General features: G+C 61.3%; 22 protein-coding genes and 1 pseudogene (1 of these 23 running past the window's edge). 14 read left to right on the top strand and 9 right to left on the bottom strand.

Going from position 1 to position 57,671, the window contains the following annotated elements:
* The 5 genes and pseudogenes from IC37_RS21190 to IC37_RS21175 all read left to right on the top strand — a co-directional run.
* A pseudogene (locus IC37_RS21190) lies at positions 1-8,561 on the top strand (non-ribosomal peptide synthase/polyketide synthase) (its annotated part extends 2,728 nt beyond the left edge of the window); the annotation flags it as partial.
* A gap of 1 nt (position 8,562) precedes the next feature.
* Positions 8,563-9,890, top strand: a 1,328-nt coding sequence (locus tag IC37_RS30665; RefSeq protein ID WP_256580778.1) for an AMP-binding protein, incomplete at its 5' end; no start/stop codon positions are given.
* Complete coding sequence (locus IC37_RS21185; protein WP_030131471.1) at positions 9,890-23,401, top strand: non-ribosomal peptide synthase/polyketide synthase; 13,512 nt, start codon at positions 9,890-9,892, stop codon at positions 23,399-23,401. The genes IC37_RS30665 and IC37_RS21185, both read left to right, overlap by 1 nt.
* Positions 23,398-26,643 (top strand): amino acid adenylation domain-containing protein, encoded by a 3,246-nt coding sequence (locus tag IC37_RS21180; RefSeq protein WP_030131472.1) that lies wholly within the window; start codon positions 23,398-23,400, stop codon positions 26,641-26,643. The genes IC37_RS21185 and IC37_RS21180 overlap by 4 nt, the downstream gene beginning before the upstream one ends.
* 344 nt (positions 26,644-26,987) lie before the next feature.
* Positions 26,988-29,462: a TonB-dependent receptor gene (locus tag IC37_RS21175; RefSeq protein ID WP_030131473.1), complete on the top strand. Its 2,475-nt coding sequence runs from the start codon at positions 26,988-26,990 to the stop codon at positions 29,460-29,462.
* A gap of 340 nt (positions 29,463-29,802) precedes the next feature.
* On the opposite strand, the gene IC37_RS21170 is transcribed toward IC37_RS21175, so the two are convergent.
* The 5 genes from IC37_RS21170 to pvdM form a co-directional block, all read right to left on the bottom strand.
* Positions 29,803-33,948, bottom strand: coding sequence for a non-ribosomal peptide synthetase (locus tag IC37_RS21170; RefSeq protein WP_030131474.1), 4,146 nt, complete (start codon positions 33,946-33,948; stop codon positions 29,803-29,805).
* Positions 33,949-33,986: 38 nt separating this feature from the next.
* Positions 33,987-35,645 carry a cyclic peptide export ABC transporter gene (locus IC37_RS21165; RefSeq protein WP_030131475.1) on the bottom strand — a complete coding sequence of 553 codons (1,659 nt, stop codon included), beginning with the start codon at positions 35,643-35,645 and terminating at the stop codon, positions 33,987-33,989.
* Positions 35,646-35,711: 66 nt separating this feature from the next.
* Entirely contained in the window at positions 35,712-36,599 is an 888-nt protein-coding gene (locus tag IC37_RS21160) for a formylglycine-generating enzyme family protein (protein ID WP_030131476.1), read from the bottom strand.
* Between the two features lie 174 nt (positions 36,600-36,773).
* Positions 36,774-38,054, bottom strand: coding sequence for an aminotransferase class V-fold PLP-dependent enzyme (locus IC37_RS21155; RefSeq protein ID WP_030131477.1), 1,281 nt, complete (start codon positions 38,052-38,054; stop codon positions 36,774-36,776).
* The gene (gene pvdM / locus IC37_RS21150) at positions 38,051-39,421 is read right to left on the bottom strand and encodes a pyoverdine-tailoring dipeptidase-like protein PvdM (protein WP_030131478.1); all 1,371 of its coding nucleotides are present in this window, start codon (positions 39,419-39,421) and stop codon (positions 38,051-38,053) included. Before pvdM ends, IC37_RS21155 begins: the two co-directional genes overlap by 4 nt.
* A 326-nt stretch (positions 39,422-39,747) precedes the next feature.
* Between pvdM and IC37_RS21145 the strand changes: the two genes are divergently transcribed.
* Positions 39,748-41,376, top strand: coding sequence for a hypothetical protein (locus tag IC37_RS21145; protein ID WP_030131479.1), 1,629 nt, complete (start codon positions 39,748-39,750; stop codon positions 41,374-41,376).
* Positions 41,377-41,670: 294 nt separating this feature from the next.
* Here the strand turns inward: IC37_RS21145 and IC37_RS21140 are convergent, their stop codons facing one another.
* From IC37_RS21140 to IC37_RS21130, 3 genes are read right to left on the bottom strand one after another with little or no spacing between them, the layout of a single operon-like run.
* Positions 41,671-43,065, bottom strand: a complete 1,395-nt coding sequence (locus tag IC37_RS21140; protein ID WP_095920375.1) for an efflux transporter outer membrane subunit — start codon at positions 43,063-43,065, stop codon at positions 41,671-41,673.
* A gap of 7 nt (positions 43,066-43,072) precedes the next feature.
* A complete protein-coding gene (locus IC37_RS21135; protein WP_030131481.1) occupies positions 43,073-45,046 on the bottom strand; it encodes a MacB family efflux pump subunit in 1,974 nt (657 codons plus the stop codon).
* Positions 45,047-46,219 (bottom strand): efflux RND transporter periplasmic adaptor subunit, encoded by a 1,173-nt coding sequence (locus IC37_RS21130; protein WP_030131482.1) that lies wholly within the window; start codon positions 46,217-46,219, stop codon positions 45,047-45,049. It abuts the gene before it with no gap.
* Between the two features lie 332 nt (positions 46,220-46,551).
* On the opposite strand from IC37_RS21130, the gene IC37_RS21125 reads away from it, so the two are divergent.
* The 5 genes from IC37_RS21125 to IC37_RS21105 all read left to right on the top strand — a co-directional run bounded on the left by IC37_RS21125 (position 46,552) and on the right by IC37_RS21105 (position 53,209).
* Entirely contained in the window at positions 46,552-47,034 is a 483-nt protein-coding gene (locus IC37_RS21125; protein ID WP_030131483.1) for a sigma-70 family RNA polymerase sigma factor, read from the top strand.
* Between the two features lie 290 nt (positions 47,035-47,324).
* Entirely contained in the window at positions 47,325-48,662 is a 1,338-nt protein-coding gene (locus tag IC37_RS21120; protein WP_030131484.1) for a lysine N(6)-hydroxylase/L-ornithine N(5)-oxygenase family protein, read from the top strand.
* A 158-nt stretch (positions 48,663-48,820) separates the two neighbouring features.
* Positions 48,821-49,255, top strand: a complete 435-nt coding sequence (locus IC37_RS21115) for a response regulator (RefSeq protein WP_051414867.1) — start codon at positions 48,821-48,823, stop codon at positions 49,253-49,255.
* 87 nt (positions 49,256-49,342) lie between these two features.
* Positions 49,343-49,969, top strand: a complete 627-nt coding sequence (locus IC37_RS21110; RefSeq protein WP_030131486.1) for a response regulator transcription factor — start codon at positions 49,343-49,345, stop codon at positions 49,967-49,969.
* Positions 49,970-53,209: a transporter substrate-binding domain-containing protein gene (locus IC37_RS21105; protein ID WP_030131487.1), complete on the top strand. Its 3,240-nt coding sequence runs from the start codon at positions 49,970-49,972 to the stop codon at positions 53,207-53,209.
* Positions 53,210-53,236: 27 nt separating this feature from the next.
* Here the strand turns inward: IC37_RS21105 and IC37_RS21100 are convergent, their stop codons facing one another.
* The gene (locus IC37_RS21100) at positions 53,237-54,145 is read right to left on the bottom strand and encodes a LysR substrate-binding domain-containing protein (protein ID WP_030131488.1); all 909 of its coding nucleotides are present in this window, start codon (positions 54,143-54,145) and stop codon (positions 53,237-53,239) included.
* Between the two features lie 105 nt (positions 54,146-54,250).
* Here IC37_RS21100 and IC37_RS21095 point away from each other — a divergent pair, with 105 nt between their 5' ends.
* From IC37_RS21095 to IC37_RS21085, 3 genes are all read left to right on the top strand, one after another.
* Complete coding sequence (locus IC37_RS21095) at positions 54,251-55,117, top strand: pirin family protein (RefSeq protein ID WP_030131489.1); 867 nt, start codon at positions 54,251-54,253, stop codon at positions 55,115-55,117.
* 127 nt (positions 55,118-55,244) lie between these two features.
* Positions 55,245-55,871, top strand: a complete 627-nt coding sequence (gene ycaC, locus IC37_RS21090; RefSeq protein ID WP_030131490.1) for an isochorismate family cysteine hydrolase YcaC — start codon at positions 55,245-55,247, stop codon at positions 55,869-55,871.
* Between the two features lie 199 nt (positions 55,872-56,070).
* A complete protein-coding gene (locus IC37_RS21085) occupies positions 56,071-57,516 on the top strand; it encodes a mechanosensitive ion channel family protein (RefSeq protein ID WP_030131491.1) in 1,446 nt (481 codons plus the stop codon).
* Positions 57,517-57,671 lie beyond the last annotated feature (155 nt).

Genomic DNA, 57,671 nt, shown 5'->3' with positions numbered 1-57,671 from the left:
GCATCGAACTCGGTGAGATCGAAGCGCGGCTGTTGCAGCAGGACGCGGTACGCGAACTGGCGGTGCTGGCTCAAGATGGCGCCGGCAGTCAGCAACTGGTCGCCTATATCGTGCCGACCGATGCCGCGGTGTTGGCGGACGATGCCGATGCTCAAGCGAGCCTGCGTGAAACCCTGAAAGCCGCCCTGCGCCAACATTTGCCGGACTACATGGTTCCGGCTTATCTGTTGTTCCTCGAACAATTGCCGTTGACGCCCAACGGCAAACTCGACCGAAAAGCCTTGCCCGCTGTCGACGGCACCCAGCAGCAACGCGAACACGTGGCGCCACGCACGGCGTTGGAAAAGTCGCTGGCAGCGATCTGGCAGGACGTCCTGGCCATCGACAACATCGGCCTGGAAGACAACTTCTTCGAGCTGGGCGGTGACTCCATTGTGTCGATGCAAGTGGTCAGCCGCGCGCGTCAGGCGGGCATCGTGTTGAGCCCCAAAGACCTGTTCCAGCACCAGACCATCCGCAGCCTGGCGCAAGTGGCCCGCAGCGGTGAGCAGAACCTGATCGATCAAGGTCCGGCCGTTGGTACGGTGGCCCTGGCGCCGGTGCAGCACTGGTTCTTCGAGCAAGCCATTGCGCAGCGTCAACACTGGAACCAGTCGCTGCTGCTGGTCCCACGCGAAACGCTGGACGCCGAGGCGCTGGAGCAAGCGTTGGCGCAGTTGCTCACGCATCACGACGGTTTGCGTCTGCGTTATGAAAGGACCGACATTGGTTGGCAGCAAGCCTATGGCGCAGCGTCCGTTGAGTCGGTGTTGTGGCAACGCTCGGCGCAATCCGTCGAAGAGTTGAATGTCTTGTGCGACGAAGCCCAGCGCAGTCTTGATCTGAGCAACGGCCCATTGCTGCGGGCGTTGTCGGTGGGCATGGCCGACGGCACTCAGCGGCTGCTGCTGGTCATTCACCACTTGGCGGTGGACGGTGTGTCGTGGCGGGTGTTGCTGGAGGATCTGCAACGGTTCTATCGCCAGGCTCGCGACGGCTCGACGCTGGCGGCGGTGGCAAAAACCAGTTCCTACCAACGCTGGGTGGCGCGTCTGCAAAGCCACCTGCCAACGTTCCAGAACAGTGTCGATTATTGGCAGGCACAACTGGGCGATGCGCCGCAAAACGACTTGCCGTGCGACCGCCCTGACGGTGCACTGCAAAACCGTTTCGAGCAGAAAGTAGAACTCATCTTCGACGCCGAACAAACCCGCAAACTGCTGCAACAGGCACCGGCGGCGTATCGCACGCAGGTTAACGATCTGCTGCTGACCGCGCTGGCGCGGGCCGTGTGTCGGTGGACCGGACAGGGCAGCACGCTGATCCAGCTCGAAGGGCACGGCCGCGAAGACCTGTTCGACGACATCGATTTGACCCGCACCGTCGGCTGGTTCACCAGCCTGTTCCCGATCAACCTGATCCCGGCCGGTGATCTCGGCGCATCGATCAAAACCGTCAAGGAGCAACTGCGCGCCGTGCCGGACAAAGGCCTGGGCTACGGTGTGCTGCGCTACCTGGCCGATCCGCAAACGAGCACGGTACTGGCGGCCCTGCCGCAGCCGCGCATCACCTTCAATTACCTGGGGCAGTTCGACCGTCAGTTCGACGAAGCGGCGCTGTTTGTGCCGTCCAGCGAAGGCAGCGGCGCCGCCCAGGATCCGTCGGCACCGTTGGCCAACTGGCTAACGGTCGAAGGTCAGGTGTACGGCGGTGAGTTGTCCTTGAGCTGGGGCTTCAGCCGCGAGATGTTCGACACGGCGACTATCCAATCGCTGGTTGATCAATACGCTGTCGAACTCAACGCGTTGATCGAGCATTGCTGCACCCTTGAGGCTCCACAAGCCACGCCGTCGGACTTCCCGCTGGCGCGCATCACCCAGGCACAACTCGATGCACTACCGGTGGCCGCCGGGCAACTCGACGACCTCTACCCGCTATCGCCGATGCAGCAGGGGCTGTTGTTCCACACCCTTTACGAGCAGGCGGCGGGCGAGTACATCAATCAGCTGCGGGTGGATGTGCAAGGCATCGACCCCGAGCGTTTCCGCGCGGCCTGGCAGGCCACTGTCGATGCTCAAGACATCCTGCGCACAGGTTTTGTCTGGCAGGGCGAACTGGAGCAACCGGTGCAGATCGTCCACAAACAGGTTCAATTACCGTTCACCGTGCTCGACTGGCGTGAACATGGCGATCGGGCTCACGCCCTGAGTGAGCGGGCCGATGCCGAACGCCAACAAGGCTTCGACCTGAGCCAGGCGCCGTTGCTGCGGCTGGTGCTGGTGCAAACCGCCGCCGAGAGTTGGCACCTGATTTACACCCATCACCACATCCTGATGGACGGCTGGAGCAATTCGCAGTTGCTCGGCGAAGTCTTGCAGCGTTACTGCGGCCGGGCGCCGGTGTCCTCTGTCGGGCGCTATCGCGATTACATCGGTTGGCTGCAACGTCAGGATGGGCAATTGAGCCAGGACTTCTGGCGCGAGCCGTTGGCCTCTTTGCAAGAGCCGACCCGACTGGCCCTGGTGGTGTCCGGCAACGAAACCCAGTGCGGACACGGCGATCACTTCCAGACTCTGGAGGTCGCTCGTACTCAAGGCCTTGAAGCTTTTGCCCGGCAACAGAAAGTCACCCTCAACACCTTGGTGCAAGCCGCGTGGCTGCTGTTGCTGCAACGCTACACCGGCCACGAAGCCGTGGCCTTCGGCGCAACCGTGGCCGGGCGCCCGGCAGACTTGCCCGGTATCGAGCAAGCTGTCGGCTTGTTCATCAATACCTTGCCGGTGATCGGCGCACCGCATCCGGATCAGAGCGTCGGCAACTGGTTGCAAGCGGTACAGGCGCAAAACCTCTGCCTGCGGGAATTCGAACACACGCCGCTGGCGGATATTCAACGCTGGGCAGGGCAGGGTGGCGAAGCGCTGTTCGACAATATTCTGGTGTTCGAGAACTACCCGATTGCCCAGGCGCTGCAACAGGGGGCGGAGCAAGGTGTGGTGTTCGGCGAAGTCGCCAACCTTGAACAAACCCATTATTCGTTGAGCGTGGCCGTGACGCTGGGCCAGACACTGGCGCTGCATTACAGCTTCGACCGGGCGCATTTTTCCACGTCGGCGATCGAGCGCATCAGTGCGCACCTGCTGCAACTGCTGGAGCAGTTCGCCGAGTCGGCCGAGCGCAACCTCGGTGAAATCGCCTTGGCCAGCGCCGCCGAACTCGCTCAGCAACAGGCCAATAACCAGCCGCAACCGTACCCGGTGAATATCGCCGTGCACCAACGCATCGCCGAACTCGCCGCCCAGCGCCCGGAGCGCACGGCGGTGATCTTCGCCGGTCAGCGTTTTAGTTATGGCGATATCGACCGACGCGCCAATCAGTTGGCCCACGCCCTGATCGCGCGGGGTGTCGGCCCGGAAAGCCGAGTTGGCGTGGCCTTGCCGCGCAGCGAAGGGGTGATCGTCGCATTGCTGGCGGTACTCAAGGCCGGCGGTGCCTACGTGCCGCTGGACACCAGCTACCCCCGAGAGCGCCTGGCTTATCTGATTAAGGATTCGGGGCTGGCGTTGTTGCTGACCGATTCTTCTGTCTCTGCGCAGTTGCCGGTGGATGATTCGGTCCCGGTGCTGGAGCTCGACCGTCTCGATCTGCGCAGCCAATCCCTCAGTGCGCCCAAGGTGCAGCTCGATCCGCAGAACCTCGCTTACGTCATCTACACCTCGGGCTCCACCGGTAACCCCAAAGGCGTGAGCGTCGCCCATGGCCCGCTGGCGATGCACTGCCAGGCCATCGGCGAACGCTATGAAATGCGGGACAGCGATTGCGAATTCCACTTCATGTCCTTCGCGTTCGATGGTGCCCACGAACGTTGGCTGACCAGCCTGACCCACGGTGCCTCGCTGCTGATTCGCGACGACAGCCTCTGGACCCCGGAACAGACCTACAACGCCATGCGCGAACACGGCGTGACGGTGGTGGCGTTCCCGCCGGTCTACCTGCAACAACTGGCCGAGCATGCCGAGCGTGAAGGCAACCCGCCGAAGGTGCGGATCTACTGCTTCGGCGGCGATGCCGTGCCCAACGCCAGTTTCGAGCGGGTCAAGCGCGCGCTCGATCCGGACTACATCATCAACGGCTATGGCCCGACCGAAACCGTGGTCACGCCGTTGATCTGGAAGGCCGGACGCGAGGTGCAGTGCGGCGCGGCCTATGCGCCGATCGGCAGTCGCATCGGTGATCGCAGCGCTTACGTGCTGGACGCCGACCTGAACCTGCTGCCCCAAGGCATGGCCGGTGAGTTGTACCTGGGCGGCACCGGCCTGGCCCGGGGTTACCTGAACCGTCCGGGGCTGACGGCGGAACGGTTTGTCGCCGATCCGTTCAGCGCTGTCGGTGGCCTGCTGTACCGCACCGGCGACCTGGTGCGTCAGCGTGTAGACGGCACTTTCGATTATCTGGATCGCATCGACAATCAGGTGAAAATTCGCGGTTTCCGTATCGAGTTGGGCGAAATCGAAGCGCGCCTGCAAGCCCAGGGCGGCGTGCGCGAAGCCGTGGTGGTCGCTCGCGAAGGCACCGCCGGCAGTGGCAAGCATTTGGTGGCCTATGTGGTGGCCGATGCGCTCAATGCCAAGCGTTCCGATTTCGCGCAAAGCCTGCGCGAGCAACTTAAAGTCGAGCTGCCGGCGCACATGGTCCCGGCTTATTTGCTGCAGCTTGAGCGCCTGCCGCTGACCCCCAATGGCAAACTCGACCGCAAGAACCTGCCTAAGCCCGAGGTCAGTCAGTTGCAGCAAGCCTATGTCGCCCCGCAAAGCTTGCTGGAGCAGCAACTGGCGACGATCTGGCAGGACGTGCTGAAACTCGATCAAGTCGGTTTGAGCGACAACTTCTTCGAACTGGGCGGCGATTCGATCATCTCGATTCAAGTGGTCAGCCGCGCCCGTCAGGCCGGTATCCGCTTCACCCCCAAAGACCTGTTCCAGCACCAGACCATTCAGGCGCTGACCACGGTGGCGCGTCTTGGTGAGCAGGCTCAGGTCATCGATCAAGGGCCGGTGACGGGCGAACTGGCGTTGTTGCCGGTGCAGCAGGTGTTCTTCGAACAGGGCATTCCCGAGCGTCAACACTGGAACCAGGCGGTGATGCTCAAGCCGACGCAAACCCTGAGTACCAACGTGTTGGAGCAGGCGTTGAGTGCGCTGGTTGTGCACCACGATGGCTTGCGCTTGAGCTTCGTCGAACAGGCGGAGGGTTGGCAGGCGCAGTACCGCGCGCTGGACAGCCAGACCGAGGCGATGGTCTGGGCGGTCGATGTCGCCGACGCCACGGCACTGGAAGCGGCGGCCAACGAAGCGCAACGCAGCCTGAACCTGCAACACGGACCGCTGCTGCGCGCGGTGCTGGCTAACCTCGATGACGGCACTCAGCGCCTGTTGCTGGTGATCCACCATTTGGTGGTAGACGGCGTGTCGTGGCGCATTCTGTTCGACGATCTGCAAACCGCCTACCGTCAACTGTTGACCGGCGAAACCCTGCAATTGCCAGCCAAAACCAGCGCCGCCAAGGTCTGGGCCGAGCACCTGCAAACCTACGCCCGCAGTGCTGATCTACGCGCCGAACTGGCCTGGTGGCAACAGCAGTTGCAAGGTGCCGAGGTGGCATTGCCGTCGGACAACCCCGAGGGCGGACAACAGAACAAGCACGCACTGACGGTGCGCACGCAACTGAACAAGGAACTGACCCGGCAACTGCTGCAAGACGCTCCGGCGGCCTATCGCACCCAGGTCAACGATTTGCTGTTGACCGCACTGGCCCGCGTCATGGTGCGCTGGACCGGCGCCGACAGCACATTGATCCAGCTTGAAGGTCATGGCCGTGAAGAGCTGTTCGACGGTGTTGACCTGACCCGCACGGTCGGCTGGTTCACCAGTCTGTACCCGGCGAAACTGACGCCGGTCGCTGACCTGGGCGGCTCGCTGAAACAGATCAAGGAACAGTTGCGAGCGATCCCGAACAAGGGCATCGGTTTTGGTGCGCTGGCCCATTTGGGCGACGACGCTGCACGTAAAACCCTCAGCCAATTGCCGGTTCCGTGCCTGACCTTCAACTACCTGGGCCAGTTCGACGGCAGCTTCACCGAAGCCGACGGCGCATTGTTCGTACCGTCCAGTGAAGCGGCCGGTGATGAACTGGACGCCCGTGCGCCATTGGCCAACCAATTGGCCCTCAACGGTCAGGTGTATGGCGGCGAACTGAGTCTGGGGTGGACCTTCAGCCGCGAACGGTTCAATGAGGCGACCATTCAAGGCCTGGCCGACGATTACGCACTGGAACTGCAAGCGCTGATCGCCCATTGCTGCCAGACCGGAAATCACGGCGTGACCCCGTCGGACTTCTCGCTGGCGGGCTTGAGCCAGGCACAACTGGACGGCTTGCCGCTGGCGCCGCAGTCGATCGAAGACCTGTATCCATTGTCGCCGATGCAGCAGGGCATGTTGTTCCATGCCGTGTACGAAGAAACCACCGGCGATTACATCAACCAGATACGCCTGGACGTCGAAGGGCTCGACCCCGAGCGTTTCCACCAGGCCTGGCAAGCGGCCGTGGATGCCCACGACATTCTGCGTACGCGATTCGTCTGGCAGGGCGAACTGGAAAACCCGATACAAGTGGTCAGCAAACACGCGCAGATGCCTTACAGCCTGCATGATTTGCGCGTGCATCCGCAGCGCGATCGGGCCTTGCAGGCGCTCGCCGACACGGAACGCCAAAACCTGGACCTGAGCGCGCCGACCTTGTTGCGGCTGGTGACTGCACGCATCGATGACAATCGTCATCACCTGATCTACACCAACCATCACATCCTGATGGATGGCTGGAGCAACTCGCAGTTGCTCGGTGAAGTGCTGCAGCGTTACAGCGGTCAGTTCAACACCAGTCACAGCGGGCGTTATCGCGATTACATCGCCTGGCTGCAACGCCAGGACATGGCAGCCAGTGAAGCGTTCTGGACCCCCGCGCTGCACGCACTGGACGAGCCGACGCGCCTCGCTCACACCGTCGCGCGGCCATCGGTGGCTGATAACGTCCTGGGCTACGGCGATCATTACCAAGTGCTGGATGTCGAACAGACCCGGCGTCTGGGCGAGTTTGCCCGGGCTTCGAAAGTCACCGTCAACACGCTGGTGCAGGCCGCCTGGTTGCTGCTGCTGCAACGCTACACCGGTAAAAATACCGTGGCCTTCGGCGCGACGGTCGCCGGTCGTCCGGCCGACTTGCCCGGTGTCGAGCAACAGATCGGCCTGTTCATCAACACCTTGCCGGTGATCGCAAGCCCTCGGGCCGAGCAATCGCTCAACAGCTGGTTGCAAGCGGTGCAGGCGCAAAACCTGGCATTGCGCGAGTTCGAACACACCGCGCTGTTCGATATTCAGCGCTGGGCCGGGCAGGGCGGTGAAGCGCTGTTCGACAACATTCTGGTGTTCGAGAACTACCCGATTGCCCAGGCTCTGGAGCAGGGCGCTCCGCCAGGACTGCGCTTTGGTCCGGTGGCAAGTCTCGAGCAGACCAACTACCCGCTGACCCTGCTGGTGAGCCTCGACACGCAATTGTCGGTGCACTTCAGTTTTCAACGCGCCAGTTTTGCGTCGGGGACTGTGGCGCAACTGGCGGCTCATTTGCAGCACCTGTTGAGCCAGATGGTCGACGCCGGTGAATGCTGTCTCGGTGAGTTGGCTCTTCTCGACGAAACCGAACAACAGCAAGTGCTGGTGGACTGGAACCGTAGCGCTGCCGAGTACCCGACCGACCGCTGCATCCATCAATTGATCGAAGCCCAGGCCCGGCGAACACCAGAGGCCACGGCACTGGTGTTCGCCGGGCAATCTCTGAGTTATGCCCAACTCAATCACCAGGCCAACCAACTGTCGCATCGACTGATCGAACTGGGTGTCGGCCCGGATCAATTGGTCGGTATCGCCATCGATCGCAGCCTGGAAATGCTGATCGGTCTGTTGGCGATTCTCAAGGCCGGCGGCGCCTACGTGCCGCTGGACCCGCAATACCCTGAAGACCGTCTGGTGCACATGATCGAAGACAGCGGTCTGCAACTGCTGCTGACCCAAGCGCATTTGCTCGGGCAACTGCCGATTCCGGCCGGTGTGCAGACCCTGTTGCTCGACCCGCAAGGTGAGCATGCTCGTGGTTACAGCGAAGCCGATCCGCAGGTATCGATCAGCGCTGAACACCTGGCGTATGCGATTTACACCTCCGGTTCCACCGGCAAGCCCAAAGGGGTGATGGTGCGCCATCAGGCGCTGGTGAATTTCGTGGTGAGCATGGTCAAGGAACCGGGCATCGATGCCCAGGACCGCATGCTGTCGCTGACCACGTTCTCGTTCGATATTTTCGGCCTGGAAATTTACGGGCCGCTGCTCAGCGGTGCCCGTGTGGTGCTGGTGGACAAGCAAGCCGCCCAGGATCCGCAAGCGCTGCTGGAGATGATCCGGCAGCAGGAAGTCACGGTGNTGCGCCATCAGGCGCTGGTGAATTTCGTGGTGAGCATGGTCAAGGAACCGGGCATCGATGCCCAGGACCGCATGCTGTCGCTGACCACGTTCTCGTTCGATATTTTCGGCCTGGAAATTTACGGGCCGCTGCTCAGCGGTGCCCGTGTGGTGCTGGTGGACAAGCAAGCCGCCCAGGATCCGCAAGCGCTGCTGGAGATGATCCGGCAGCAGGAAGTCACGGTGGTGCAGGCCACGCCGTCGACCTGGCGCATGTTGCTCGACCACGAACAGGCTCCCATCCTTCAGGGCTGTAAATTCCTCTGCGGCGGCGAAGCACTGGCCGATGACCTGGCCCAGCGCATGCTTGGCCTGGCGGGGCAGGTCTGGAACCTTTATGGCCCGACTGAAACCACCATCTGGTCGGCGGCCTGGCAGCTGACCCGCGAGCAGCGTCAGCCGTACCTCGGCAAACCGATTGCCAATACCACGCTGTACATTTTGGGCGACGATCTGGCGCCGAACCCGGTGGGTTCCATTGGCGAGCTGCTGATCGGTGGCGACGGCCTGGCCCGGGGTTATCACGACCGGGCGGTGATGACGGCCGAGCGTTTCCTGCCCGACCCGTTCGGCAACGGTGCGCGGCTGTATCGCACGGGCGACCTGGCGCGCCATCGTCACGACGGCGTGCTCGAATACATGGGACGCATCGACCATCAAGTGAAGATCCGCGGTTTCCGCATCGAACTGGGTGAGATCGAAGCGCGCCTGCTGGAGCAGCCAGCGGTCCGCGAAGTGGCGGTGCTGGCGCAAGAAGCCCTGGGCAGTCAGCAACTGGTGGCCTACGTGGTCGCGCCGCAACTGGACCTTACTGCCGCCGACGATCAGCAGTCTCTGCGCGATGAACTCAAGGCACGGCTCAGGGAATCCCTGCCGGAATTCATGGTCCCGGCGCACCTGTTGTTCCTCGCCAGCCTGCCGCTGACGCCCAACGGCAAACTCGACCGCAAGGCGTTGCCGACGGTGGAGACCAATCATTTGCAGGTGCGTTATGTCGCCCCGCAGAGCGAGCGGGAGCAGCAGGTCGCGGCGATCTGGCAGCACGTACTGCAAATCGAGCGCGTCGGCTTGCTGGATAACTTTTTCGAACTGGGCGGCCACTCGTTGTTGGCCGTCAATGTGGTTTCACGCCTGCAACTGGAACTGGGCCTGAAACTGACCCCACAACTGATTTTTCAACACCCCGTACTCACGAATTTCGTCAGCAGTCTGGCAACCGCAGGTGAGCAGGTCGATACGTTGAAACTGAGCAAGCTGGACGCCCTGCTTGACGAAATGGAGGAAGCTTGATGGATACCAATGTCGCTTTGAAGATCGCCCGGCGCTTCATTACTTTGCCGCTCGACAAGCGCAGGGTCTATCTGCAGAAGATGCTCGAGGAGGGTGTTTCGCCGGCGAACCTGCCGATTCCCGAAACACAGTCGCAGTTCGATCCGGTGCCGCTGTCCTTTGCTCAGGAACGCCAGTGGTTTCTCTGGCAGATGGACCCCGACAGCGCCGCCTATAACATTCCCAGCGCGATGCAGTTGCAGGGCGAGCTTGACGTGTCGGCGCTCGAGCGCGGTTTCAATACACTGATTGCGCGGCATCAAAGCCTGCGCACCACGTTCCAGCAGCAGGATGAGCGGGCGGTGCAGGTGATTCATCCGCACATGAGCCTGACCGTCGCCGTGCACGAACTGGATAAAACTCCCGGTGCCCTGTCGCCAGAGGCACAGATTCAGGCGTTCGTCGCCGAACAGACCGGGCAGCCTTTCGATCTGGTCAACGGTCCGCTATTGCGCGTCAGCCTCCTGTGCCTTGGCGCGCAGGAGCACGTGCTGACCCTGACCCAGCACCACATTGCCTCGGATGGCGCATCGATGCGGGTCATGGTCGATGAGCTGCTGCAACTGTATGGCGCTTACCGTCAGGGGCACGAACTCGCCTTGCCGCCATTGTCGATCCAGTACGCCGACTATGGCATCTGGCAACGGCACTGGATGGAAGCCGGCGAGCGTGAACGGCAACTGGACTACTGGCAGGCGCACTTGGGCAGCGAGCATCCGGTGCTGGAATTGCCCACCGATTATCCGCGTCCGGCGGTGCAGAGCCTGCGTGGTGCCCGTCATGAACTGGCGTTGCCGCAGGCACTGGGTGAGCGCCTGAAAGCCTTGGCCAAAAGCGAGAACGTCACGCTGTTCATGCTGCTGCTGGCGTCGTTCCAGACCTTGTTGCATCGCTACAGTGGCCAGGCCGACATTCGCGTCGGTGTGCCGACCGCTAACCGCAACCGGGTCGAGACCGAGCGGCTGATCGGCTTCTTCGTCAATACCCAGGTGCTCAAAACCGAGTTCGATTCTCAGGCCACGTTCAGCGCGTCGCTGGCGCAGGTCAAACAGGCCGCGATGGCTGCTCAGGCTCATCAGGATCTGCCCTTCGAGCAATTAGTCGAGGCCTTGCAGCCAGAGCGCAGCCTGAGTTACAGCCCGCTGTTCCAGGTGATGTACAACCACCAGAGCACCGGCGCCAGCCAAAGCCGGCAGGGCGCGGGCGAGTCAGCGTTGACGATCCGTCACTTGCATCAGGAGTCGCGCACCGCGCAATTCGACCTGACCCTGGAAACGTTCGACGGCCCCGAAGGCCTCGGCGCACAGCTGACCTACGCCATCGATCTGTTTGACGGCGCGACCATCGAGCGTCTGGCACGGCATTGGCAAAACCTGCTGGGCAGCATCGTTGCCGATCCGCAGCAGCGGGTGGGCGAACTGGCCCTGCTCGACGAGGCCGAACAACAGCAGGTATTGGTCGACTGGAACCGCAGCGCCGCCGAGTACCCGACCGACCGTTGCATCCATCAATTGATCGAAGCCCAGGCCTTGCGTACTCCGCAGGCCATCGCGCTGGTATTCGCCGGGCAATCTCTGACTTATGCACAACTCAATCGCCAGGCCAACCAACTGGCGCATCGACTGATCGAACTGGGCGTCGGCCCGGATCAATTGGTCGGTATCGCCATCGACCGCAGCCTGGAAATGCTGATCGGTCTGTTGGCGATTCTCAAGGCCGGCGGTGCCTACGTGCCGCTGGACCCGCAATACCCTGAAGACCGTCTGGCGCACATGATCGAAGACAGCGGTCTGCAACTGCTGCTGACCCAGGCGCATTTGCTCGGGCAACTGCCGATTCCGGCCGGTGTGCAGACCCTGTTGCTCGACCAGGGCGAGCACGCTCGCGGTTACAGCGAAGCCGATCCGCAGGTATCGATCAGCGCTGAAAACCTGGCGTATGCGATTTACACCTCCGGTTCCACCGGCAAGCCCAAAGGGGTGATGGTGCGTCATCAGGCGCTGGTGAATTTCGTGGTGAGCATGGTCAAGGAACCGGGCATCGATGCCCAGGACCGCATGCTGTCATTGACCACGTTCTCGTTCGATATTTTCGGCCTGGAAATTTACGGGCCGCTGCTCAGCGGTGCCCGTGTGGTGCTGGTGGATAAGCAAACCGCCCAGGATCCGCAAGCGCTGCTGGAGATGATCCGGCAACAGGAGGTCACGCTTGTGCAGGCCACGCCGTCGACCTGGCGCATGTTGCTCGACCACGAACAGGCTCCCATCCTTCAGGGCTGTAAATTCCTCTGCGGCGGCGAAGCACTGGCCGATGACCTGGCCCAGCGCATGCTTGGCCTGGCGGGGCAGGTCTGGAACCTTTATGGCCCGACCGAAACCACCATCTGGTCGGCGGCCTGGCAGCTGACCCGCGAGCAGCGCCAGCCGTACCTCGGCAAACCGATTGCCAATACCACGCTGTACATTTTGGGCGACGATCTGGCGCCGAACCCGGTGGGTTCCATTGGCGAGCTGCTGATCGGTGGCGACGGCCTGGCCCGGGGTTATCACGACCGGGCGGTGATGACGGCCGAGCGTTTCCTGCCCGACCCGTTCGGCAACGGTGCGCGGCTGTATCGCACGGGCGACCTGGCGCGCCATCGTCACGACGGCGTGCTCGAATACATGGGGCGCATCGACCATCAAGTGAAGATCCGCGGTTTCCGCATCGAACTGGGTGAAATCGAAGCGCGTCTGCTGGAACAACCGGCGGTCCGCGAAGTCGCGGTGCTGGCGCAGGAAGCCCTGGGCAGCCAGCAACTGGTGGCTTATGTCGTTGCGCCGCAACTGAACCTCGATGCCGCCGACGATCAAATGCGTCTGCGCGATGAACTCAAGGCGCGGCTCAAGGAATGCCTGCCGGAATTCATGGTCCCGGCGCATGTGCTGTTCCTCGCCAGCCTGCCGCTGACCCCCAATGGCAAGCTCAATCGCAAGGCGTTGCCGGCGGTGGATGCCAGCCAGTTGCAGGCGCGTTATGTCGCCCCGCAGAGCGAACGGCAGCAGCAAGTCGCCGCGATCTGGCAGGACGTGCTGAAGCTGGACCGCGTGGGCCTGACCGACAACTTCTTCGAGCTGGGCGGGCATTCCCTGTTGGTGACCCAAGTGGTGTCGCGGGTGCGTCGGGTGCTGGACATCCAGGTGCCGTTGCGCAGCCTGTTCGAGCACAGCACCTTGCAGGATTTCGTCCAGGCACTGGGCGCCGAACAAGGCGAGCAGCCACTGGCGATGACCAGAGTCGACCGGGATCAACCGCTGGCATTGTCCTTTGCCCAGGAGCGTCAATGGTTCCTGTGGAAAATGGACCCCGACAGCGCCGCCTACAACATTCCGACCGCGCTGCGGATGCGCGGCGAGTTGGACAAAAGCGCACTGCAACAAAGTTTCCAGGCGTTGGTGGAGCGCCACGAGAGCCTGCGCACGGCGTTCATCGAGGAAGACGGCCGGACCTGGCAGGTGATCCGCCCGCAAGGTCGTGTGAGCTTTGTCGAACAGCGTCTGGCAGCCAGCGATGAGGCGAGCATCAAGGCCTTCGTCGAACAAGAGACGCAACGCCCGTTCGATGTACTCGACGGCTCGCTGGTGCGTTTCGTCTTGCTGCAGGTCGGCGAGCAGGATCACGTGCTGGTGCTGACCCTGCACCACATCGTCTCCGACGCCTGGTCGTTGCAGGTGATGATCGATGATCTGATGGGCCTGTACTCGGCGATCAGCCAGGGCCGGCCAGCTGAACTGCCGGCGCTGCCAGTGCAGTACGCCGACTACGCGGTCTGGCAGCGTCAATGGATGGCCGCCGGCGAACGGGATCGGCAATTGGCCTACTGGACCGAAAAGCTGGGCAGCGAACAACCGCTGCTGGAGCTGCCACTGGATCATCCGCGTCCGGCGCAGCAAAGTTTCCGTGGGGCGCGTTTGCCGATCGCCCTCGACGAATCCCTGAGCAATGCCCTGAAGGCATTGGCCCGGCGCGAAAACGTCACGCTGTTCATGCTGTTGCTTGGTTCGTTCCAGACCTTGCTGCATCGCTACAGTGGTCAGGCCGATATCCGCGTCGGTGTACCGATTGCCAACCGCAACCGCTTGGAAACCGAGCGTCTGATCGGTTTCTTCGTCAATACCCAGGTGCTGCGCGCCGAGTTCGATGGCCCGCTGACGGGCGCTCAATTGCTGCAACAGGTGAAGCAGACGGCCATGGCGGCGCAGATGCATCAGGACTTGCCGTTCGAGCAACTGGTCGATGCCTTGCAACCGCAACGTAACCTGAGCCACAGCCCGCTGTTCCAGGCGATGTTCAACCACCGCAGTGAAGCGGCGTCAACGCTGGCCGAATCGTTGCCGGGCATCGATCTGCAAAACCTCAGTTGGGAGCACCGCACCGCGCAGTTCGACCTGACCCTGGACACCAGTGATAACCCACAAGGTCTGCACGCCTCGCTGACCTACGCCACCGATGTGTTCGAGCCATCGACCATCGAGCGCATGGGCCGGCACTGGCTGAATCTGTTGCGGGGCCTGGTCGAGGATATCAACCGACCGATCGGGCAATTGGCAGTGCTCGATGACCGGGAGCGGCAACTGACGGTCGTCGACTGGAACGCCACCGCTGTCGACTACCCGTTGAATCGCAGCGTGCATGCCCTGATCGAAGAGCAGGTCGGTCAAACCCCGGAGGCGTGTGCGCTGGTGTTTGCCGAACAACGCTTGAGCTACGCCGAACTCAATGGCCGAGCCAATCAACTGGCTCACGTGCTGATCGAGCAGGGCGTCGGCCCGGATGTGCTGGTGGGCATCGCGGTCGAGCGGTCCGTGGAAATGGTCGTGGGCCTGTTGGCGATTCTCAAGGCGGGCGGTGCCTATTTGCCGCTGGACCCGGAATACCCGCAGGAACGCCTGGCCTACATGTTTGAAGACAGCGGCATTCAGCTGTTGTTGACCCAGAGCCACTTGCTTGAGCAATTGTCGATCCCGGCCGGTATTCGCAGCCTGGTGCTGGATCAGGACGGCGATTGGCTGGAAGGGCACAGCGATTCCAACCCAGGCGTCGACCTTGAGGGTGAAAACCTCGCTTACGTGATCTACACCTCGGGCTCCACCGGCAAACCGAAAGGGGCGGGCAACCGTCATTCGGCGCTGGTCAATCGCCTGTGCTGGATGCAACAGGCCTATCGACTCGATGCCATGGACCGCGTGCTGCAAAAGACCCCGTTCAGTTTCGACGTCTCTGTCTGGGAGTTCTTCTGGCCGCTGTTGACCGGCTCGACACTGGTAGTGGCCGCGCCGGGTATTCATCGTGATCCGGCGCAGTTGATCGAACTGATCACCGCGCAACGCATCACCACGCTGCACTTCGTGCCGTCGATGTTGCAGGCCTTCCTGCAAGACCCTTCGGTGGGCGAGTGCACCAGCCTGACCCGGATCGTGTGCAGCGGTGAAGCCCTGCAAGTGGATGCGCAGCAGCAAGTGTTTGCCAAGATGCCCAACGCCGGGCTGTACAACCTCTACGGCCCGACCGAGGCGGCCATCGACGTCACGCACTGGACGTGCATCGAGGAAGGTCGCGATAGCGTGCCGATCGGCCAGCCGATTGCCAATCTGGGCACTTACATTCTCGATCACGAGTTGTCGCCGGTACCGGTGGGCGTGATCGGCGAGTTGTACCTGGGCGGCGAAGGCCTGGCCCGTGGTTATCACCGCCGTGCCGCGCTGACGGCCGAGCGCTTTGTCACCAGCGCCTTCGGTGACGGCCAGCGTCTGTACCGCACCGGCGACCTGGCACGTTACCGCGCCGACGGCGTGATCGAATACGCCGGACGCATGGACCATCAGGTGAAAATCCGTGGCTTGCGCATCGAATTGGGCGAGATCGAAGCGCGCCTGGCTGAACACGACGAAGTCCGTGAAACCGTGGTCATCGCCCAGGACGGCACGCTGTTGGTGGCGTATGTGGTGCCGGCCCGCGACGCACTGCTGCATGCCGATGATGACGTTTGCAACGCCGTGCAGCGCCGTCTCAAGGAACACTTGAGCCAGACCTTGCCGGACTACATGGTCCCGCAGCATTGGCTGTGGCTGGAAAAAATGCCGGTCAGCCCCAACGGCAAACTGGAACGCAAGGCGTTGCCAAAAGCCGACACGACCACCAGCAGCAAGGCTTACACCGCCCCGACCAGCGCCATCGAACAGGCGTTGGTGGAGATCTGGCAAAGCGTGCTCGGTCGGCCACAGGTGGGTATCAGCGACAACTTCTTCGAACTGGGCGGCGATTCGATCATCTCGATTCAGGTGGTCAGCCGAGCGCGTCAGGCGGGGATTCATTTCAGCCCCAAAGACCTGTTCCTGCACCAGAACGTACAAAGCCTCGCAGCGGTGGCGACCATCGGCGACAGCGGGTTGAGCATCGACCAGGGCCCGGTTACCGGCGACACGCCATTGCTGCCATTCCAGCAGTTGTTCTTTGAGCGTGAGATGGCCGAGCCGCACCACTGGAACCAGTCGGTGCTGCTCAAATCCGCCAAACCGTTGCACGCCCAACACCTGGAGCGTGCGTTGCAGGCACTGGTCGCGCATCACGACGCGTTGCGTCTGGCCTTCATCCGTCAGGGCGACCGCTGGACTGCGCAGCATCGTTCGCTGGCTGAGCAACAGGTGCTCTGGCAACAGTCGCCTTTGCTGTGGACCGCCGAGATCGCCGATCCGGCGGCGCTCGAGCAGTTGGGCGAGCAGGCCCAGCGCAGCCTCGAACTGGCGAGCGGCAATCTGCTGCGCGCCGTGCTGGCGAACATGGCCGATGGCAGCCAGCGTCTGTTGCTGGTGATCCACCACCTGGTCGTCGACGGCGTGTCCTGGCGCATTCTGCTCGAAGACCTGCAACAGGCCTACGAGCAGTTGCAGGCCGGCGAAGCGCTCAAATTGCAGGCCAAGACCAGCGCCACCCAGGCCTGGGCGCGGCGCTTGCAACAACATGCCGACAGTGCGGTGATGCAGGCTCAGCTGACGTTCTGGCAAGGGCAATTGCAGGATTCGCGCAATGACTTGCCTTGCGATCGACCACAGGGCGAGTTGCACAATCGTCACGCCTTGCACGTGCAGACCCGTCTGGACAAAGAGCAGACCCGCCAGCTGTTGCAGGAGGCGCCGGCGGCCTATCGCACACAGGTCAACGATCTGTTGCTGACGGCTCTGGCGCGAGTGATCGCTGACTGGACGGGCAACGCATCGACCCTGATCCAACTAGAGGGCCACGGCCGCGAGGTGCTGTTCGACGCGCTCGACTTGAGCCGCAGCGTGGGCTGGTTCACCAGTCTGTTTCCGGTCAAGGTGACACCGGCGTCCACGCCGCAGGATTCGATCAAGGCGATCAAAGAGCAACTACGGGCGATCCCCGATAAAGGCCTGGGCTTTGGCGCGCTGCGCTATCTGGGTAATGACAGCACCCGGCAGGCGCTGCAAGCCTTGCCTGTGCCGCGCATTACCTTCAACTACCTGGGCCAGTTCGATGCCGGGTTCGGCGACGAGGCGGCTGCACTGTTCACTCCGGCCAGTGAATCGGCGGGTGCCGAGCAAAGTCCGTTGGCGCCTCTGGACAATTGGCTGACCCTCAATGGTCGGGTGTATGGCGGCGAACTGAGTATCGGCTGGACGTTCAGCGGGCAGATGTTCGATCAGTCGACCATCGCGCAGTTGGCGGAGGCTTATGCCCGGGAGTTGGGTACGTTGATCGAGCACTGCTGTGAGACTCGGCATCAGGGGCTGACACCGTCGGACTTCCCGCTGGCCGGGTTGACGCAACTCCAGCTCGATTCGTTGCCCGTGACGGCACGCCAGGTCGAAGACATTTACCCGCTGTCACCGATGCAGCAAGGCATGTTGTTCCACACCCTCTACGAGCAGCAGGCCGGCGATTACATCAATCAGCTGTGCGTGGACGTCGAAGGTTTGCAGGTCGAGCGTTTCCGCGAGGCCTGGCAGGCGGCACTGGATGCCCACGATGTGCTGCGCAGCAGTTTTGTCTGGGACGGCGAATTGCAGCGACCACAGCAAGTGATCCACAAGCGCTTGCCGGTACCGTTCACCTTCCATGATTGGCGTGGGCAAAACGATCTGCCACAGGCGCTCGAAGCGCTGGCAAATGCACAACGGCAACAGGGTTTCGACCTGCACGAGGCGCCCTTGCTGCGGCTGGTGGTGGTACAAGTCGCCGCCGAGCGTTTTCAGCTGATTTACACCTGCCACCACATTCTGATGGATGGCTGGAGCAACTCGCAGCTGCTAGGCGAAGTGCTGCAACGCTACAGCGGTCAGGCACCGGTGATCGCGGCGGGTCGTTATCGGGATTACATCCAGTGGTTGGCGCAACAGGACACGCAGGTCGCCGAGCATTTCTGGAAGGGCCAACTGGCGAATTTCGACGCGCCGACCCGTCTGGCCGACGCGCTCGTTTACCGGGGCAACGACGCCATCGATACCCAGGGCGAGCATTTCCTGACCCTGGACGCCGCTGTCACCGATCACCTCAACACCTTTGCCCGGGGGCAGAAAGTCACCGTCAACACGCTGGTTCAGGCCGCCTGGCTGCTGTTGTTGCAGCGCTACACCGGGCAGGACACTGTCAGTTTCGGCGCCACGGTCTCTGGCCGTCCGGCGCAGCTGAGTGGGGTCGAGCAGCAGATCGGGCTGTTCATCAACACCTTGCCGGTCATCGCCAGCCCCCGTGCCGAACAACCGTTGGCGCAGTGGTTGCAGCAGGTGCAGGCACAGAATCTGTTGCTGCGTGAGCAGGAACATACGCCGCTGTTCGATATTCAGCGCTGGGCCGGGCAGGGCGGTGAAGCACTGTTCGACAACATCCTGGTGTTCGAGAACTACCCGATTTCCCAGGCGCTGGAGAAAGGCGCGCCGCAAGACCTGCGTTTCGGCGAGGTGGCCAGGCATGAACAAACCAACTACCCGTTGACGCTGGCGGTGAGCCTGGACAGCCGGTTGACGGTGCATTTCAGCTATCAGCACAGCCGTTTTGCCGCGGCTACCGTGGCGACACTGGCCGCGCAGTTGCAGCATCTGTTGATCCACATGAGCGCCAGCGCCGAGCGGTGTCTCGGTGAGTTGGAGTTGCTGGACCAAGCCGAACAGCAATTGGTACTGCGCGACTGGAACCGCACCGAAGCCAGTGGCATCGAGGGTCTGTGTATTCATCAAATGATCGACCGTCAAGCCGCCATCCAGCCGCAAGCGCTGGCCGTGACCTTCGGCAACCGGCAGCTGACTTACGCTGACATCGACGCGCGAGCCAATCGTCTGGCGCATAAGCTGATCGAATGCGGTGTCGGCCCGGAAGTCCGCGTTGGCGTGGCGATGCAGCGTTCCGACCACTTGCTGGTGGCGCTGCTCGCAGTGCTCAAGGCCGGTGGCGCCTACGTGCCGCTGGACCCGGATTATCCGGCCGATCGCGTGGCCTACATGCTTGAGGACAGCCGTGCTCTGGTGCTGCTGACCGAACAGGCGGTGGTGACGACGCTGTCCACAGGCGCCGATACTCAGGTACTGCTGCTCGATCAGCTCGACGCGCCACTGGCGGCTTATCCGCACCACGCGCCGGTGACGGCGGTGACCCCGGACAACCTGGCCTACGTGATCTACACCTCCGGCTCCACCGGCAAGCCCAAAGGCGTGGCCATTACCCACCGCAATGTGCTGGCGCTGATGGACTGGTCGCGGTCGGTGTACAGCCGCGACGACATTCAAGGGGTATTGGCCTCGACGTCGGTGTGCTTCGACCTGTCGGTGTGGGAGCTGTTTGTCACCCTGGCCAACGGCGGCTCGCTGATCATCGCCCGCAACGCTCTGGAACTGCCGCACTTGCCGGCACGCGACCAGGTGCGCCTGATCAACACCGTGCCGTCGGCCATTGCCGCCTTGCAGGATGCCGGGCAGATTCCATCGGGCGTGCGGATCATCAACCTGGCCGGTGAGCCATTGAAGCAGAGTCTGGTGGAGACGTTGTACCAACAGGCGAACATCGAACAGGTCTACGACCTGTATGGCCCGTCGGAAGACACCACTTACTCCACCTGGAGTCGCCGCGAATCCGGCGGCACGGCGAACATCGGCCGGCCGCTCAATGGCACCGCCAGCTACCTGCTGGGTGCGGATCTGCAACCGGCGCCGCTGGGTGCATCCGCCGAGTTGTACCTGGCCGGTGCGGGCATCACGCGTGGTTATCTGGGGCGGCCGGCGATGACCGCCGAGAAGTTCGTGCCGAACCCGTTTGCCAACAACGGCGAACGTTTGTACCGCACGGGCGACCTGACCCGTTATCAGGCCGACGGCACCTTGCAATACGTCGGTCGTATCGACCATCAAGTGAAAGTGCGTGGCTTCCGTATCGAGCTGGGTGAAATCGAAGCGCGTCTGCTTCTGGCGCCGACCGTGCGCCAGGCGTTGGTCGTGGCGCATCCGGGCGCGTCGGGCAAGCAATTGGTCGCCTACGTGGTGTTCGATGACCCGGCGCTGGCGCGTGGTGATGCCTCTGCGTTGGCCGTACTGCGCGAAGAACTCAAAGTACGACTTAAGGAAAGCCTGCCGGATTACATGGTGCCGACGCATGTGCTGTTCCTCGAAAACCTGCTACTGACGCCCAATGGCAAGATCGATCGCAAGGCGTTGCCGAGCATTGATGCCAGCGCATCGTCTCGGGACTTTATCGCCCCGGTCGGTGAACTCGAAGAACAGATTGCGACGGTCTGGCAGAACGTGCTGGAACTCGACCGGGTCGGTCGCGAGGCTCATTTCTTCGAGTTGGGCGGGCACTCCCTGCTAGCAACTCAGGCGGTTTCGCGCCTGCGCAAACTCACGGCACAGCCCCTGAGCCTGCGTGACCTGTTCAACCATCCGCGGCTCAAGGATCTGGCAGCCTGGATGGGCCAGCAACTGGACGCACCAACGACGGGTGCAGGCGCTGGTTCCGTGGTGCTCAAGGCCCATGGCGTCAAGCACAGCGCGCCGTTGTCGCTGGTGCAACGCCGCTTGTGGATCGCCGAACAACTGTCCGGCGGCGGCTCCGCCTATGGCATGCCGATGGCCCTGCGCCTGCGCGGCGAACTGTCGGTCGAGCGACTGTTGAGCAGCTTCGCCGAAGTGGTGCGCCGCCACGAAGTATTGCGCACCGCCTATACCCAGGATGACGAGGGCGATCCGATTGCGCTGATCGCCGATCATGTCGAGCTGGATTTTCCGCTGATCGATCTGTCCGGTCTGTCGCGCAGTGCTCAGGAAGAACAGGTAGCGCAAGCGGTGCTGGACAACGCACGCATACCGATCGACCTGGAACAGGCGCCGCTGTTGCGTGGGCGCATCCTGCATCTGGGACCGACCGAGCATGTGATGCTGTACGCCATGCACCACATCATTTCCGACGGTTGGTCGATGGGGGTTTTGATCAACGAATGGGTGCAGATTTATGACCGTGCCGAAGACGGCGACCTGACACCACTGCCGGCACTGGAGGTGCAATATTCCGACTTCGCGCTCTGGCAGCAGGCGCTCGAGCAGCAAGGGGTTCTTGGGCAACAGGCCGAGTACTGGAAAGACCGCCTCGCCGGTTACAGCGGGCAGTTGATTCTGCCACTGGATAACCCGCGCGGCCTGACGTCGTCCTTTGCGGGCGACGCGGTGCAGTTCCGGCTCACCAGTGGTTTGACGGGCGCACTGCGCAAGCTGTCCATGGACGCGGGCGTCACGTTGTACAGCACGCTGCTGGCATCGTTCCAGGTGCTGCTGCATCAGGTCAGTGGCGCCGCCGATGTGCTGGTCGGCGCTGATGTCGCCGGACGCGAGCAGCCGGAGCTTGAGCGGCTGATCGGTTTCTTCGTCAACGTTCTGCCGCTACGTTCGCGGTTCGAGGCCGGCGCGGCGTTCTCCAACTTCCTTGCACAGACCCAGGAAACCCTGCTCAGCGCCCTGGAGCATCAGGACCTGCCGTTTGACATGATCGTCGACGCCTCGGGCGTGCCGCGACACAAGGGCATGAACCCGTTGGTGCAGGTGTTGTTCGTGATGAACAACCTGCCGGGACGCGTGCAGGCCATGGGCGGTTTGAGCGTGGAAGCGCTGCCGGCGCTCGAGACCCATTCTAAATTCGACATGGCGTTGTTCGTTGACGATGAAGAAGGGCAATTGCTGGGTACTTGGCAATTCGCCACAACCTTGTTCGGACATGAGCACATTCAGTACCTGGTCAAGGCCTGGATAGCCCTGTTGGAACAGATCGTCGCTGATCAGGACATTCAATTGGGAGCTATCAGCATGCCAGTCGACAACCGCGCGGTGGCCGCCATGCCCGCCGCTGTTCCGGGACCCAAGGCCGACAAGCTCGGCAAGTTCCTCAAGCGTTCCCAGGCCCCGGTCGCCAAGGTCCGGCCTCTACCGGTGCGTGAATCCCTGCTGGCCGCGCCGCAGCGGTTTCCATTGCTGCTGGAGCCGAACGAGCCGCAGCTGGACGTGATCGAGTGGATCAACCACAACCGGCCACTGATCGAACAGAAACTGGCCGAGCACGCCGGCATTCTGTTCCGCGGCTTCGAACTGGACGGTATTCAGGGCTTTGAAGCCTTTGCCGAAGCGATCCAGCCGGGGCTCTATGGCCAGTATGGCGACCTGCCGAAGAAGGAGGGCGGCAAGAACACCTACCGCTCCACGCCGTACCCGGAACGCAAGATGATCCTGTTCCACAACGAGAGTTCTCATCAGGACCGCTGGCCGCGCAAGCAGATGTTCTATTGCGAGCAGGCAGCGCCCGTGGGCGGTGCGACACCGGTGGTCGATTGCCGGTTGATGTACGAAAAACTGCCGGCGGACCTGCGTGAAAAGTTCGAAGACAAGGGCTTGCTCTACGTGCGCACGTTCACCGACAAACTCGACGTGTCCTGGCAGCATTTCTTCAAGACCGAAGATCGCGCCGAGGTAGAGGCCCGCTGCCGGGCCGGTGGTATCGAATGGCGCTGGCTCGACAACGATGAGTTGCAAACCCGTACGCCGGGACCGGCGATCATCCGTCACCCGATTACCGGCGCAAAGTCGTTCTTCAATCAGGTGCAGCTGCACCACATCTATTGGCTGGAGCCGGATGTGCGTGAAGACCTGCTGTCGATGTTCGGCCTGGAACGCATGCCGCGTCATGTCTATTACGGTGATGGTTCGCCGATCGAAGACGAGGTGATGCAGCGCATCGGTGAGTTGTACGAGGAATGTGCGGTGCGTTTCGACTGGCAAAAAGGCGATGCGATCCTGCTGGACAACATGCTCGTGGCTCACGCCCGTGACCCGTTCGAAGGCCCGCGCAAAATCGTCGTGGCCATGGGCGACATGTTCGATCGCAGTGCCCTGGAAAACGCACAGACCGCCCAAGGCGCAATGAACACCGAGGAAACCGGAGCATGAACGAGGTATCGATGGACGCGCAGGACCTGGGTTACGCCTTGACCCCCGAGCAGCAAGGGTTGCTGGAGAAGCTGCCCAAGGCCCCGGTCTGCGGTGATGCGCTGCATTGGCTGGAAGTGGGCATTGCCGGTGCGCTTGACCCGCAGCGTCTGCAAACGGCGCTGGATGCGTTGTTGGCGCAGCAACCCATGCTGATCCCGCGTTTGGCCAAGGCGCCGGGCTTCCATGGTCTGCGCCAGTTCGCCGGAGGCGCCGGGCGCTTCCCGCTGACGGTGCAGACACGCCTGGAAACGGCGGCCGAAATCCACGCTCAACTCGCCGAATGGGCGGCACGCTCGTTTGTCGTCGGTGAGTCGGAGAACGTCCAGGCGATGCTCTATCGCCAGGCGGACAATCACTGGACCCTGGTGCTGGGCGTTGCCCGGCACTGCATCGATGAAAGCGGCTTGTGGCTGATTTATCAGCAACTGTTGCGGGCGTATGAGCAGGGTCTGACCCAGACCGATGATGAGACCGGGGAATTCACCCAGTACCTGGAATGGCGCAGTGAAGTGGTGCTCGACGAGGATGCGGCCAGTGCCCGGACTTACTGGCAGCAGCACCTGCAAGGCGCGGATGTCGACCTGTCCACCCCATGGCTGGGCTATCGGGCTGCAACCGCCCAGACTTCTTCCGCGGCAGCGCTGTTGACGAACACGCTTGAGCCCTCGCTGCACAACGCGCTGCAACAGTTGGCAGGCTCGCTGACGCAACCGCTGAGTGTGGTGATGCAAGCGGCCTGGTGGCTGCTGCTGGGGCGCCTGGGCGGGAACGAGCAGATGTTGGTCGGGGTGCGGCACGACAGTCGCGACGACTACGAGTATTTCGCCGACGCCGTGGGCGTTTTTGAGAAAACCCTGCCGCTGCATGTGTCGCTGACGGCGAGTACCTCGTTCAGCGCCTGGGTCAGTGAACTGGCGGCGGGCCTGGATGAGCACCGCACCTGGCAGGAATACTGGTCGCCGGAATTCGCACCCGCAGCGGCCAGACCGGCCTATGGTTTCGCGGTCTGGCGTGCACCGCAGCCCCAGACTTCAAGCACACTGCAGTGGACACCCGTCCAGCGTCCCGTTGCTCGGGAAACTCAATTTGAACTGATGCTACAAATCGAACCGGGCGAATCGGGCCGCCTGCATCTTCATTACGCCACGCAGCGTTATTCGCTGATGGCTGTCGAAGGGCTGATGACGCAGTTCAGCGTATTACTGGCGAGCATCGTGGCCAATCCTCAGGCCGAGCCGGGTCAGCTGGCATTGCCGGGAGCCGCCGAGCAACAACGCTTGCTGGCAATCAACCCGCCACCCCGGCCGCTGGTGGATGGCCGATACCTGCCGCAGCGCATTGCTGATCGGGCTCATGCCACACCGGACACCGTCGCGCTGACCGACGCGCAACAACACTTGAGCTACGGGCAATTGCAGGCGAACGTCGACGTGTTGGCCAAGGCCTTGAAAACCCGGGGCCTGGCCCGCGGTTCGATTGTCGCGTTGGCGTTGCCGCGCTCGGCCGATCTGGTGGTGACAATGCTGGCGGCCTGGCGGGTCGGGGCGGCTTATCTGCCGCTGGACCCGCAATGGCCGGTGGCGCGTCAGGTGTTGATGCTGGAACAGGCCGGGGCCGATTTGCTGCTGGTGGATGCCGCGCAAATCGATCAGTGGCACGGTCATTCGCTGAGCGTCTGCACCCTGAATCAATTGCGCCAATCGGCGGACCTGTCGGCACCGGCCATCGAACTCGATACACAGGGCAGCGATGCGGCCTATGTGCTGTTCACTTCAGGCTCCACCGGCGTGCCCAAAGGCGTGGTGATCGAGCATCGACAATTGCTCAATTACACCGCCAACGTCAGCCAGGCCTTGGGGCTTGATCAATGCAAACACGTTGGCTTCACCTCCACCGTCGCGGCGGACCTGGGTAACACCGCGCTGTTTGGCGCCTTGTTCAACGGTGCGACGCTGCATGTGGCCAGTGACGAACAGATGCAGGACAGCACCTTGTTCGCTGATTTCCTGAAACAACAGACGATCGATTGTCTGAAGATCGTTCCGTCGCACCTCGCCGCACTGCTCGACAGCGACCGCCCGCAACTGCCCTCTACGCTGATTCTCGGCGGCGAGCCGATCGCCCCTGCGCTGCTCGAGCGCATCGCTCGGTTACGCAGCGATTGCCGGGTGTTCAATCACTACGGCCCGACGGAGGCGACGGTCGGGGTGTTGGTCCATCCGCTGCTGCTGGGCACTGCTGCTGAAAACACGGGCGCTGAAAACGCTGCCGCCCTCAGCCAGGTACTGGGTAACAATCAGGTGTATGTCCTTGATGACCATCTGCAACTGGCCCCGGTCGGGATGTTGGGCGAACTGTACCTGGGCGGCGCGCAATTATGCCGTGGTTACATCAATGCCGAAGCCGATGCGCAGGCGTTCATTCAGAGCCCGTTCAATCCTCAGGAGCGTCTGTATCGCACCGGAGATCTGGCGCGCTATCGCCCGGATCTGGCGATTCAGTTGCACGGTCGGCGCGATCAGCAAATCAAGGTGCGTGGGTTCCGTATCGAACTGGCAGAGATCGAGGCCCAATTGCTGAGCCTGCCTCAGGTCGCTGAAGCGCTGGTGTTGCCAGGGTCTATGGCTGAGCAGGGGATGCAGGCATTCGTCGTGCCTCATCAGCCACCTTCGCCGGATTTGCTTGAGGTCGTTCGCAGCGAGCTGGCCCAGCGCCTGCCCGCCGTGATGCTGCCGCAGCGCGTGCAGTTCATCGAGCGTTTTCCACGGCTGGCCAATGGCAAGATCGACCGCAAGGCGTTGCAGCAACTCAGCGCAAGCCTGGTTGACGATGGGGGCCTGGCGCCACGCGATGCGCTCGAACAATTGCTCGCGGCACGCATGGCGCAACTGCTGGGCGTTGAGCGTTTGGGCATTGATCGGGATTTCTTTGCCGCCGGTGGTCATTCGTTGTTGGTGATCAAACTGGTGGCCGGTATTCGCAAGTTGTTGCAGTGCGAAATCCATCCCGGTGTGGTGTTTGATCATCCGACCGTGGCCGGTCTGGCATTGGCGTTGCGATCGCGGGAAAGCAGCCCCGGTCAACTGGAGAAACTGGCCCATGCGCGGTTGCGCCTGGACACCCTGAGCCCGGGAGAAAAGGCCTTGTTGACGGAAAAAGCCCGGCAACTGCAAATCGCCAAGGCTGCACAGAACAGCTGAGAACCCCGGAAATAGACAGGCCGACGCCCAAAGCGTCGGCTTTTTTTTAAATGTGTCGTTAATGATAAATAAACTCATTCCGGTTTATGCGTGGTGCTACGTCTTACTAAGGTATGCAGACAATTCGGGTCGGGCAGGGTAGCCCCAGGGTTCGGATTTGTAGGGCAGAACAAGATTTTGCCGTTGTCCAGACAGATGACCTGCGCCCGGGGAGGGGCCGGGTCGACCGCCCGCTGACGTGCTGCCCCTGAGGTGGCCGACAGAGCGGTTTACGTGTCCGGGCAGCGTCGGGTCCTCGGTGGCCCATCGGTCTTATCCACTTCTAACGAATAATAGAGAGCACGATGTCAGCAATTCATGAGTTGAAACCTCTGTTCAAGGCTTTGGTCGTTTCCCGATCGCTTCGCTCGCGTCACTCGCTGGCCGGTCTGGGCATGGTCTGTCTGATGCCGCTCAGCGCGCAGGTCTGCGCCGAAGAAATCGCCGTCAACATTGCCGCGCAGCCCTTGCCGCAGGCGTTGCAAGCGTTTGGCGAGCAAACCAACCGGCAGGTGATCTACAACGCCGCCGACATGGCTAACCTGCGCAGCAATCGCGTCAGCGGCAAACTGAGCGCCGAAGCGGCAATCGCCGAACTGCTCAAGGGCACCGGCGTGCGCTACAGCTTTGAAGGCAACACGTTGATGCTGGTGCGCGGTTCCGCCACTGAAGGCCTTGAGCTGGGCGCGACCACCGTCAATGCACAGCAGCTGGGTGCGACGACCGAAGGCAGCAACTCATACACCAGTAACGCCGTGACCATCGGCAAGGGTACCCACACCCTCAAGGAAATTCCCCAGTCGATCACCGTGATGACGCGTAAACAGATGGATGACCAGAACCTGGTCAATCTCAAGGACGCCGTCAACCAGACCACCGGCGTGGTCGGCCTGCAGGGCGTCGGCCAAGGCATGATTCTATCGTCGCGCGGTTTCCAGATCGACGACTGGCAGTACGACGGTGTGCCGATCCCGCGTAACACCTATTCGCTGGGCAACTGGGCGACCCAGGACCTGATCTTCTATGACCGCCTGGAAATCCTGCGCGGCGCCTCCGGCCTGCTGCAAGGCACCGGCAGCCCCGGTGGTGCCATCAACCTGGTGCGCAAGCGTGGCCAGAGCGCACCGACCGTGACCCTGACCGGCAAGGCCGGCTCTTGGGATCACTACGGTCTGCAAGTGGACGCCGGGGGCCCGCTGAACCAGGCCGGCAACATCCGAGGCCGCATCGTCGTCGACGAAGACCAGAGCAACTCGTTCATCGACCACGCGTGGAGCAAGACCCACTCGCTGTACGGCGCCCTGGACATCGACCTGCGCGAAGACACCACCCTGGGCTTCGCGGTCAGCCAATCCAACGGCGAATCGCGCGGCAACATCCGTGGCCTGCCACTCTACGCCGACGGGTCGATGCCGGACGTTTCGCGTTCGACCTACACCGGCGCGCGCTGGAACCGTTCCGAAATCGACGTCACCACCCTCTACGCCGATCTCGAGCACCGCTTCAACGACGATTGGGCCCTCAAGATCGGCACCGTGTACATGACCGAAGACAATCAGTCGAAAAACCAGCGAACCCAAAGTCCTGGCGGTCTCTTGCCGGATGGCAGTCGCGTGCAATATGCCGACTTCGTGACCGATTTCCAGTCCACGAAGGCCGGTCTGGACATGAATCTGACCGGCAAGTTCGAAGCCTTGTCGATGCAGCAGGAAGTCATGCTGGGCGTCAACTTCTCTCAGCTGGAGACGGATGATCGCTTCGCCCGTACCTTCAACAGCAGCAGCGACACCATCTTCGACCTCGACAATGACCGTCCGGACATCAGCTACGACAGTCTGCTTGCCGCGGGCGGCCAGGGCACCCTCAGCAAATACGATATCCGCCAGAAAGGCCTGTACGGCACCTGGCGCGTCAAGCCGGTTGACGATCTGACGCTGGTACTGGGTTCCCGGGTTAGCTGGTACGACTTCAGCTACAAGTCGAAAACCGAAAGACAAACCGGTATCACGCCCAACGAGCCAAGCACCGGAACTGAAACCGGAGTGGTCACGCCCTACGCCGGTATCGTCTATGACCTGAGCCGCGAATGGGCGGTATACGCCAGCTACACCGACGTGTTCCAGCCGCAAACCAACCGTGATTCCAACGGTACGGTACTCAAACCCATCGTCGGCACCAACTACGAAATCGGCCTCAAGGGTGAGTTGATGGACGGTCGGGTCAATACCTCCTTGGCCATCTTCCGTTACGACCAGGAAAACCGTGCCGTCAACGACATCGCCGGTGGTATGGAGTGTAATGGCTGGTACTGCTCGGCAGCCTCGGGGAAAGTTCGTAGCCAGGGTGTCGACGCGGAAATCAGTGGTGAAGTGACGGACAATCTGCAGCTATTTGCGGGCTATACCTACAACACCACCAAATACCTGGAAGACCCGACCAACGAAGGCAGCATCTATAGTACCTGGACGCCGAAACACATGCTGCGCGTGTGGGGCAACTACCAGTTCACCGGCGACTGGAGCCGTGTCAGCACCGGTCTGGGCTTCACCACCCAAAGCCACACGCTGGTTTACGATCTTAACAAAGATGTACCGGGTTACACCGTGTGGAATGCCCGCATCGGCTACCAGCTGACGCCGGAGATCGGTTTGGCGGTCAACGCCAACAACCTGTTCGACAAGACGTACATTTCGCCCGCTTACAACCAGCTCAATGGCAACAATAACTTTGGCGACCCGCGCAACCTGATGTTCAGCGTGACGTACAAACCGCAGTTCTGATTGCAAGCGACAACTAAGCCCGGCCCGCATTTTGCGGGCCTTTTTTTTGTTTGTCTGCGATTGGGTGGGCGCACACACACTTGTGGAAGCGGGCTTGCCCTAATGCCTGTCAGTTAAGCGCAACCCTGTAGGAGCGGGCTTGCTCGCGAAGACGGCGGCATAGTCAACATTGATGTCGCCTGATACACCGCTTTCGCGAGCAAGCCCGCTCCCACATTGAATTGCGCTTAACTGACTGGCATCAGGGCAAGCCACGCTCCCACAGGTTGATCTGCAGCTTATCTGACTGACATCAAAGGCCCGCCGGAATCTGCCGGCGGGTTGAGAAGGAACAGGGGGATCAGCAAGGGGCGGTGGTGGCCAGGAAGGCGTCGATCAGTGAGTCGATCAGTGCGTCATCAAAGATCATGCTGCGGTGCAACAACGGTGAATGGACCGAACATTTCAGTTCACCCGACGGGCTGTAACGCCGGATCAATGCCTCGCAGAACGCCAGTTCTTGCGCAGTCTTTTCCGGTACGGCCCACCAGCAACTGGGCCGGACCTGCACCGGTTTGAAGGTAAAGGCCTTGAAAGCCTCCAGCAGACGGTCATGCACCGAGAACGCCTGGGCATTCATCACTTCGTTCTTGACGCTTTGCACGATCGACAACAAATCGCCTTGGCCCGGTTCGACCAGGCTCGCTGCCCAGTCATGGAACTGCTTGACCGAGCTGCGTGGCGAGTCTTTCAAATACGCCGCCGTACGGTCTGTCAGGGTCGGGAACAACAGATCGAAATAGTGAATGGCATCGAGGATTTCTTCCGAGGCTTCGCTGCTCTGTTCAGCACTGGGCAAGCGTCGATAGCGGGGCAAGTCCTCGGGGTAGAGGTGTTCCGGGATGGTGCTGTCCACCAGGCCGAGAAAGGCCACCTGATGACCCAGGCCTTCCAGTGTGGCGGCGATATCCAGCGCAATCGCTCCCCCCAGCGACCAGCCCATCAAGTGGTAGGGGCCTTGAGGTTGTGTCTTGACGATTTCGTGGCTGTAATCGGCCACCATCTCGTCCCAGCTTTGGCTGCCATCGCTGAAACCGCGATGCATGACCCCACGAACCGAGGCATGGGCCTTGAGTTTCTTCGCCAGCGGCTGGTAACAGAACACGATTCCGCCGCTGGGGTGCAGACAGAACAAGGTCGGTGCGCTGGCCGGGGCCGCATTCAACTCGACCACGCACTGAGTCTGCTCCCGATGCTTGCGTGAAATAAACGCCGCCAGTTCGCCGATGCTCGGATGGGCCAGTAACTCTTGCAGACGCAGTTCGATGTTCAGACGGGTCTTGAGCGTGGAAATGAACTGAATGGCCAGAATTGAATGCCCACCCAATTCAAAGAAGTTGTCGGTCACTCCCACACGCTCGATGCCCAGCGATTGCTGCCAGAGCTGAGCGAGTGCCTCCTCCAGTGGGTTGCTCGGCGCAACGTAGGCTTGCTGCCACAGACTGACATCCGGCTCGGGCAGGGCCTTGCGGTCGAGCTTGCCGTTGGCGTTGAGCGGGAAGTGATCGATAAACAGCAGGTGGCCGGGCACCATGTAATCCGGCAACTGCGCCTTGAGGGCGTTCAGCAGCTGTTCGCGTAACTCGGTGCTGGCCGGTTCGCTGGCGATCACATAACCGACCAGTTGCAGGCCGCTCGGCCCCTCGTGGGTCAGGACCACGCAATCCTGCACGGCGGCCAGGCTCTGCAGGCGTGCCTGGATTTCCCCCAGTTCGATGCGGAAACCACGAATTTTTACCTGATGGTCGATGCGTCCGACGTACTCGATGCTGCCATCGACGCCGTAGCGCGCCAGATCGCCGGTGCGATACAGGCGCCCGCCCGGTAGCGGGTCGAACGGATCGGGGATGAAACGGGTGGCGGTCAGGTCGGTGCGTTTCAGATACCCACGTGCCAGGCCGGCGCGGCCGACATACAACTCACCGATGCAACATTTGGCCACCGGGTTGAGATGCGGGTCGAGCAGGTACCACGACAGGTCGACAATCGGCTGGCCGAGGGGGCTGGCTGCGTCCGAGTGCAGATCGTTCAGTGACAACGGCCGGTAGGTCACGTGCACGGTGGTTTCTGTAATGCCATACATGTTGATCAACTGCGGCGCGCGATCGCCGAAGCGCTCGAACCAGGGGCGCAGGCTTTGCACATCAATAGCTTCACCGCCAAAAACCACATAACGCAGGTGTTGCGTCAGCGACTGCCCGGGTTCGCAGGCGACCTGCATCAGCTGTTTGAAAGCCGAAGGCGTCTGGTTGAGCACGCTGACTTTTTCCTCGCAAAGCAGTGCGTAGACGTCCTGTGGCGAACGGCTGACCGCGTGCGGCACGATCACCAGCCGGCCGCCGTGCAACAGGGCGCCGAAAATTTCCCACACGGAGAAGTCGAACGCATACGAGTGAAACAGACTCCAGACATCGTCCTGGCTGAAGTTGAACCAATCGGCAGTCGCCTGAAACAACCGCATCACGTTGTGGTGCGGCAGCAGCGCGCCTTTGGGTTTGCCGGTCGAACCCGAGGTGTAAATCACATACGCCAGATTATCCGGGTGCACCGCCACTTCGGGATTGCGCTCATCCAGCGAGTGACTGGACGGTATCTGCTCGAGTAACAGGCAGCGAACCTCGGCGGGCAGCGGCAACTGTTCACGCAGATGCGCCTGCGTCAGCACCAGGGCGATGGCGCTGTCCTCGATCATGTAGGCCAGGCGTTCGGCCGGATAGGTCGGGTCCAGCGGCACATAGGCGCCCCCCGCCTTGAGGATCGCCAACACGCCGATGATCATGTCTGGCGTACGCTCGACGGCGATGCCCACCAGCACATCCGGACCGACGCCTTCGCTGATCAGTCGATAGGCCAACCGATTGGCCTGGCGATTGAGCTCGGCGTAGCTCATGTGCTGTTCGCCAAAACTCAGGGCGATGGCCTCGCCGGCTCTGCTGGCGTGGGCTTCGATCAAATGATGCAGGCAGTGTTCGTGTGGGAGTCGGGTGGGCTGACGATTCCAGTCGGCCAGGGTCTGTTGATGCTCGTCCGGGGCCAGCAGTTGCAGCTCGCCGAGGGCGCGCTCAGGGGCTTCGATAAGGCTCTGCAACAGGTTCTGCCAATGCCCGGCCATGCGTTCGATCGTCGCCGGGCTGTAGAGGTCGCGGCTGTACTCGAAGGTGGCGACAAGGCCTTGGTGCGAGTAGTCGATATCCAGTGAGAGATCGAATTTGGCCTGGTTTTCCCCTGAACCGAGAAACTCCAGCGCCAGCCCGCCCCAGTCCATCGCGGGTGGCTCGGCGGTGCCGGTGCGCCAGTTGAACAACACCTGAAACAAAGGATTGGACGTCTGGCCGCCCGGTCGTTGCAGTTGATCGAACATCAGCTCCAGCGGGTAATCGGCATGCTCGAGTGCCGCCAGGGATTGCCCCCGCAGGTCGTGCAAAAAATCCACGGCGGTGCGGGTCGAATCGATTCGCGCCCGGTACACCTGACTGCCGACGAAAAAGCCCACCAATTCCTGGGTTTCACCACGGTTGCGGTTGGCGTTGGGTACGCCGACGGTGAAGTCGTGCTGGTTGCTGTAGCGGCCTAGCAGCAATTGCCACGCGCCCAAGGCCACCACAAACGGTGTCAGCCCCTGGCGCTGGCAGAAGGCGTTGAGCATCTGCGACAGTGAGGTAGGAACACTCAATGACCAGCGCCCGGCGAGGTGTTGTTGACCAGCTGCGCGGGCAAAATCCTGGGGCAGTTCGAGCACGGGCAGCTCGCTGCCCAGGTACTGGCGCCAATAGTCGCCACTGCGGGCGCAAGCGGCACTGTCGAGGTATACACCGCGTTGCCAGGTGGCATGGTCGGCATATTGCATCGCCAGTGGCGGCAGTTGCGCGGTGTCGCCCAGGCGGGCCTGGCCGTAGGCGCGGGACAGGTCTTGCATGAGAATCGCATTGGACCAGGCATCGGAGACGATGTGGTGCATGTTCAGCAGCAACACATGCTCGCGGGTGTCGAGCTTGAGCAGCGTGGCTCGGATCAGCGGCGCTCGGCTCAGGTCGAATGGGCGCAGTGCCTGGTTCTGGATACGTTGCGCCAGCTCATCGGCGCGGGCCTGGCTGTCGAGCGCCGAGAGATCTTGCTTGTGCAGGGTCAGACGGGCGTGACGCTCAACGACCTGGAGGGGTACACCGTCGATTTCCTTGAACGCGCTACGCAAAATGTCGTGTCGATCAATGACCCGATCAAGTGCCATTTCCAGTGCCCGGGAATCCAGTTCGCCGGTCAGTCGCAAGGCGCGTGGCAGGTTGTAGGCCGAGCTGGTCGGTGCCAATTGTTGCTCCAGCCACAAGCGCTGCTGGGCAAACGACAGCGGCGCTCGATCCAGGCGGCTGCGGGGCGACAAGGCCTGTACATCGTCTGCGGCATCGGCCAGTAGCAGCGCCAGCAGATCATCATCAAGAAGTTCGTTCATGGGGTTCTCGCAAAAGGCGGCAATGCGTCGACCAGGGCTCAGGCCGTGGCGGCCGGGGCTTTTTCACTGATGACCTGACCCGCTTCCATGCGCACCAGTTGGTCGGCGACATCGAAGTAACGGTCGTCGTGGGAAATGACGATGATGGTCTTGCCCAGGTACTTCAGTTCCGGCAGCAGTTCGGTGTAGAAAATTCGCCGGAACACCGGATCCTGATCGGCTGCCCACTCGTCGAACACCAGCACTGGGCGTTCCTCCAGCCAGGCGTTCAACAGGGCCAGGCGCTTGCGCTGGCCGGTGGACAGATCGGTGGTGCTGAATGCGCCATCGCGGATGCTGACTTTGTGGGCGATTTCCAGGCGTTCCAGATAGCGGTTGGCGTCTTCGGGAACCTGCTGGTCGCCTTGCACCAGTTCATCGAACAGGTAGTAGTCGGCAAAAATCGTGGTGAACAACTGGCGATAATCGTCGCGATTGCTGGCCAGTACCGGCGCGCCGTTGAGGATGATTTCACCGCCCTGTGGCGCGTAGAGGCCCAGCAGCAACTTGATCAACGTGGTCTTGCCGCCGCCGTTCTCGCCGACGATGAAGACGATTTCGCCCTGGGCGATGGAGAGGTTGACCGGCCCGAGGGTGAAGGGTTTGCTGCCGTCCACCGCAGGGAACGCGTAATGCACGTCGCGCAGTTCGAGGTGTTCGACCACCGTTTTGGCGGTGTTCTTATCGCTGAGCAGCAAGTGCGGCTCGGGCGAGGAAAACTGTTCGGCAAGGTCGGCAATACGCTTGAAGGCGATGTTGGCGCGGCTGATGATCGGCAGGGTGATGACCAGATATTCCAGCGGGCCTTTCATGTACAGCAATACCAGCACGAAACCGCTGAGCACCGCTTTATCGGTGCCCAGCCAGAACGATTGCAGCGCCAGTGCCAGGCCGATCACCACGAAAAACAGCATCGAACCGAAGGTTTTGGCCACCACGAACGTGTTGATCGAACGGATGTGGGTATTGCAGATGTAGTCGGCGGTGCCTTCGATGCGCTGGCTGAACATGCGTTGGCGGCGCGGGCGATGGATGCGCAGTTCCTTGGCGCCGGCCGCGATCGCGCTGTAGTGTTTTTGCAGTTCGTCTTCGGCCTCGCGAGCGGCTTCGAAGCCCTTGATGCCCTTGGCCCTGGCCGCATATTGCACCACGGTGCCGATCACCAGCGCTACCAGCAACAGGGCGAACATCGGCAGTGACAGATACGCCAGGTAGCTCAGGCAGCCAAGGGTCACGGTGAAGGCAATGGCCAGCGGTGCAAAGGAGAAGGCGAAGCTGCTGACGGTGTTGACATCGTGGGTCAGGACCGGAATGAGCCGATGGCTGCGATACCGCTCGATCTGTTCGATCGGGGCCAACAGGACTTTCTCGCCCAGGGATTTACGTAGCGCGGCAATGATGTGCTGCCCGACATGATTGGTGCCGATATCCGACAGAATCGATGTCAGCAGGGCCAGCGCGCACAAGCCGACAAACATCATCAGCACACGGGTGGGTGGGCTGCCTTCTGCGTTCAGGGCATCGTTGATGGTCGCAAGCAGCGCGGTAATGCTGAGGCCACCCAGCATGCCGAGCATGATCGACAGCACCACGACGACCCGAAAAGGCTTGAGCAGGCTGAGGACTTCACTGATGGCTCCGCGGGAATTCGAGGTCATGGGGGGTTCCGCTTCAAGTGCCGTTAAGGGCAAAGGTTCAAGGGGTGAGCTGTTCGTGGGCGTGCATCACAGATCCCGCGCGACGCGAAAGCCGATCCAGTCGCCACGGGTGTCGGGGTAGGTGGCGTTACGGTTACCCGAACGCGAGAACACCGGTGCTTCACCCCAGTCATTGCCACGAATGCGCCGGGCCTTGCAGTCGCCGGTCAACCACGCGCTGCCATCGCTCGGTGCACCGACGTAGTTCTCGTTGTAGCAATCGGCGGTCCACTCATAGACGTTGCCGTGCATGTCGTACACGCCGAAGGCGTTGGCCGGGAAAGTGCCCGCCGTTGAGGTGAAGTTGTAACCATCGGCGGCGCCGTAGGTGTTGGCATGTTTGGCGATGCTGTATTCCTTGCCTTCATCGAACGGGAAGGGGAACGGGCCGCTGCTGCCCGCGCGTGCGGCATACTCACGCAGCGATTCGCTGACCAGTCGATAGTGCTTGCCGGTCTTCTTCGAGAGCCAGGTCACGTAGGCATTGACCTCGGGGAAGTCCATGCACACCGCCGGATGCCTGGCCGTGCGTTCATAGCGCGGCACGCCGGCCTTGCACTCGCGGCCCGGCCGGGTGTCGCCATCGGGCATGACGTAACCGGTGTCGCGCAAGTACGCGTCCCACTCGCCGGCCAGCACCTGAAAGCGGCTGATGGCCAGCGGTTTGGCGAAGGTCACCGGGTGCAACGGGCCTTCATCGGGCTCGCGGCCCACCTCATTGTCCGGGGTACCCATGGTGAAGGTCCCGGTGGGCAGCACGACCATCTCCGGGCAGTCCTTGCAGTCCTTGAAAATTTTCCCGGGCGGGGCAGATGCGGCGGCCTGAGCGATGCCCGGCATCAGGCTTGCAACCACGGCGGCGAAGGCCAGTGCGGGGAGCGTCTTCAAGGAAAAACTACGCAGCTCACTGTTCATCATTGCTCTCGATAAAAAGTTAAAAGGAATCAGGGGGCTAGTACCCGTCAGTTAAGGAGCGGAACCTGTGGGAGCGGGCTTGCTCGCGAAAGCGGTGTGTCAGGCGACATCAATGTTGACTGTGCCGCCGTCTTCGCGAGCAAGCCCGCTCCCACATTCATCATGGGGTTGGGATCAGAGCTGTGTGTCGAGCAGCGCCATGAAGCGGTCGACTTCGGCTTCAGTGTTGAGCAGCCCCGGCGCCGTGCGGATCACCGGGCCCACGTCGCGCTCCACGGCATCGGCGATCACCCGGTTTTGCATCAGCCAGGTGGCGATCTTGTCGCTGCTCTGACCCTTGACCCGGAAGAAGCTGAAGCCGGACGACAACTCGGGGCTCAGGGGCGTGACCAGTTCGATCCGAGGGTGCGCTTGCAGGCGTTTTTTCATGTAGCTGTTCAGGGCATGGATACGTGCCTGAACATCGGCCTTGCCCAATTGCAAATGCAGTTTGAAGGCTTCGTTCAGCGCCCAGCGGTACTCGAACGAGTGGTAGCCACCCGGCGTCATGGTGGTGGAGAACGCCGTGGCTTCGGAGAAGGTCGGGATGATCGGCGTGACGTATTTGACCTCTTCACTGCGGCTGCAAACGATGCCCGTACCGCGGGGGCCGAACATCCATTTGTGCGTGCCGGCGATGAAAAAATCGCAGTTCATGGCCGGGAAACTCAAATCCTCGACACCAAAACCATGCACGCCGTCGACCAGATAAATGATGCGGTCCTGCTCGCTGCGGTGGCGGTTGTGCTTGTCCACCAAGGCGCCGATTTGCGCGATCGGCAGTTTCACGCCGCTGCCGGAGTGCACCCAGGTCATGCCCAGTACACGGGTTTCGGGTTTGATGTTCTGGTCGATCGACGCAAGGATCTCGGCTTTGGAGGCCGCCTGCGGATCCTTGAACAGCCTGATCTTGCGCACCCGGGTGCCGTCCCGTTGGGTGCGCAGATTGAGGATCGTATGGGTCGCGTAATGCTCGTGGGCGGTGGTGAGGATTTCCTGGTCCGGGCGCACATGAACGCCGCCGTAAATCATCGCCAGGCCTTCGGTGGTGCTGCCGGTCAGCGCGATCTGTTTGGCATTGGCTTGCAGGTAACGAGCCGCCCAGACGCGCACCTCTTCTTCGCGCTGCTCGATGACACCCAGGTCCCAGTCCATGGCAAGCCCAGGGTTTTTATCGAGGGCGGCACGGTGCATCTCGATCGCTTCGCGTACCGGTTTGGGGTGCGAGGTGATCAGGAAGTTGGAGAAGTGCAGGTAATCCGGATCCTGGTCGAACAGCTGCCGCAGTTGCGCCCATTTGTCCCGCGGCAGCGAGGGCAGGGGCGTGGCGCTGGCGACGTTGTGCAGGCCGGCAGTCAGGGGCAGGCCGGCGGCGAAGATCCCGGCCTGTTTCAGAAAGGTGCGACGATCGCTCATGGTTTGCTCGTGCCTTGTTGTGAAATCAGCGCTGGCTTGGCGGCTTTCTGCACCTGGTCCCAGACCCGCAGGAAGTTGCCGCCCCAGAGCTTGGCAATGTCTGCTTCGGAGTAGCCGCGCGAGATCAGCTCCGCGGTGACATTGCGAATTTCACCGACGTTGTTCCAACCCTTGACCCCGCCACCTTCGTTGAAGTCGGAGCTGATGCCGACATGGTCGATGCCGATTTTTCGCACCGTGTAGTCGATGGCGTCACCGAGGTCCTTGAGGGTGGCCTTGGGTTCTTCTTCGAGAATCGCGTAGAGACGGCTGGCGTACTGGCCGAATTTTTTCTCGGACCAGGCGGCGATGACCGGATCACCCGGCATCAACGCCATGGCGAGGTTCGGCAGCGGTGCCAGGTCGAACTGTTGGCGCAGTTCGTTGAGTTTGTCCTGGGTGGTCTGGGTCAGCGGTCGCAGGTATTGGGAGAAACCGACCACCTGCACCACGCCGCCGCTGTTCTTGATCAGCTGCAGTTCCTTGTCGCTGAGGTTGCGCGGGATATCGACCATCGCCCGTGGCGCCGAGTGCGAAGCGACCATCGGCGTGCGGCTCAAATGCGCGACTTGCTCCAGGGCTTTGCTCGACATTTGCGACACGTCAATGATCACTCCCAGGTCATTCAAGCGATGCACCGCTTGCTTGCCCAGGTCCGAGAGGCCGTCGAGGGCGTCTGGCGAATCGTTGAAAAACGGCAAGGGACGCGAAGAGTCGGCCCAGTCGTTATTGCCGATGTAGCTGAAGCCGAACATGCGCATGCCGCGCGCCGTCCACAGGTCCAGCAGCTTCAGGTCATGGCCCAGCGGGTAGGCATTGAGCATGCTGATGAAAATCGCGAACTTGCCTTCACCGTGCAAACGACGGAAATCGTCGGGGGTGTAGGCAATGGCGACCTGATTGGGAAAGTCGCGGACCATGCCGGAAATAATCTTGTAGCGGATCTCCTGCTGGTTGCGTGCCTCTTCGACGAAACCGGCGGTGGGCCGGTGCGGCGCGTTGGCGCCATTCCACAGTTCGGGCCAGCCGAAAATCGTCAGGGCCGCGCCGGACAGGTGCCCACGGTTGGCCTTGACCAGGTCGAACTGGCCCTTGCCGTCCTTGTCGGCTTCGTTGCCTCGCGTGCCGAAGTTCTGCATCAGGCTGATGTGGCTGTCGAAGGAGAGCATGCGCTCGTGCAACTCGTCGGCCTGTTTCATCACCTTGAGCGGGTAACCGAGGTTGTCCTTGAACCCGTAATACCAGACCGCGAAGCCTGCGCTGGCGGTGATCGCCAGGGCCAGCGGCAGGCCGATGTAAAGAGCCTTTTTCGAACTTGGTTTTGTCATTGCCATCTCAGTCAGGTTCGCCGCCCCGGTGCGGGCGCAGGGGCCTTTGCTATCTGGGAGGAACGAGTGGCTGGCAGAAAAAATTAGGGCCTTGTGCGATGCCTCGTGGCGAGGGAGCTTGCTCCCGCTGGAGTGCGGAGCGGTCCAAAAACCTGCCACCGCGGTATGACTGAAAACCACGCTGACAGATTTTACGACTGCTTCGCAGCCGAGCGGGAGCAAGCTCCCTCGCCACAGGGGATTGTGTTTGGCACGCTTAAATTTCCCCACCCAACAAACGTTCTAGCTTGGATAAAGCCTGCTTCATGGCTGACACAGGTAGGGCAATGACGATTTCTCGACGATGGTTCATGGCAGGCCTGGCGCTGACCGGCGCTGCCGTGCCGGCGGCTTATTATGGGCATCGTGAGTGGACGAAGCCGGACCCGACGATCACCCCCGGCGAAGCGACCGTCGACCTGGCGGACACCGCGGGTCAGCAGTTGGCCGACTCGCTGCGAGGGATCTGGGATATCCGTTTCGAAGGTTCGCAAGCGGGTTTCGACGGTTTGTCGCAGAGCGGGCTGGAACTGTTTCTCGACATCGCCCAGCGCGGCCGCGGCCTGCGTGGTTGCCTCGATACGGCGCAGCAATTACGTGGCGAAGCCGAGCCGCGTTACCGGGTGATCGGCGATCTGGTTTCGCCCGACGCCAGTAAGCTGTACTGGCGCCTGGTCGATACACGATCGGCCAACGGCGCACCGGCCTATGAACTGGCGGTCACGCTCGATGAGGTCTGGGCTGATTTCGGCAATGCCGGTAGTGGCACGCTCAGCGGGCGGATTCTGCGTCTGGATCGCCCGCTCGGCTTGCCGGAACTGGACAATCGATTTGTCGCGCGTAAACGGCTGTTTCCCGAAGCCCGCGAGCGTGTCGGTCTGAATCCACCGTTACTGGCGTGGCTGGTTTCCCCCGAACACCGCTTGTTCCACCAGCTCTGGCATGCCACGCGGGACAAATGGCACAAACTCTCCGAAGACCAGCGCGGTGCCTTGCGTGGTATCGGTTGGCAACCGGGCCCGCGGGGCGAGGAGCGCGATGCCCGTGGGTCGCGCAAAGACCGTAATGGCTCGGGGGTGGATTTTTTCTTCATGCATCGGCACATGCTTGGCACTGCGCGCTCGATGCAGGACCTGCCGTCCTGGCCGAGCTTCCCGATGCCGCAGCCGGAACTTGAACGCGACCGCCAGGGTTTTGCCCGCTATTTCGACAATCACGATGGCACGGCGCTGCCGCCCACCTGGCTGGCCGCCGAAGACACCGAGTACACCCGGTGGGTCAGCGACATCAAGACGGCCGAGACCTATCACAGTAATTTCCAGGTTTGGGAATCGCGCTACAGCGATCCGCGTTATCTGTCGAAGCTGACCCTGGGGCAGTTCGGTTCCGAGATCGAGCTAGGCCTGCACGACTGGCTGCACATGCGCTGGGCCTCGGTGCCACGCGATCCCTCCAACGGTCAACCGGTGCCTTTTGCCCGGGATCCGGCGGACTTTTCCGCGCGTTGGTATGCGCCGGAAAACGACTTCCTCGGTGACCCGTTTTCCTCTCATGTGAACCCGGTGTTCTGGCACTTCCACGGCTGGATCGACGATCGTCTGGAAGACTGGTTCCGCGCCCATGAGCGTTTCCATCCGGGGGAAGTCAGTCGGCTTGAGGTCAATGGCGTGCCCTGGTTCGCCCCGGGGCGCTGGGTTGAAGTCGATGATCCGTGGCTCGGCCCGAGCACCCACGGTTGCAGCACCACGCCGGGATTACAGGTCGGCAAGTCGGTGGAAATGGACCCGGAAACCATGAAGCTGGCGCTGCGTATCACCTTTGGCACTGACGAAAAGAAACTCGCCAAGCTGTTCCGTCGCGTGCCGCAACGGCCGTGGTATGCGCGGAATCTGAAGGTCAAGCCGCTGAGGTCGTAAGCCAGGCACTTGTGGCGAGGGAGCTTGCTCCCGCTGGGTCGCGAAGCGGCCCTGAAACCTGCAATCACATAGTGTCAGGCACACCGAATGCACAGGTTTTGCGACTGCTGCGCAGTCGAGCGGGAGCAAGCTCTTATAGAACAAAATTTATCTCATTGATTTTAAAGATAAATTTATTTGCCGATTTATCGGCATGTTCTCTGCGCGACAGCGCAGCCTCATCGCAGGCTGGGCGGACTCCCTCGCCACAAAGACAGTGTTCGGTTCGAAGTTTTGGGTCACAGATAACCTCGATCAAAGCACCTGCCACCCCCCACCCAACGCCTTGTACAAGGCAATGCTCGCCTGCAACCTCGACAACCGCAGTTGCACATTCGAATCCTGCGCCGCATACAACGTGCGCTGTGTTTCCAGCACCGTCAGCAAATCCTCGGCTCCGGCCTGATAGCGACTTTGCGCAATGTTGAACGCGGTCTGCGCCTGGTTCAGTTCTTCGCGTTGCCACTCCCGCTGTTGCTCCAGGCCGCGAATGCTGTTGAGGGCTTTTTCGACGTCGGCAAACCCGTTGATGATCGCGCCTCGATAGGTTTCCAGGAGCTCTTGTTGACGGGCCGTGGCCTTGTCGCGCTCAGCGCCGAGGCGGCCGTTGTTGAAGATCGGTGCGACCAGCCCGGCGGTGAGGTTGTAGAACGGGTTGCGCAGAATATCGTTGGCCGTGTTGGCACCCGAGCCGATGTTGGCGCTCAGGGTCACGGCGGGTAGCATCGCGGCGCGAGCGACAGTGACGTTGGCCTGGGCGGCGGCCAACTGCGCTTCGGCCCGGGCGATGTCCGGGCGGCGGCTGAGCAGTTCGCTGGGCAGCCCGGCCCCGATGGCAGGCCACTGCAGTTGATCGAAGGACTCCTGGCTGGGCGGCAGTTGCTGGACCGGCCGGCCAAGGAGGGCGGCGAGGCTGATCAGGGCGTCCTCGGCTTGCTGTCGAATCAGCGGCAGTTGCCGTTGTTGCGCCGCCACCAGACTTTTCTGTTGCGCCAGTTCCAGTGCGGTGGCCGAACCCGAATCAAAACGGGTCTGCACCAGTTTCAGGACATTCTGTGCGTTGGCCAGGTTCAGCTCGGCAATGCGACTTTGTTCACCCAGCGCCAAGGTTTGCGCGTAGCTGTCGGCAACCCCGCTGAGCAAGGTCAACTCAACCGTAGCCTGATCGAACTCGCTGGCGCGCAGCCCGAACTGCGCACTGTTTCGGGACGCATGTTTGCCGCCCCAGAAGTCGATTTCGTAACTGGCGCTGAGGCTGGCGTCAAAGTAGTCCACGGCTTTGTCGCTGCTGCTGGCATCGAGTTGGCGGTAACCGTTGCCGCGCAGCAGTCTCTGGTGGTTGGCGTTCATGCCGGCCGTGACCTCTGGTAACTGCGAGCCGCCGGCAATCACCGTGTCGGCCTGAGCCTGGCGCACCCGGGCGATGGCGGCGGCCAGATCATAGCTGCCGACGCGGGCCTGTTCGATCAGGCGATCGAGCTGCGGGCTGCCAAACTGCGTCCACCATTGCCGATTCGCTTGGGAAGCGCTTTCGCGGTGTGGTGATTGCCAGGCCGGCGGGGGTTGAATGCCGCTGTCCGGGCGCGGAGCGGGGTGGCTGCAGGCGCCGAGTAACAGGCAAAGGGTCAACAGGCTCAGTTGCGGTTTCATAGATCGATCATTCACTGGTAAGGGCCGTGACCGGGTCGAGCCGGGCAGCTTTGCGGGCCGGCATGAAGCCGAAGACAACGCCGGTGATCAGTGCACAGGCGAACGCGCCGATGGCGGCCGCCAGGGAAAAAGCGACCGCGACTTCGCTGAGCACCAATACGCCACCGACGATCAGCGCCAGGGCGATGCCGGCGATCCCGCCGACCACCGAGAGCATCACCGCTTCGGTAAGGAACTGGCGCAGAATGTCGCGTTGACGGGCTCCGGTGGCCATACGGATACCGATCTCCCGGGTGCGTTCGCGCACGGTCATGAGCATGATGTTCATCACCCCGATACCGCCCACCAGCAGCGAAATCGCCGCAATCGAACCGAGCATCAGCGACAGCGTATTCTGCGTGCGGGCTTCGGCTTGAATCATCGCGGCATTGTTGGTGAGTTCGAAATCGTGTTTGCCGTTGTGCAGGCGCAGCATCAACTGCTCGATGGCTTTTTCGGTTTCTTTGACCTTGCGCGCATCGGCCGCGGCAATGGTCACGTATTCGGGGTTTTGGGTGCCGAACAGCCGGACACTGGCCGCCGAGTAGGGCACGGCGATCCGGTTGTCGCTGTCGGAGTCGCCGGAGCTGGCGCCTTTTTCCGCGAGCACGCCCACGACCTGAAAGGGCACGTTCTCGATCAGGATGTATTGGCCGATCGGGTTGGCGACATCCTTGAGCAGCTTGGTACGAACTTTATGGCCGATCACTGCGACCGCCGCCGCGTTGTGTTCATCGGCCTCGGTGAAGTAACTGCCCTGAACCACCGGCCAGTTGAAAATCGCTGGAAAATTGGTGTCATTGCCGCCGACATAACTCAGGTGGTCGAGGTTGCCGAAACGCACTCCGGCCTGCGCGCCATTGACCGGCATGATCCGCATGACCTGCGGCAGGCTGGCCAGCGCCGCGACGTCATCGAGGGTCACGATGCCCGGCGGAGTGCGCGGGTTGGGGGCGGAGCCGCTGAGGTAAATGATGTTCGAGCCGAATGCCCCCATCTGCGCCATCACCTGACGCTTGCTGCCTTCGCCGACGGCCAGCATCACCACCACCGAGGCGACGCCGATGATGATCCCCAACAGCGTCAGGGCGGTGCGGAAGCGATTGATCCACATCACCCGCCAGGCCGCGTGTATGGCATCGACCAGTTCGCCTTTCCAGGCGCCGGTGGCCTCGGCGCCTTCGGTCAGCCGCTTGCGTAAGTCCACCGCCTGCAGCGCACCGGGATTGGCTGAGGTCTGGGCGGCGGGGTTGTCGCGGGCGCTGTCGCTGATGATCAGGCCGTCACGAATTTCGATGACGCGTTTGGCCCGCGCCGCCACGTCGCGGTCGTGGGTGATGAGGATCACCACGTGGCCCTGGCTCGCCAGTTCGTCGAGCAGCGCCATGACCTCGGCGCCACTGTGGCTGTCGAGGGCGCCGGTGGGTTCGTCGGCGAGAATGATGTGGCCGCCGTTCATTAACGCGCGGGCGATGGACACCCGTTGCTGCTGGCCGCCGGAGAGCTGATGCGGACGGTTGCCGGTGCGCGACGCCAGGCCGAGACGATCGAGCAGGGCGGCGGCGCGGGCATGGCGCTCGGTCGCCGGAGTGCCGGCGTAGATCGCCGGCATCTCGACGTTTTCCTGGGCGGAGCCGGACGGAATCAGGTGGTAACCCTGAAACACGAAACCGAACGCTTCGCGGCGCAGCCAGGCCAGTTCATCGCTATCAAGTCGGGCGACGTTTTCACCGGCGAACAGATACTCGCCGGACGTCGGCCGGTCGAGGCAGCCGAGGATGTTCATCAGCGTCGATTTGCCGGAGCCGGAAGCGCCGACGATGGCCACGAATTCCCCGGCATGGATCGACAGGTCGATGCCGCGCAATACATGGACTTGCGGCGCGTCGCCGCCGCCGTAGGATTTACGAATGTCTTGCAGGTCGATCAGAGGCGTTTGCATTCAGCCTCCGCTGCCGTCGACGGGGCCGATCAACAGGTGATCGCCGTCGTCCAGTCCGTCGAGGATCTGTACTTTCAGGCGATCGCTGATGCCGGTGCGCACAGTGCGTTGCTCGATGTCGCCGTTTTGGGCGACGACTCGAGCCGATTGACTGTCCGCTTGCGGGCCGCCCTGCAAGGCCGCGACCGGCGCGGTAAGGACGTTTTTTGCCTGATTGGAAACGAAGAACACTTGGGTGGTCATTTCCGCCATCAGCGCGTTGTCGGCGTTGTCGACGTCCAGCAGCACCGTGTACAGCACCACGCGGGCAGTGCCGCTTTTATTGGAACTGGAGGGGCTGCCGCCGCCGCGGCTGGTCTGATCCAGCGGTTTGGGCGGTATCGGCAAGATCTGCCGGACCGTGCTGCTCCAGCGCCGATTGCCGCCACTGAGCGTGGTGAACCAGGCGGTCATTCCGGGTTTGACGTGTCCGATATCAGCCTCCGAGACCTCGGCCCAGACTGTCATGGGCGACAGTTTGGCGATGCGCAGGATCAGTGGCGTTTGCTGCTGGGCGTTGAGGGTCTGGCCTTCCCGGGCGTCGAGGGCGACGACCGTTCCGCTCATCGGTGCGTAAATGCGCGTATAGCCGAGTTCGGCCTGATCGCTGCGCAGGCTGGCCTGGGCCTGGCGGATCTGTGCCTCGAACATGTCGATGCGCGCCTGGGTTGTACGCAGTTCGGCCTGGGCCGTTTGCACATCTTCGTCGCGTGTGGCACCGCCGACGGCGAGGTTCTGTTGGCGTCGATATTTCTGCCGGGCCAGATCGTGTTGTGCCCGCTGCTCCTGAAGCTGCGCCTTGAGGTTGTCGATGGAAAAACGCCCGGCGTCGAGTTTGGCCTGCTGGGTGGAAGGGTCTATTTCCACCAGCAACTGGCCTTCCTTGATCACATCACCGACCTCCACATGAATCTTTTGAATCTGCCCCGAGGCCTGGGCGCCGACATCGACATACCGCCGCGGTTGCAGGGTCCCCAAGGCCGTGACGCTGCTTTCAATGTCGCCGCGAGCGACCTGGACCGTGGCGAACCGATCTCGACCGGGAGGCAGAACCTGCCAGGCCGCGACGGCGATAACGGGGATCAGACAAAGGGCTACAAGCAGGGCGCGTCGGGTGTGACGGGGACGTTTCATGCAGGGTTCCGGCCAATAGGAATCGGCCCGTCGTTCAGCTGACGCGCAAATCTGGCGACAGCCGAACGCTGTCGGAGGGCCGACAGACACGGGGAGCTGTCCTGTAAACGATGAAGGCGGCGGGGAATTTAAGCGTGGACATATCGAGTTACGAGCAAGGGTTACAGGTATAGGACAGCACTATTTATCAAGCAAATAGAAACAGCGCTTTAAATCTATATGAGAATTACTATAAATTACACGCTCGAAACTGCCACCATCGTGCCACTGCCTGCCTGGCGGTCGCGGATCTGGTTCAAGGATAGAAACCGCACCCGTTGCGGCCGGGAGTCATGTTGGAAAACTACTATCGCGAGCTGGTGTGTTTCCTGAACGCCAAGCTAGGCAACCGTCAGGTGGCCGAAGATGTGGTGCATGACGCTTATCTGCGGGTGCTGGAGCGTTCCAGTGACACGCCGATCGAACAACCCCGGGCGTTTCTCTATCGCACCGCGCTCAATCTGGTGATCGACGACCATCGCCGCAATGCCTTGCGTCAGGTCGAATCCCTGGACGTGCTCGACAGCGAAGAACGCTACTTCACGCCATCCCCCCACAACAGTATCGATCACGGTCAACGCCTGGACATGCTCCAGCGCGCACTGGCGGAGTTGCCACGGCTGTGTCGCGAGAGTTTTCTTCTGCGCAAGATCGACGGCTTGTCGCACCCGCAAATCGCCGAGCACCTGGGTATTTCCCGGGCGCTGGTGGAAAAGCACATCGTCAATGCCATGAAGCATTGCCGGGTGCGCATGCGCCAGTGGGACGCCCACTGATCGGCCTAGGCGCAATGCCAGCCAGTTAAGCCGCGGAACCTGTGGGAGCGGGCTTGCTCGCGAAAGCGGTGTGTCAGGCGACATCAATGTTTACTGTTCCGCCGTCTTCGCGAGCAAGCCCGCTCCCACAGGGATTTCGCTTAACTAACTGGCATTGCGCCTAAGGGGCGTTAAATTTTTTTTCATTGTCCTCGTTCCTATTCAACAGACGATCTGCTGCCGCCAAAGGCCGGTCAGGTCACCCAGGCTTTATCCCCGCTGCTCCGGGGTTCATCCAGAGGACACTGGAAATGACACAGGCAATTGCATCGCCCATCGTTCACGACCTGATCGGCGTCGGTTTCGGCCCTTCGAACCTGGCTCTGGCCATCGCCCTGCAAGAGCGCGGGCCGAGCCAGGGCGAGCTGGATGTGCTGTTTCTCGACAAGCAAGCGGACTACCGCTGGCACGGCAATACCCTGGTCACCCAGAGCGAACTGCAGATTTCCTTTCTCAAGGACCTGGTGACGCTGCGCAACCCGACCAGCCCGTATTCCTTCGTCAACTACCTCAAGCACCACGGTCGTCTGGTGGACTTCATCAACCTCGGCACCTTCTATCCGTGCCGCATGGAGTACAACGACTACCTGCGCTGGGTCGCCGGGCAATTTGCCGAGCAGAGCCGCTACGGCGAGGAAGTGCTGGCTATCGAGCCGGTGCTGCACCACCAGCAGGTTGAAGCGCTGCGGGTGATCTCGCGTGATACGCAAGGCCAGCAGCATGTGCGCACTACCCGTTCGGTAGTGGTCAGCGCCGGCGGTACACCGCGCATTCCCGAAGCGTTCAAGGCACTCAAGGATGACGGCCGGGTGTTCCACCACTCCCAGTACCTGGAGCGCATGGCCAAGCAGCCGTGCGTGAACAACCAACCGATGAGCATCGCGATCATCGGCGGCGGGCAGAGCGCGGCGGAAGCCTTCATCGACCTGAACGACAGCTTCCCGTCGGTGCAGGTGGACATGATCCTGCGCGGCTCGGCCCTGAAGCCGGCCGATGACAGCCCCTTCGTCAACGAAGTGTTCTCGCCTGAGTTCACCGACCTGGTGTTCCAGCAAGCCAGCAGCGAACGCGAGCGCCTGGTCAACGAGTACCACAACACCAACTATTCAGTGGTGGACATCGACCTGATCGAACGCATCTACGGCATCTTCTACCGGCAGAAAGTCTCGGGCATCGCGCGCCACGCGTTCCGTACTTTGACTACTATCGGAAAAGCCACCGCCACCGAGCGGGGTATCGAGCTGGCGGTGCGCAATAACGCCACCGGTGAAGTCACGGTTCGCCATTACGATGCCGTGGTGCTGGCCACCGGTTACGAGCGTCAGATGCACCGCAAACTGCTGGCGCCGCTGGAACAGTACCTGGGTGATTTCGAGGTCGATCGCAACTACAAACTGATCACCGACGAGCGCTGCAAGGCCGGCATCTATATGCAGGGCTTCTGCCAGGCCAGCCACGGCTTGAGCGACACCTTGCTGTCGATCCTGCCAATCCGCGCCGATGAAATTGCCGGTTCGTTGTATGACCATGGCAAGTCGCGTGGGCATGGTCGGTCGGTGATGGATTTATTGTTGGCCACGGCGAGCTGATATTGAGTCGCTCCTGAAAAGATCACAGCTGCCGCCACGCCTACTACAGGACCGTGTCCGAAAGGGGTACGGTATTTCAGAAAAGTCCTACAGAAAGCCTGGGAGGTCTTCCGTAGCCTTGCGCCCTCATTAATCTGACACCCTTCAGGGGGGCGCCATTGTCGAACAAGTCCTTACGCATCCTGATCGCTGACGAACAACACTTTAACCGGCTGAGAATCGAGCGCTGGTTCAACCAGCTCGGTTATTACCGGGTAGCGCCGGTGCAAAGCCTGGAAGAGTTGCTGACCCTGGTGGAGTACGGTCGCGAACCCTTCGATCTGTTGGTCATCGATGCCGCGCTGGCGGGTGGGGATCTGGACTTGGTGGGTTACTGCCTCGATAACCGGCAACTGGAGCGTGTGCTGATCTACGACGGCCAGCAGGCTTGGTTGCCACCGCTTCCGGCCGGGGGGCAGCAGAAGATTCAGATCAGTCACGTCTTGTTGCCTGACCTCGCATCAATTCAACGTTTGATGGCGTTCGTTGATCCGCAGGACCGTTCGTCGGAACTATCATTTCTGTCAGGTAGTTCAGTCCGGTTTTCCATGTAAGAGTCTATGCGCAGCTACTGCGTCTAATCCGGACCTTGCCCATGGGCAATGAGTGCTGATCGTCGTGTTTTTGCCTAGGGAGTTGCCATGAAGTCAGCGTTGGTTGTGGACGATCATCCGGTGATTCGCAGCGCAGTCAAAATCGTACTCAAGCTTGAGGGATACAAACACATCTACGAAGCCTCCAGCGGTAATGAAGTCTTGCCGATGATTCGCGAACACAAGCCTGAACTGGTGGTGCTGGATCTCAACATTCCGTCCCTCGACGGGCTGGATGTGCTGGCACGGATTAAGGCTGGCGAGGTGCGGTGTTGCATTGTGGTCTTCACGTCCCAGGAGCCGATGTTTTATCAGGATCGATGCATGCGAGCCGGTGCCTCGGCCTATGTCGCCAAGACTAACGATCTGCAGCATCTGCACAAAGCCGTGCACGCCGTGATGAGGGGATACACCTATTTCACGCAGCTGCCCTCGAGTTCAGTGTCATCGAGCATGTTGCAGCGCAGCGAAAAGCAGATGATCGACAATCTGTCGGACCGCGAATTGACGATCTTCCAGCATCTGGCACGGGGCGTGAGCAACAAGGACATCGCTGACACCATGCATTTGAGCCACAAGACCGTCAGTACCTACAAAACCCGTTTGATCGGAAAACTCAACGTGGAATCGTCGGTGCATCTGCGTGATCTTGCCCGACGCAATCATCTGATCTGAATGAACGCCCTCCGACCCTTGCGCTGCCTGAAAAGCTTGCTGTTGCTGGGACTTGGCCTATGGGTGTCGTATGGCAGTGCCCAGCCGCAAACCTTGACATTGCTGGGTCGTTCCTACGCGCAAGGGTCTACGGTCAAGCTGTCGGAGGCCGATTCACGCTGGCTGCAGCAAAAGGGCCGGTTGGTGCTTGCCGTCTCTGCCCCGGATTATCCCCCCTTCGACATCACTACCACGGGCCATGCGTTGGAGGGGGTTACGGCGGACTACGCCGGTTTGCTCAAACAGCTCTTGCAGGTGGAGATCGACGTTCAACGCTACGGGTCGCGAGAAGAGGCAGTCCAGGCGCTCAAACAAGGGACGGCTGACCTGCTGGGAACGGCTAATAGTTATGAGGCACAGGATCCGCTGCTACAGAAGTCCAGCGCCTATGCCGTAGATCAACCGGTACTGGTGACCCGCACCGATTCGCATCAAACGCTGACCCCGGCACTGGCCGGCAAGCGCCTGGCGATGCTGTATCACTACTTGCCCGAGCAATACGTGCAGCAGTTTTATCCCGAGGCACGGGTCGAGCTCTTTCCTTCGACGCTGGGGGCGGTGGGGGCCGTGGCGTTCGGTCAGGCGGATGTCTATCTGGGCGATGCGATCAGCGCCCATTACCTGATCAGCAAAAACTACCTGAACAACGTCCAGCTGGCTGATTTCTCTGCCATGGAGCCTGGCCGTTTTGCCTTTGCCATGGTCAGCGAAAATCGCCGGTTGCTGCGTATCGTCAACCAGGCGCTGACGGCGATCACGACCAATGAACAAATGAATATCTTGCGCCGCTGGGGAGGCGCAGGCGCCTCTATTTCGGGCACTCAGCCATTGCATTTCAGTGTGACCGAGCAGCATTGGCTCAAGCAGCATCCGCATTTGAGGGTAGCGATCAATGAAAATCTGATGCCGATTTCCTTCTTCGACAGCGAAGGCAGGTTTCGCGGTATTGGCGCTGATGTATTGGAGAAAATCAGCCTGCGCACAGGCTTGACGTTCGACATACGACCGACAAAGTCCGTCGCTGAAATGTTCGAGTGGATCAGGACCGGGCAGGTCGATCTGGTGGCAGGAATCAGCCCCAGCATCGAACGTGAAGCCGAGTTGCAGTTCACTCGCCCGTTTCTGACCAGCCCGAATGTACTGGTGACTCGCGCAGAGCCGGGCAGCCCCATGACGCTTGATGACATGGCCGGCAAAACACTGGCCGTCACTCAAGGCAACAGTGCCGGCGAATTCATCCGTCAGCATTTTCCGCAGATCCGGCTGGTCAATGCACCGTTGACGGCAGATGCGATGGAAATGGTCGCCCAGGGTAAGGCTGACGGCGGTATCAATTCGTTGATCGGCGCCCGCTACATGATTTCCCGGCTGTATCGCAGTCGTCTGCAAGTGACAAGCACCGTTGGCGTCGATCCCGCTCGCAGCACGCTGGCGACCGGTCGGGACGCCCCCGAGCTGCATTCGATACTGGACAAGGCGCTGCTCAGTATCGCCCCCGAAGAGATCGACGAGATGACTCAGTATTGGCGCAATGACCTGATGCTGGAGGAAAGCTACTGGCTGCGTCATCGCCAGCAAATTCTCCAGGCCTTCGTCGTGGCTGGCGCCTTGTTGCTGCTCGCCCTGGCCTGGATCGTCTGGCAGCGTCGGCAGATTCGTCAGCGTCAGCAGTGGCTCAAACAATTGCAGGACGCCAAGGACGCCGCCGACGATGCCAACCGGGCCAAGACCACGTTCCTGGCCACCATGAGCCATGAGATCCGCACGCCGATGAATGCACTGCTCGGCATGCTTGAACTGGCGCTGAAACGGGCAGACGAGGGCATTACCGACCGCGCGGCCATCGAGGTGGCGTCAAATGCCGGGCAGCAGTTACTGGCATTGATCGGCGACATTCTGGACATCGCCCGTATCGAGTCCGGGCATCTGTCGCTGTCGCCGGAGCGGGCCAATTTGCAGGCGCTGGTAGTGTCGGTGTGCCGGGTCTTTGAAGGCCTGGCACGGCAGAAGAATCTGCAGTGGCGGGTCGAACTGGACGAGCACAGCGACCGTGATGTGCTGATCGACCCCACGCGTTTCAAACAGGTGCTGTCCAATCTATTGAGCAATGCAATCAAGTTCACCCACGAAGGCGAGGTCAGTCTGAGCGTACGGATTGTGCCCGCGCCGCCTGACCGTCTCGTGGTCAGTGTGCGCATCGAGGACAGCGGCATCGGCATCAGCGCCTTTGACCAGCAACGACTGTTCAGCCCTTTCGTGCAGGCCGGGAACAGTCAGCAATCAGGCCGACAGGGTTCCGGTCTGGGGCTGGCGATCAGCCGCACGTTGTGCGAAATGATGGGGGGGCGTTTGCAGCTCGACAGCCTTCTGGGGTGTGGCACCCGGGTGGACATCAGCCTTGAACTGGTCGCATTGCACACGATGCCCGTCATTGAAATGTCGGAGAATGAATCACAGATAAAGATCCGCCCTCTGACGATTCTGGTGGTCGATGATTACCCGGCTAATCGGTTGTTGCTTTCGCGGCAACTGAGTTATTTGGGGCACCACGTTCGGGTCGCGGAGGATGGTCAGCAAGGTTTCAAGCAATGGCGTGAACACACCTTCGATCTGGTCATCACCGACTGCAACATGCCGGTGGTCAGCGGTTATGAACTGGCGGGTGCGATCCGCGATGAGGAACGGTTTGAAGTGGGGCAACCGACAGTGATTCTGGGCTTCACCGCCAATGCGCAACCCGAGGTGAAAACCCGTTGTATTGAAGCAGGTATGGACGATTGCCTGTTCAAACCGATTCGATTGGTCGACCTGAGTGCATGGTTGGCCACGAGATTTTCCAGCGAACCGGCAGGCGCGACCGAAGGGCTTTCCATGGTCGAAATCGATTTAAGCGGGCTGCAGCGATACACAGGGGCCGACTATGAACTGATCACCCAACTGTTGCACGACCTGGCCGTGACCAACCGCGATGATCGCGAACGCCTGCTGCAAGAACATGCCAGCGGCAATCACCACGGCTTGCAGGACCTGGCACATCGCATCAAGGGCGGGGCGCAGATGGTCCGGGCGCTGAGCCTGGTCGAGTGTTGCGAACAACTGGAGCGTGCATGTGGCAAGGGCGATGCCGCACTGATTGACGCAGCCGTCGATCAGTTGCATCAAGCCATGACGCGCCTGGACCACAGTCTTGAGCAGGGTTGAGGCCTGATCTCCCGTCTATCGCCTGCCTCAAGCGATGTCACTGTGACTGAACTCCTCCCCGAGAAAGTCGATCAAGGTCCGCACCGACGGCAACAATCCGCGTCGTGAGGGGAAGATCGCATGCACGATCCCGCACTTGGGTGTCCAGCCCGGAATCAGTTCCACCAGTCGTCCGGCGGCAATCTCATCACGCACCACTACGTTGGGCAGGTGGGCGATGCCGATGCCGGCGAGCACCGCGTGACGCAAGGCCAGCAAGTCGTCAGTAACCATTCGAGGCGTATGACGAATCAGCGCGCTGGCACCGTCGGCACGGAACAATTCCCACTGATATTCACGCTGCGCGCCACCCCAATGCACGCTTGGCAGACCGCTGAGATCAGCCGGCGTGGCCGGTGACGACAAACGCTGCGCAAACGCCGGACTGCCCACCAGGCATTGGGTGCTGTTGCCCAGCACCTTCATCACCATGTCGGTGTTTTCCAGCGGTGGAAAGCGCACTCGCAGCGCGATATCGAACCCTTCGTGGATCAGATCGACCCGGCGGTTGGTGCTTTCGATGAACAACTCCACCAACGGGTATTTGAGCATGTAGCGGGTCAGCATCGGCCCGACCCAGGAATTCAACAGCGCGGTCGGGCAACTGATGCGCACCAGGCCCTGGGGTTCGGAACGATTGCGTTCGATCAGCTCCGCAGCGCTTTCGGCTTCCACCCGCATGGCCAGGCAACGCTGGTAATAAGCCTGGCCGATTTCGGTCAACGAGCAATGCCGGCTGGTGCGGTGCAGCAGCCGCACGCCAAGGCGTTCTTCGAGCTCGGCAATGCGTCGGCTGAGCTTGGATTTGGGCATGTCCAGCGCGCGCCCGGCCGGGGCGAAACCGCGGTGTTCCACCACCTGAGTGAAGTAGTACAGGGTATTGAGGTCTTCCACCATCGTTCTCCAAATAGAACGCTAAGGCTGATTTTTGCAGTCTAGCGCAGTAAAGGTCGTGGTTTTAAGCTTTGTCCATCGCGTCACACAACAGATTTGGAGGAAAAGATGAAAAACATCATCGGTATCTACACCAGCCCACGAACCCATTGGGTCGGCGACGGTTTTCCGGTACGCACGCTGTTTTCCTACGACAACCTGGGCAAACACATCAGCCCGTTTCTGCTGCTGGATCACGCCGGTCCGACCGAATTCACCCCGACCACCGAGCGTCGTGGCGTTGGTCAGCATCCGCACCGTGGTTTCGAAACCGTGACTATTGTTTACAAGGGCGAAGTGGAACACCGCGACTCCACCGGCAGCGGCGGCAAGATCGGCCCCGGCGACGTGCAATGGATGACCGCGGCCTCGGGGATTCTTCATGAAGAGTTCCACTCCGAAGGTTTCGCCAAGAGCGGCGGCACCCTGGAAATGGTGCAGCTGTGGGTCAACCTGCCGGCCAGGGACAAGATGGCCGAGCCCGGTTACCAGACGATTCTCGACGGTGATATCCCGAGCCTCCCGCTCAAGAACAACGCTGGCAGTCTGCGCTTGATCGCCGGTGAATTCGACGGCCACAAAGGCCCGGCGCGGACTTTCACGCCGATCGACTTGTGGGACGTTCGCTTGAAGGCCGGCAAGTTGCTGACCCTGGATTTGCACGAAGGACGCAACACCGCACTGGTGGTGCTGCGCGGCACGGTTCAGGTCAACGGCCCGGAACTGGTGCGCGAAGGGCAGTTGGCGTTGTTCGAGCGCAATGGCAATCAGCTCAGCCTGCAAGCCAATAACGACGCTGTGGTGCTGCTGCTCAGCGGCGAGCCAATCGACGAACCGATTGTCGGCCATGGCCCATTCGTGATGAACAGCGAGCAGGAGATTCACCAGGCCTTTGCTGACTTCCAGTCCGGCCGCTTCGGTCGGATGCCCGGTTGAAATCAATGTTGTAACGCTGTGACGTGCCGGGCTTGCCTGACTACGCTTGCCTGGCCACGTTTAAACGAAAAAACAGAGTTCACTTACGCCGGCCCGTTCGGCATCGATAAAAAGCGAGGATTACTCCATGACTACTTCCTACAAACGTCTCGACAAAGATAACGCCGCCGTTCTGCTGGTGGATCATCAGGCGGGTCTGCTTTCTCTGGTGCGCGACATCGATCCGGATCGTTTCAAAAACAACGTGTTGGCCCTGGCCGACCTGGCCAAGTACTTCAAGCTGCCGACGATTCTGACCACCAGTTTCGAAACCGGCCCCAACGGTCCGCTGGTACCGGAACTCAAAGAGTTGTTCCCGGATGCGCCGTACATCGCGCGCCCAGGCCAGATCAATGCCTGGGATAACGAAGACTTCGTCAAGGCGATCAAAGCCACCGGCAAGAAACAACTGATCATCGCCGGTGTGGTGACCGAAGTCTGCGTGGCATTCCCGGCGCTGTCGGCCCTGGCCGAAGGCTTTGAGGTGTTCGTGGTGACCGATGCTTCCGGCACCTTCAACGAATTGACCCGTCAATCGGCGTGGGATCGCATGTCGTCCTCCGGTGCCCAGTTGATGACCTGGTTCGGCCTGGCCTGTGAACTGCATCGCGACTGGCGCAACGACGTGGAAGGTCTGGCGACCCTGTTCTCCAACCACATCCCGGACTACCGCAATCTGATGACCAGCTACAACACCCTGACCAACGCCAAGTAACCCGGCAACATCTATCTAATGTGGGAGCGGGCTTGCTCGCGAAGGCTGCTTAACATTCAACAATAACGTTGACTGTTACACCGTTTTCGCGAGCAAGCCCGCTTCCACATTGGTTTTGTGGTGTTTTGTCGATCGGAGGCTTCGCCAGCTCCTACAATCTGTGAGATCTTCGCGCCATTACCCTTGCTGGAGTTGCTTGATGCTGTCACTGCTCACCGATCACCCGTTGCTCAGCGCGCTGATTCTGATCCTGATCGATCTGGGGCTGTGGCGTTTGATCACCGCCAGCGGCAGCAACTGGAAACTGGCGGTGCGGCTGGTGATTTTTTCGCTGTTCAGCGTGCTGCTGTTCAACGAAGGCTTGAACCCCATGGAACCGGCGCCCTGGGCCGATAATGTGCCGTTGCACCTGGCGGCGACCGGTTTGCAAATTGGCTGGTGGCTGTTCGCCGCGCGCACCCTGACGGTATTGATCGGCGCGGTGATGATGCAACGGGTCGGGCACACCGGGCGTTTGCTGCAGGATCTGCTCGGCGCAGTGATTTTCCTGATCGCGGTCATCGCCGCCCTGGCGTACGTACTCGAATTGCCGGTCAAGGGCGTGCTGGCAACGTCCGGCGCGTTGGCGATCATCGTCGGCCTGGCCTTGCAAAGCACCCTTAGCGACGTGTTCTCCGGAATCGTCCTGAACACCACCAAACCCTATCAACTGGATGACTGGATCTCCATCGACGGCACCGAAGGCCGGGTCACCGATATCGACTGGCGTGCCACGCGCCTGCAAACCGCGCAAGGCAGCATGGCGGTAATTCCCAACTCCCTGGCGGCCAAAGCCAAGATCGTCAACTTCAGCCGGCCCAGTGACATTTTCGGGGTGTCGATCAGCTTGCAAGTCAGCCCCCATGCTCGTCCGCAAACGGTGATTGATGCACTGGAGCGGGCCATGCAAGGGTGCCGCTTCCTGTTGGCCAAACCGGCGCCGAGCGTGTCGTTGAAAAGCTCCGGCAGCACCGGCGTGGAATACGAAATCAGCGGCTTCGTGGTCTCCATGGATCAGAAGCGCATGGTGCGTAATCTGCTATTCGATCTGGCATTCCGGCATTTGCAGGCGTCCGGTGTCAGCCTGTTGTCGAGCGTCGAACCCAGCGCGCCTGCCATCCTGTCCCGGCCGCGAGCGCTGCTGGACAGCTCGAACATCTTCTCGACCCTGCGTCAGGAGGAGAAAGAAACCTTTAGCCAGAACATGAAGCTGCAAACCTTCCGCGCAGGCGAAATGATCCTGCCGGCGGGGGAGGTCAGCGATCATCTGTTCATCATCGAGTCTGGTGTGGTGTCAGTGGCGCTGAGTCGCGGTGGCAAAAAGTTCGAGGCCGGGCGCATGGGGCCGGGTGAGGTGATCGGCGAGGCCGGGATTCTTTCCGATGAATCGGCGCTCGCCGACTTTTCGGCCAAGACTTTTTGCACGCTTTATCGCATCGAGAAGGAATACCTCAAACCGTGCCTGGATGCTCGCCATGACATCAACGAAGCGATGAAGGCCTTGCTGGATTTCCGTATGCATACGGCTCAGACGCTGATTCAGGAAGTGCCTAAGGTGGTGGCGAAGAAGGGGTTTTTGCAGTGGTTGCGCAGTCGTAGCGGCTGATGTGTTGGCTGCCTGTTCCGGCCCCTTCGCGAGCAAGCCCGCTCCCACACTTGATTTTTGCCGGACACAAAACTTGTGTTCACTGAAGATCTAATAATGAAATGGCTACCCCCGCCGCCCTCTGCGATCGCCCACTAAGCTTTCGCAGGGGGCTC

The sequence above is a fragment of the Pseudomonas sp. QTF5 genome, from assembly GCF_000512695.2.
In the GTDB taxonomy this organism is placed as follows: domain Bacteria; phylum Pseudomonadota; class Gammaproteobacteria; order Pseudomonadales; family Pseudomonadaceae; genus Aquipseudomonas.
This window is presented reverse-complemented; position numbering and strand designations above follow the sequence as displayed.

What these genes read in the sequence shown, in the direction of transcription:
- IC37_RS21185 (WP_030131471.1), top strand. Translation starts at nt 9,890, where the DNA reads ATGGATACCAATGTCGCTTTGAAGATCGCCCGGCGCTTCATTACTTTG.
- IC37_RS21180 (WP_030131472.1), top strand. Translation starts at nt 23,398, where the DNA reads ATGAACGAGGTATCGATGGACGCGCAGGACCTGGGTTACGCCTTGACC.
- IC37_RS21175 (WP_030131473.1), top strand. Translation starts at nt 26,988, where the DNA reads ATGTCAGCAATTCATGAGTTGAAACCTCTGTTCAAGGCTTTGGTCGTT.
- IC37_RS21170 (WP_030131474.1), bottom strand. Translation starts at nt 33,948, where the DNA reads ATGAACGAACTTCTTGATGATGATCTGCTGGCGCTGCTACTGGCCGAT.
- IC37_RS21165 (WP_030131475.1), bottom strand. Translation starts at nt 35,645, where the DNA reads ATGACCTCGAATTCCCGCGGAGCCATCAGTGAAGTCCTCAGCCTGCTC.
- IC37_RS21160 (WP_030131476.1), bottom strand. Translation starts at nt 36,599, where the DNA reads ATGAACAGTGAGCTGCGTAGTTTTTCCTTGAAGACGCTCCCCGCACTG.
- IC37_RS21155 (WP_030131477.1), bottom strand. Translation starts at nt 38,054, where the DNA reads ATGAGCGATCGTCGCACCTTTCTGAAACAGGCCGGGATCTTCGCCGCC.
- pvdM (WP_030131478.1), bottom strand. Translation starts at nt 39,421, where the DNA reads ATGACAAAACCAAGTTCGAAAAAGGCTCTTTACATCGGCCTGCCGCTG.
- IC37_RS21145 (WP_030131479.1), top strand. Translation starts at nt 39,748, where the DNA reads ATGACGATTTCTCGACGATGGTTCATGGCAGGCCTGGCGCTGACCGGC.
- IC37_RS21140 (WP_095920375.1), bottom strand. Translation starts at nt 43,065, where the DNA reads ATGAAACCGCAACTGAGCCTGTTGACCCTTTGCCTGTTACTCGGCGCC.
- IC37_RS21135 (WP_030131481.1), bottom strand. Translation starts at nt 45,046, where the DNA reads ATGCAAACGCCTCTGATCGACCTGCAAGACATTCGTAAATCCTACGGC.
- IC37_RS21130 (WP_030131482.1), bottom strand. Translation starts at nt 46,219, where the DNA reads ATGAAACGTCCCCGTCACACCCGACGCGCCCTGCTTGTAGCCCTTTGT.
- IC37_RS21125 (WP_030131483.1), top strand. Translation starts at nt 46,552, where the DNA reads ATGTTGGAAAACTACTATCGCGAGCTGGTGTGTTTCCTGAACGCCAAG.
- IC37_RS21120 (WP_030131484.1), top strand. Translation starts at nt 47,325, where the DNA reads ATGACACAGGCAATTGCATCGCCCATCGTTCACGACCTGATCGGCGTC.
- IC37_RS21110 (WP_030131486.1), top strand. Translation starts at nt 49,343, where the DNA reads ATGAAGTCAGCGTTGGTTGTGGACGATCATCCGGTGATTCGCAGCGCA.
- IC37_RS21105 (WP_030131487.1), top strand. Translation starts at nt 49,970, where the DNA reads ATGAACGCCCTCCGACCCTTGCGCTGCCTGAAAAGCTTGCTGTTGCTG.
- IC37_RS21100 (WP_030131488.1), bottom strand. Translation starts at nt 54,145, where the DNA reads ATGGTGGAAGACCTCAATACCCTGTACTACTTCACTCAGGTGGTGGAA.
- IC37_RS21095 (WP_030131489.1), top strand. Translation starts at nt 54,251, where the DNA reads ATGAAAAACATCATCGGTATCTACACCAGCCCACGAACCCATTGGGTC.
- ycaC (WP_030131490.1), top strand. Translation starts at nt 55,245, where the DNA reads ATGACTACTTCCTACAAACGTCTCGACAAAGATAACGCCGCCGTTCTG.
- IC37_RS21085 (WP_030131491.1), top strand. Translation starts at nt 56,071, where the DNA reads ATGCTGTCACTGCTCACCGATCACCCGTTGCTCAGCGCGCTGATTCTG.